Annotated in this window: 52 protein-coding genes and 1 pseudogene (1 of these 53 running past the window's edge); 32 read left to right on the plus strand and 21 right to left on the minus strand. The window is 62.6% G+C overall.

The window, feature by feature from the left end; all coding sequences use genetic code 11:
• The 3 genes from NCR34_RS23170 to NCR34_RS23180 all read right to left on the minus strand — a co-directional run.
• Positions 1-1,147, minus strand: partial view of an FdhF/YdeP family oxidoreductase gene (locus NCR34_RS23170; protein WP_250501130.1) — the start only. Its footprint begins 1,271 nt before the window's first position; the window shows 1,147 of its 2,418 coding nt (coding positions 1-1,147); the start codon lies at positions 1,145-1,147; its stop codon lies off the left edge, out of view.
• Between the two features lie 94 nt (positions 1,148-1,241).
• Positions 1,242-1,436, minus strand: coding sequence for a hypothetical protein (locus NCR34_RS23175; RefSeq protein ID WP_250501131.1), 195 nt, complete (start codon positions 1,434-1,436; stop codon positions 1,242-1,244).
• 83 nt (positions 1,437-1,519) lie between these two features.
• The gene (locus tag NCR34_RS23180) at positions 1,520-2,725 is read right to left on the minus strand and encodes a sensor histidine kinase (RefSeq protein WP_250501132.1); all 1,206 of its coding nucleotides are present in this window, start codon (positions 2,723-2,725) and stop codon (positions 1,520-1,522) included.
• Between the two features lie 375 nt (positions 2,726-3,100).
• On the opposite strand from NCR34_RS23180, the gene NCR34_RS23185 reads away from it, so the two are divergent.
• From NCR34_RS23185 to NCR34_RS23215, 7 genes and pseudogenes are all read left to right on the plus strand, one after another.
• Positions 3,101-4,135, plus strand: coding sequence for a substrate-binding domain-containing protein (locus NCR34_RS23185; RefSeq protein WP_206470401.1), 1,035 nt, complete (start codon positions 3,101-3,103; stop codon positions 4,133-4,135).
• Between the two features lie 43 nt (positions 4,136-4,178).
• A complete protein-coding gene (locus NCR34_RS23190) occupies positions 4,179-5,690 on the plus strand; it encodes a sugar ABC transporter ATP-binding protein (protein ID WP_250501133.1) in 1,512 nt (503 codons plus the stop codon).
• Positions 5,687-6,637 carry an ABC transporter permease gene (locus NCR34_RS23195; RefSeq protein WP_250501134.1) on the plus strand — a complete coding sequence of 317 codons (951 nt, stop codon included), beginning with the start codon at positions 5,687-5,689 and terminating at the stop codon, positions 6,635-6,637. Before NCR34_RS23190 ends, NCR34_RS23195 begins: the two co-directional genes overlap by 4 nt.
• Positions 6,634-7,620 carry an ABC transporter permease gene (locus tag NCR34_RS23200; RefSeq protein WP_250501135.1) on the plus strand — a complete coding sequence of 329 codons (987 nt, stop codon included), beginning with the start codon at positions 6,634-6,636 and terminating at the stop codon, positions 7,618-7,620. The genes NCR34_RS23195 and NCR34_RS23200 overlap by 4 nt, the downstream gene beginning before the upstream one ends.
• 51 nt (positions 7,621-7,671) lie before the next feature.
• Positions 7,672-8,580 carry an SMP-30/gluconolactonase/LRE family protein gene (locus tag NCR34_RS23205; protein ID WP_250501136.1) on the plus strand — a complete coding sequence of 303 codons (909 nt, stop codon included), beginning with the start codon at positions 7,672-7,674 and terminating at the stop codon, positions 8,578-8,580.
• A gap of 36 nt (positions 8,581-8,616) precedes the next feature.
• The gene (locus NCR34_RS23210) at positions 8,617-9,636 is read left to right on the plus strand and encodes an ABC transporter substrate-binding protein (RefSeq protein ID WP_250501137.1); all 1,020 of its coding nucleotides are present in this window, start codon (positions 8,617-8,619) and stop codon (positions 9,634-9,636) included.
• Positions 9,637-9,727: 91 nt separating this feature from the next.
• Positions 9,728-9,856: pseudogene (locus tag NCR34_RS23215) on the plus strand (AbrB/MazE/SpoVT family DNA-binding domain-containing protein); the annotation flags it as partial.
• Positions 9,857-9,886: 30 nt separating this feature from the next.
• On the opposite strand, the gene NCR34_RS23220 reads toward NCR34_RS23215, so the two are convergent.
• Complete coding sequence (locus NCR34_RS23220; RefSeq protein ID WP_250501139.1) at positions 9,887-10,654, minus strand: DeoR/GlpR family DNA-binding transcription regulator; 768 nt, start codon at positions 10,652-10,654, stop codon at positions 9,887-9,889.
• A 177-nt stretch (positions 10,655-10,831) separates the two neighbouring features.
• Here NCR34_RS23220 and NCR34_RS23225 point away from each other — a divergent pair, with 177 nt between their 5' ends.
• The 11 genes from NCR34_RS23225 to NCR34_RS23275 all read left to right on the plus strand — a co-directional run bounded on the left by NCR34_RS23225 (position 10,832) and on the right by NCR34_RS23275 (position 22,134).
• Positions 10,832-11,686: a transketolase gene (locus tag NCR34_RS23225; RefSeq protein WP_250501140.1), complete on the plus strand. Its 855-nt coding sequence runs from the start codon at positions 10,832-10,834 to the stop codon at positions 11,684-11,686.
• Positions 11,679-12,623 (plus strand): transketolase family protein, encoded by a 945-nt coding sequence (locus tag NCR34_RS23230; protein WP_250501141.1) that lies wholly within the window; start codon positions 11,679-11,681, stop codon positions 12,621-12,623. Before NCR34_RS23225 ends, NCR34_RS23230 begins: the two co-directional genes overlap by 8 nt.
• A gap of 14 nt (positions 12,624-12,637) precedes the next feature.
• Positions 12,638-13,435 (plus strand): GolD/DthD family dehydrogenase, encoded by a 798-nt coding sequence (locus NCR34_RS23235; RefSeq protein WP_250501142.1) that lies wholly within the window; start codon positions 12,638-12,640, stop codon positions 13,433-13,435.
• A 48-nt stretch (positions 13,436-13,483) separates the two neighbouring features.
• Positions 13,484-14,428 carry a D-ribose ABC transporter substrate-binding protein gene (locus NCR34_RS23240; RefSeq protein WP_250501143.1) on the plus strand — a complete coding sequence of 315 codons (945 nt, stop codon included), beginning with the start codon at positions 13,484-13,486 and terminating at the stop codon, positions 14,426-14,428.
• 75 nt (positions 14,429-14,503) lie between these two features.
• Positions 14,504-15,139: a DUF2291 family protein gene (locus NCR34_RS23245; protein WP_250501144.1), complete on the plus strand. Its 636-nt coding sequence runs from the start codon at positions 14,504-14,506 to the stop codon at positions 15,137-15,139.
• Positions 15,136-16,683 (plus strand): sugar ABC transporter ATP-binding protein, encoded by a 1,548-nt coding sequence (locus tag NCR34_RS23250; protein ID WP_250501145.1) that lies wholly within the window; start codon positions 15,136-15,138, stop codon positions 16,681-16,683. Before NCR34_RS23245 ends, NCR34_RS23250 begins: the two co-directional genes overlap by 4 nt.
• Before the next feature lie 19 nt (positions 16,684-16,702).
• Complete coding sequence (locus tag NCR34_RS23255; RefSeq protein WP_250501146.1) at positions 16,703-17,785, plus strand: ABC transporter permease; 1,083 nt, start codon at positions 16,703-16,705, stop codon at positions 17,783-17,785.
• A gap of 10 nt (positions 17,786-17,795) precedes the next feature.
• A complete protein-coding gene (locus tag NCR34_RS23260) occupies positions 17,796-19,256 on the plus strand; it encodes an FGGY family carbohydrate kinase (RefSeq protein ID WP_250501147.1) in 1,461 nt (486 codons plus the stop codon).
• Between the two features lie 16 nt (positions 19,257-19,272).
• A complete protein-coding gene (locus NCR34_RS23265; RefSeq protein WP_250501148.1) occupies positions 19,273-20,067 on the plus strand; it encodes a glucose 1-dehydrogenase in 795 nt (264 codons plus the stop codon).
• Positions 20,068-20,240: 173 nt separating this feature from the next.
• Positions 20,241-21,533, plus strand: a complete 1,293-nt coding sequence (gene soxC / locus NCR34_RS23270; RefSeq protein ID WP_250501149.1) for a sulfite dehydrogenase — start codon at positions 20,241-20,243, stop codon at positions 21,531-21,533.
• Complete coding sequence (locus NCR34_RS23275) at positions 21,526-22,134, plus strand: c-type cytochrome (RefSeq protein WP_250501150.1); 609 nt, start codon at positions 21,526-21,528, stop codon at positions 22,132-22,134. The genes soxC and NCR34_RS23275 overlap by 8 nt, the downstream gene beginning before the upstream one ends.
• 16 nt (positions 22,135-22,150) lie before the next feature.
• Here the strand turns inward: NCR34_RS23275 and NCR34_RS23280 are convergent, their stop codons facing one another.
• Positions 22,151-23,131, minus strand: a complete 981-nt coding sequence (locus NCR34_RS23280; protein WP_250501151.1) for an AraC family transcriptional regulator — start codon at positions 23,129-23,131, stop codon at positions 22,151-22,153.
• A 106-nt stretch (positions 23,132-23,237) separates the two neighbouring features.
• On the opposite strand from NCR34_RS23280, the gene NCR34_RS23285 reads away from it, so the two are divergent.
• Positions 23,238-24,071, plus strand: coding sequence for an oxidoreductase (locus tag NCR34_RS23285; protein ID WP_250501152.1), 834 nt, complete (start codon positions 23,238-23,240; stop codon positions 24,069-24,071).
• Between the two features lie 14 nt (positions 24,072-24,085).
• Here NCR34_RS23285 and NCR34_RS23290 read toward each other — a convergent pair whose 3' ends face one another.
• The gene (locus NCR34_RS23290) at positions 24,086-25,276 is read right to left on the minus strand and encodes a phytanoyl-CoA dioxygenase family protein (RefSeq protein WP_250501153.1); all 1,191 of its coding nucleotides are present in this window, start codon (positions 25,274-25,276) and stop codon (positions 24,086-24,088) included.
• A 93-nt stretch (positions 25,277-25,369) separates the two neighbouring features.
• On the opposite strand from NCR34_RS23290, the gene NCR34_RS23295 reads away from it, so the two are divergent.
• Positions 25,370-26,410 (plus strand): LacI family DNA-binding transcriptional regulator, encoded by a 1,041-nt coding sequence (locus tag NCR34_RS23295; protein WP_250501154.1) that lies wholly within the window; start codon positions 25,370-25,372, stop codon positions 26,408-26,410.
• Between the two features lie 19 nt (positions 26,411-26,429).
• Here the strand turns inward: NCR34_RS23295 and benD are convergent, their stop codons facing one another.
• The 5 genes from benD to catA form a co-directional block, all read right to left on the minus strand.
• Positions 26,430-27,206, minus strand: a complete 777-nt coding sequence (gene benD / locus NCR34_RS23300) for a benzoate diol dehydrogenase BenD (RefSeq protein ID WP_250501155.1) — start codon at positions 27,204-27,206, stop codon at positions 26,430-26,432.
• The gene (gene benC / locus NCR34_RS23305; protein WP_250501156.1) at positions 27,203-28,225 is read right to left on the minus strand and encodes a benzoate 1,2-dioxygenase electron transfer component BenC; all 1,023 of its coding nucleotides are present in this window, start codon (positions 28,223-28,225) and stop codon (positions 27,203-27,205) included. The genes benD and benC overlap by 4 nt, the downstream gene beginning before the upstream one ends.
• A 39-nt stretch (positions 28,226-28,264) precedes the next feature.
• Positions 28,265-28,753 (minus strand): benzoate 1,2-dioxygenase small subunit, encoded by a 489-nt coding sequence (gene benB, locus NCR34_RS23310; RefSeq protein WP_250501157.1) that lies wholly within the window; start codon positions 28,751-28,753, stop codon positions 28,265-28,267.
• Positions 28,750-30,108, minus strand: coding sequence for a Rieske 2Fe-2S domain-containing protein (locus NCR34_RS23315; RefSeq protein WP_250501158.1), 1,359 nt, complete (start codon positions 30,106-30,108; stop codon positions 28,750-28,752). The genes benB and NCR34_RS23315 overlap by 4 nt, the downstream gene beginning before the upstream one ends.
• A 99-nt stretch (positions 30,109-30,207) precedes the next feature.
• Positions 30,208-31,143: a catechol 1,2-dioxygenase gene (gene catA, locus NCR34_RS23320; RefSeq protein WP_250501159.1), complete on the minus strand. Its 936-nt coding sequence runs from the start codon at positions 31,141-31,143 to the stop codon at positions 30,208-30,210.
• A 164-nt stretch (positions 31,144-31,307) separates the two neighbouring features.
• Between catA and NCR34_RS23325 the strand changes: the two genes are divergently transcribed.
• The 3 genes from NCR34_RS23325 (at position 31,308) to catC (ending at position 33,813) form a co-directional block, all read left to right on the plus strand.
• Positions 31,308-32,231, plus strand: a complete 924-nt coding sequence (locus NCR34_RS23325) for a LysR family transcriptional regulator (protein WP_248323418.1) — start codon at positions 31,308-31,310, stop codon at positions 32,229-32,231.
• 104 nt (positions 32,232-32,335) lie between these two features.
• Positions 32,336-33,463, plus strand: coding sequence for a muconate/chloromuconate family cycloisomerase (locus tag NCR34_RS23330; RefSeq protein WP_248323417.1), 1,128 nt, complete (start codon positions 32,336-32,338; stop codon positions 33,461-33,463).
• Positions 33,464-33,534: 71 nt separating this feature from the next.
• Positions 33,535-33,813 (plus strand): muconolactone Delta-isomerase, encoded by a 279-nt coding sequence (catC, locus tag NCR34_RS23335; protein ID WP_248323416.1) that lies wholly within the window; start codon positions 33,535-33,537, stop codon positions 33,811-33,813.
• A 141-nt stretch (positions 33,814-33,954) separates the two neighbouring features.
• Here catC and NCR34_RS23340 read toward each other — a convergent pair whose 3' ends face one another.
• The 7 genes from NCR34_RS23340 to NCR34_RS23370 all read right to left on the minus strand — a co-directional run bounded on the left by NCR34_RS23340 (position 33,955) and on the right by NCR34_RS23370 (position 41,676).
• Positions 33,955-35,004, minus strand: coding sequence for an SDR family oxidoreductase (locus tag NCR34_RS23340; RefSeq protein WP_250501160.1), 1,050 nt, complete (start codon positions 35,002-35,004; stop codon positions 33,955-33,957).
• Between the two features lie 79 nt (positions 35,005-35,083).
• Complete coding sequence (locus NCR34_RS23345; protein ID WP_248323414.1) at positions 35,084-35,911, minus strand: ABC transporter permease; 828 nt, start codon at positions 35,909-35,911, stop codon at positions 35,084-35,086.
• 24 nt (positions 35,912-35,935) lie between these two features.
• Complete coding sequence (locus NCR34_RS23350) at positions 35,936-37,189, minus strand: ABC transporter permease (RefSeq protein WP_248323413.1); 1,254 nt, start codon at positions 37,187-37,189, stop codon at positions 35,936-35,938.
• Between the two features lie 38 nt (positions 37,190-37,227).
• Positions 37,228-38,274 carry an ABC transporter substrate-binding protein gene (locus NCR34_RS23355; RefSeq protein WP_248323412.1) on the minus strand — a complete coding sequence of 349 codons (1,047 nt, stop codon included), beginning with the start codon at positions 38,272-38,274 and terminating at the stop codon, positions 37,228-37,230.
• Between the two features lies 1 nt (position 38,275).
• Complete coding sequence (locus tag NCR34_RS23360) at positions 38,276-39,457, minus strand: ABC transporter ATP-binding protein (protein WP_250501161.1); 1,182 nt, start codon at positions 39,455-39,457, stop codon at positions 38,276-38,278.
• Positions 39,458-39,478: 21 nt separating this feature from the next.
• Entirely contained in the window at positions 39,479-40,609 is a 1,131-nt protein-coding gene (locus NCR34_RS23365; RefSeq protein ID WP_248323410.1) for an SRPBCC family protein, read from the minus strand.
• Positions 40,610-40,749: 140 nt separating this feature from the next.
• Entirely contained in the window at positions 40,750-41,676 is a 927-nt protein-coding gene (locus tag NCR34_RS23370) for a LysR family transcriptional regulator (protein WP_248323409.1), read from the minus strand.
• A gap of 177 nt (positions 41,677-41,853) precedes the next feature.
• Between NCR34_RS23370 and NCR34_RS23375 the strand changes: the two genes are divergently transcribed.
• The 5 genes from NCR34_RS23375 to NCR34_RS23395 all read left to right on the plus strand — a co-directional run bounded on the left by NCR34_RS23375 (position 41,854) and on the right by NCR34_RS23395 (position 45,926).
• Positions 41,854-43,161 (plus strand): flavin-containing monooxygenase, encoded by a 1,308-nt coding sequence (locus NCR34_RS23375; RefSeq protein ID WP_250501162.1) that lies wholly within the window; start codon positions 41,854-41,856, stop codon positions 43,159-43,161.
• A gap of 18 nt (positions 43,162-43,179) precedes the next feature.
• Positions 43,180-43,614 carry a RidA family protein gene (locus NCR34_RS23380; RefSeq protein ID WP_248323407.1) on the plus strand — a complete coding sequence of 145 codons (435 nt, stop codon included), beginning with the start codon at positions 43,180-43,182 and terminating at the stop codon, positions 43,612-43,614.
• A 10-nt stretch (positions 43,615-43,624) separates the two neighbouring features.
• Positions 43,625-44,302 (plus strand): DUF1028 domain-containing protein, encoded by a 678-nt coding sequence (locus NCR34_RS23385; protein WP_250501163.1) that lies wholly within the window; start codon positions 43,625-43,627, stop codon positions 44,300-44,302.
• Positions 44,295-45,452 carry an acetylornithine deacetylase gene (gene argE, locus NCR34_RS23390; RefSeq protein ID WP_250501164.1) on the plus strand — a complete coding sequence of 386 codons (1,158 nt, stop codon included), beginning with the start codon at positions 44,295-44,297 and terminating at the stop codon, positions 45,450-45,452. The genes NCR34_RS23385 and argE overlap by 8 nt, the downstream gene beginning before the upstream one ends.
• Positions 45,453-45,650: 198 nt before the next feature.
• Positions 45,651-45,926, plus strand: coding sequence for a hypothetical protein (locus NCR34_RS23395; protein WP_248323404.1), 276 nt, complete (start codon positions 45,651-45,653; stop codon positions 45,924-45,926).
• Between the two features lie 112 nt (positions 45,927-46,038).
• Here NCR34_RS23395 and NCR34_RS23400 read toward each other — a convergent pair whose 3' ends face one another.
• Entirely contained in the window at positions 46,039-47,376 is a 1,338-nt protein-coding gene (locus NCR34_RS23400; protein ID WP_248323403.1) for an EAL and HDOD domain-containing protein, read from the minus strand.
• A gap of 291 nt (positions 47,377-47,667) precedes the next feature.
• On the opposite strand from NCR34_RS23400, the gene NCR34_RS23405 reads away from it, so the two are divergent.
• The 3 genes from NCR34_RS23405 (at position 47,668) to NCR34_RS23410 (ending at position 50,881) form a co-directional block, all read left to right on the plus strand.
• Positions 47,668-49,371, plus strand: a complete 1,704-nt coding sequence (locus NCR34_RS23405) for a methyl-accepting chemotaxis protein (protein ID WP_250501165.1) — start codon at positions 47,668-47,670, stop codon at positions 49,369-49,371.
• A gap of 508 nt (positions 49,372-49,879) precedes the next feature.
• On the plus strand, positions 49,880-50,095 hold the full coding sequence (locus NCR34_RS28240) for a flagellar biosynthesis anti-sigma factor FlgM (RefSeq protein ID WP_350029448.1): 216 nt from the start codon (positions 49,880-49,882) through the stop codon (positions 50,093-50,095).
• 165 nt (positions 50,096-50,260) lie between these two features.
• Positions 50,261-50,881: a 2-hydroxychromene-2-carboxylate isomerase gene (locus NCR34_RS23410; protein ID WP_250501166.1), complete on the plus strand. Its 621-nt coding sequence runs from the start codon at positions 50,261-50,263 to the stop codon at positions 50,879-50,881.
• Positions 50,882-50,936: 55 nt separating this feature from the next.
• Here NCR34_RS23410 and NCR34_RS23415 read toward each other — a convergent pair whose 3' ends face one another.
• Entirely contained in the window at positions 50,937-53,114 is a 2,178-nt protein-coding gene (locus tag NCR34_RS23415) for a TonB-dependent receptor (RefSeq protein WP_250501167.1), read from the minus strand.
• Between the two features lie 324 nt (positions 53,115-53,438).
• On the opposite strand from NCR34_RS23415, the gene NCR34_RS23420 reads away from it, so the two are divergent.
• Positions 53,439-55,160, plus strand: a complete 1,722-nt coding sequence (locus NCR34_RS23420) for a dihydroxyacetone kinase family protein (protein WP_250501168.1) — start codon at positions 53,439-53,441, stop codon at positions 55,158-55,160.
• A gap of 66 nt (positions 55,161-55,226) precedes the next feature.
• Here the strand turns inward: NCR34_RS23420 and NCR34_RS23425 are convergent, their stop codons facing one another.
• Positions 55,227-56,396, minus strand: coding sequence for a branched-chain amino acid ABC transporter substrate-binding protein (locus NCR34_RS23425; RefSeq protein ID WP_371747468.1), 1,170 nt, complete (start codon positions 56,394-56,396; stop codon positions 55,227-55,229).
• Between the last annotated feature and the right edge of the window lie 76 nt (positions 56,397-56,472).

A 56,472-nucleotide genomic window follows, 5' to 3' on the forward strand; every position in this document is an offset into this window, starting at 1 on the left:
CGTTGGCCGTGCCGCTGTGGTGCTGCGTGATGCCCATGCCATAGCACGCGATCACCGCTTTCGCATTCGCATACAGCTTGCCGATGTGCTCGATCTCTTCGCGCTCGACGCCCGACGCGCCGACGATCTGCTCCCACGAAGTCGCGTCGATGTCGGCGATCAGTTCGTCGATGCCGCTCGTGTGTTCGTCGATGAACGCGCGATCCAGCACGCCTTCGCCGCCTTGCGCCTGGCTCTCGCGGTCTAGCGCGAGCACCGTCTTCATCATGCCTTTGAGGAACGCGACATCGCCGCCAATGCGCACCTGAATGTAATCCGTGGCGATGGCGGTCGAGCGGCCCGTGACCATTTCGACCGGGTCCTGTGGCGAGGCGAAGCGCTCGAGTCCGCGCTCGCGCAGCGGATTGAGCACGACGATCTTCGCGCCGCGCCGGGCGGCCGCGCGCAGCGTCGCGAGCATGCGCGGATGGTTGGTGCCGGGATTGTGTCCGATGCAGAAGATCGCGTCGCAGTGATCGAAGTCCGCGAGCGTCACCGTTCCCTTGCCCACGCCGATGGACTCGGGCAAACCGACGCTCGTCGGCTCGTGGCACATGTTCGAGCAATCGGGGAAGTTGTTGGTGCCGAAGCGCCGCGCGAACAGTTGATACAGGAACGCCGCTTCGTTCGATGCGCGGCCCGAGGTATAGAACTCCGCCATGTTCGGGTCCGGCAACGCCCGCAACGACTGGCCGATGCGTTCGAATGCCTCGTCCCACGAGATCGGCAGATAGCGGTCGGACGCGGCGTCGTAGCGCATCGGATGCGTGAGCCGTCCTTCGTCTTCCAGCGCGAAGTCGTTCCACGTCCACAGTTCGCTTACGGTGTGGCGTCCGAAGAATTCGGGCGTCGTGCGCTTCGTGGTGGCTTCCCACGAGACGGCCTTCGCGCCGTTCTCGCAGAATTCGAACGACGACGTGCTGCGCGGGTCCGGCCACGCGCAGCCCGGACAATCGAAGCCCGCGGGCTGGTTGACTTTGAGGAGCATCGTCGCTTCGCGCGCGACGCCCATTTGCTGCTTCAGCGCCCGCGCGACGGCCTGCAACGCGCCCCATCCACCCGCCGGTCCGCCATACGGGCCTACGCCCGGAACTTCACGCTTGCTCATTACTGCTCTCCGTTATCCGACCTGCGGATGGCAGCAATGCTTATGCCGGTCTGCGTCAGGGCGTGTTGAAGTGACTCGACCGCAGCGGCAGGCGTCATGACTTCGGGTCGGGCTCGGCTTCCGTATTGGTGCCCGTCTTGCCGTTGCTGCGGTTCGTTACCGCGCCGGTCTCGTCGAGCACGTCGTCGAGATCGTCGTCAGATTCGTCGGATGGCGCGCCGGATGGCGTCGACATCCACAACACGGCCGCTAAGGGCGAGCGACGCAGGGGCAGGGCGAGCTGAGTCATGGCGTTGTCCTCGGTAGTGGTCATTGCCTGTGGTGCAGCAAGCCGTCTGCCTGCGCCGCGAATGCGGCTCGCGACGGGTGCGTTCAGTCAGGCGCGTTCACGGTCAGCGTCCAGCGCGTGCCGCCGCCTTGTGCCGATTGCATCGTCAGTTGGCCGCCGAAGCTGCCGACGATGCGTCGCACCGTGCTCAAGCCCGTGTTCTCGCTCGCGCCGGGGGCATAGCCGCAGCCGTTGTCGCTCACTTCGATCTCCGCGCCCGCCGCCGTGCGCTGCATGGCCACGCGAATCTCGCCCGCGCAGCCAACGAAAGCATGCTCGACCGCGTTGGCGACCAGTTCGTTGACCACCGTGCCGATAGCCGCGCAGGTGTCGATGGGAAGCGTCGCCGCGCCGCGTTCAAGCGCCAGCGCGAGCGAGACGTCATGGCCGGGGAGATCGTAGAAGGCTTCGAAACTCGCGCTCATGTTTTCCAGATACGCGCCGAGATCGACGCTCTCCTCATGCTCGCCGAGGCCCAGCAGATGATCGTAGAGCGATGCCATTGCGAACACGCGGCGCTCGACTTCGCGATAGCCCTTCTGGACCGCGGGGTCCGCGCACTCGCTCGCGCGCCGTTCGAGGAGCGCGGTAATCATCTGGAAATTGTTGCGGATGCGGTGCTGCTGCTCGCGCAGGAGCGCGGCCTTCGCGTCGCGTTCTTCGGTCAGTTCCTCGTGCCGTTGCCTCGATTCGATGCCTTCCGCGAGGATCGCCGCAATCGAGGCGAGAAACGAGAGGTGAGATGCGTCGACTTCGTGCTGCTGGTCGTAATCCACTTCGAGGATGCCGTACGGTCCCTCGGCGCCGATGAGCGGCAGGCTCACCGATGTCACGACGCGGTATTCGCGCAGGATCGCGGGCGCGCGCTCGCCGCGTTCGGCGGGCACATTGGCGACGACGACCGGCCGCGCCGAAATCAGCGCCTCGCCGGGCGGATTGCCGGCTTCCGCCGTGCCCGCCTCGCGCCCGATCGCCGTGGCGTCCATCCCGACTTGAGCCTTCACGATGAGCGTGTCGTCGGCGCGCTGAAGTTCGAGGACCTTCGCCATCGGCGATGCGCAGCCGGCCGACGCAGCCTGTGCGGCGGCCTCTTGCAGCCGCGCTATCGAACGTTCGCCCTGGAATGCGTCGTGCAAACTCGCGAGCGCTTTTCGCTGCCGCAGGAGCACGGCCACCGGCACGGTCTCGGTCTCCGAGAACGCGAGGGTGTCGATGCAGGCGGCCCACGTGGCTTTGCGCGCGAAGCTCATGTGCTCTCACGGGATGTGCTGGCGGTTCAGCCATTCTAATGACTGGTTGCGGCCGGCGCTTGCGTCCTCGCGCATGGCCGACCTTGCGCGCCTGCGCCGAACCGGAAAAACCGACCTTTGCCGTGGACCGTGCGATGCCGTCCGCAGCACGCCGTTACCGGTAACGTAAGCGAATTGCGCGCGCTAGCACCAGTCGCTATACTGGCTCCGCGATTGCGGTGGCCTGACCACCGTGATTGGCCTGACCGCAGGACGAATCGAGCAGACTAACTGAAAGCAACGCATCCGCACCGCGTGCGAATGCGCCTGAAGGGGCGTGCCGATGACCGAGTCGCGTCGCGCCGCTCCACAAGAAGAATGAAAGGAGACGAACAGATGTTCCGTAAAGGAATGCCGGTCAAGGCCGCGCTCACGCTCGCCGTTTGCGCGCTCGCTGGCGCTGCCCACGCGCAGGTCGCCGCGGGCGATACGTCGCAAAAGAAGATCGCGCTGTCCAACAGCTTCGCGGGCAACGCGTGGCGGCAGTCGATGCTCAAGAGCTGGAACGCCGTCGCGCAGCAGGCCGTCGCCGACAAGAAGGTCGCCGCCGCGCCCGCTTTCACGACCGCCGAGAACCAGGTGACGGAACAGGCGCAGCAGGTGCAGAACCTGATTCTTCAGGGCTATAACGCGATCGTCATCGACGCCGTGTCGCCCACCGCGCTCAACGGCACCATCAAGAAGGCGTGCGCCGCGGGCGTCGTCGTGGTGTCGTTCGACGGCGTGGTCGACGAACCCTGCGCGTATCGCGTGAACTTCGACTTCAAGGGCTGGGCGGAACAGGGCGTCGACTATCTCGCGACGCGCCTGAACGGCAAGGGCAACATTCTCGAAGTGCGCGGCGTGGCGGGCATCTCCGTCGACAACCTGATGCACGAAGGCGTGCTCGAAGGGCTCAAGAAGCATCCGGGGATGAAGCTCGTCGGCTCGGTGAACGGCGACTGGACGCAATCGGTCGCGCAGAAAGCCGTCGCCGGCATTTTGCCGACGCTGCCCCAAGTCGATGGCGTCGCCACCGAAGGCGAGATGTCGTTCGGCATTGCGCAGGCGTTCAAGGCCGCGAATCGTCCCGCGCCGCCGATGATCATCGGCAGCACGTATCCCGAACTCCAGTGGTGGAGCGAGCAGACGAAGACGGGCTATCAGTCGCGTTCGCTGTCGAATCCGCCGGGCGCGGTGTCGTTCGCGTTCTGGGTCGCGCAGCAAGTGCTCGCGGGCAAGAAGATCCCGAAGGAAGTGACCATCAACGTGCCGCTGCTCGCCATTTCGCAGCAGGAGCTGCCCGCCAAGCTCGCCGCGACGCCGCCGGGCGGCCTGGCCGACGTGACGTACACGTTGCCGCAGACCGTGGCCTTGCTCGACAAGAAATAAGCACGACAGACGCAGGACAGACGCCACGCATGGAGGCATGTGAATGGGCGCAACAGCAACAGCAACAGCAACAGCAACAGCAGCCAGCGGCAACGAGGCGCAGGGCGCGCTGATCCGCTTCGAAGGAATCGGCAAGAGCTTCGGGCGGGTGCGCGCGCTCGCGGACATCGACTTCGGGTTCAAGCGCGGCGAATGCATCGGCATCGCGGGACACAACGGCGCGGGCAAGTCGACGCTGATGGCCGTGCTCGCGGGCGTGTATACGCCTACGCAAGGCCGCATCGAAGTGGACGGCCGCGAGGCGCCGCATTACGACGCGAACGCCGCGCGCGAGGCCGGCGTGCGCTGCGTGTTCCAGGAACTCTCGCTTTGCCCGAATCTGACGATCGCGGAGAACATGACGGTCGTGCATCCGCAATTGCGCGGGCGCGGCTGGCGCAAACGGGCGACAGCGCTGATGCGCGAGAAGCTCGAAGAGATCTTTCCGGGCAACGGCCTGAAGGGCAATGAACTCGTCTCCGACCTGACGCTCACGCAAAAGCAGATGGTGGAAATCGCGCGCGGCTTCACGGTGACGGATACGCCGGTGCGTCTTCTGATTCTCGACGAACCGACTTCATCGCTCGATGCCCACACCGCCGATCAGCTGCTCGACTTCGTGCAGCGCGCGGCGCAAAACGGCATCACGTGTCTGCTCATCACGCACATGCTCGGCGAAATCGAGCGCGTGGCGGACCGCGTGATGGTGATGCGCGACGGCGGCATCGTCGGCGTGTTGCCGCGCGAGCAGTCGAGCCGCGCATCGATCATTCAGGCGATGGGCCAGCAGCTCGAAGCGGAAAAGACGCCGGCCGCCGTGCGCGAGCGCAGCGCGCGCAGCGACGACAAGCCGTTTAGCTGGCACGTCGGCGCGAAGAAACATACGGTCATCGAAGCGTCGCGCGGCGAGATCGTCGGCTTCGCGGGACTCGCGGGGCAAGGACAAACCGAGGCGCTGCTCGCCATCTATGAAGCGGCGACCAAACGCGGCGCGTCTCGCGTGAAGGCGGCGTTCGTCGCGGGCGATCGCGGGCGCGACGGCGTGTTTCCGGTCTGGTCGATCGCGCAGAACCTCGACTTGCGGTGGCTGCTCGGCGGCGCGAAAGCGAAGCGCGGTCTCGTGGATCTGGCGGCGGCGCGCGCGCTCGTCGAAGCATGGCGCGCGAAGATCGGCATACGCGGCGCGTCGATGAACGCGGGCATTCTGTCGCTCTCGGGCGGCAATCAGCAGAAGGTGCTGTTCGCCCGCGCGCTCGCATCGGATGCGCAACTCATTCTGATGGACGATCCCACGCGCGGCGTCGATGTCGGCACGAAGCGCGATATCTATCGCCTCGTTCACGACGAAGCCGCGAAGGGCCGCACGTTCATCTGGTACACGACAGAAAACGAGGAGCTGTCGCACTGCGACCGCACGTATGTGTTCCGCTCGGCGGCCGTCACGCGCGTGCTGCACGCCGACGAATGCACGGAAGAAGCGCTCCTCGCCGCGAGTTTCGAGGAGCAGGCCGCATGACCCCCGCACGCACGACGTTTCAGGGCACGCAAGCGCGTCTGCGCGCGCTGCTTCCCGCCATCTCGCTCGTCGCGGTGCTGGTGCCCATTCTCATCATGCAGCCGACGGTGATGAGCTACTTCGGCTCCAGCCTGCTCCTGAATCTCGCCGTGCCGATCGTACTCGCGACGCTCGCGCAACTCGCGATCATCACCGTCAACGATCTCGACTTGTCCATCGGTTCGTTCGTGAGTCTGGTCGCCTGTATCGGCGCGACGCTGCTCGTGAAGCAACCGTGGCTCGGCACGCTCGCGCTCATCGGCTGCGTGCTCGCGTATGCGGCCGTCGGCGCGTTGATCGAACTGCGGCAGATTCCGTCGATCGTGGTGACGCTCGGGCTCTCGTTCGTGTGGAGCGGGCTTGCCATCGTGCTCCTGCCTTCTCCGGGCGGCACGAGCCCCGGCTGGCTCGGCACGGCGATGGGCTACCAGACGCCGTTCATCGCCGCGCCTATCGTGTGGTCGGTGCTGATCGCCGTCATCGGGCACTTTCTGCTGATGCGCACGTCGGCCGGCGTGCGCATTCGCGGCGCGGGCGGCAATCCGCGTGCGATGCGCCGCTTCGGCTGGTCGCTCGTGCGCAGCAAGGCGACGCTGTACGGCATAGCAGGCATTTTCGGCGTGCTGTCGGGGCTCTCGCTGCTCGGCCTCACGACTTCCGCCGACGCCAACCTCGCGCTGCGCTACACGCTGCTTTCCATCGCGGCGGTGATTCTCGGCGGCGGCGAGTTCGTCGGCGGGCGCGTGTCGGTCATCGGCGCTGTGCTCGGCGCGATCACGCTGACGCTCGCGGCATCGTTTCTGGCATTTCTCAACATCTCGGCGGACTGGCAGGTCGGCATGCAGGGCGCGATCCTGATCATCGTGCTGTCGTTGCGCGTGCTGCTGCAACGCGGGGAGCGGCAATGAAGACGCAGACATCGGGCGAGGCGATCGCCAACAACGAAACCGCGTGGACGCGGCTCAGAAGCCTTCAGGCGCCGTGGGCGTGGTCTTTCGCGGGCACGGTGCTCGTGTGGTTCGCGATCGTCGGCATCTTCGGCTTCGGCATTGCGAGCAACGTCGCGCAGACCGCGCTCACCTACGGCGTGTTCATGGTGCTCGTCGGTCTCGGGCAGATGCTCGTCATCACGTCGGGCGTCGGCAACATCGACCTCTCGGTGCCGTCGACCATCGCGCTTGCGGGCGTGGTCGGCATGCACGTGATGGGCGGTGAGAACGGACAGATTCTGCTGGGCGTGGCGGCGGCGCTCGGCGTCGGGGCGGCGATCGGCATCGTGAACTATCTGCTGATCCGGCTGCTGCGCATTCCGCCGATCATCGCGACGCTGTCCTCCAGCTTCATCATTCAGTCGATCGCCATCACACAAGGACGCCAGCTTCCGCCGCCGCCGCCCGCGCTCGGCGCGTTCGCGACGGGCCGGCTCTTGCATGTGCCGTATATCGCGCTGCTCGCGCTCGCGTTGTCGGTGGCGCTCGCGGTGCTGCTGCATCGCGCGGTCTATGGCCGCCGGCTTTCCGCCATCGGACAGAACGCGCGGGCCGCGTGGCTCGCGGGCGTGAACGTGCATCCGACGCGCTGCATCGCGTACGTGCTCTGTTCGATGATCGCGGCGCTGACCGCGCTCTTGCTCGCGGCGACCTCGGGCGGCGCGTCGCTCGACATGGGCGTCGAGTACATGCTGATCTCGATTGCGGTCGTCGTGATCGGCGGCACGCTGGTGACGGGCGGCAAGGCGACGATTGCCGGCGTGTGGGGCGCGTCCATGTTCCTGTTTCTGACGAACGCCGCGCTCAACGCAGTCGGCGCGGATGCGGGCGTGCGCGCGATCGTCTACGGCGTGCTCATCATCGCGGTGACGGTGGCGGCGGGCGGCAAGACCGCGCGCTGACATCCGACAATTTCGATCCACAGAATCGATCCACAGAAGGGACGAGGAGACATGAAACCGAGCGACTACGAAGTGCATGATCCGCGATTCAGGCTGCTGCTTCAGCCGAACGCGTTTCTTTCCAAAATCACCGACGAATGCCTGTGGGCCGAGGGACCGGTGTATTTTCCGGCGACGGACCTGCTCGTCTGGAGCGACATTCCGAACAACCGCATGCTGCGCTGGGCGCCCGGCATGGGCGTGGGCGTGTTTCGCGCGCCGTCGAACTACAGCAACGGCAACACGCGCGACCGCGAAGGGCGGCTCGTCACATGCGAGCATGGCGCGCGGCGCGTGACGCGCACGGAGCACGACGGCAGCGTGACCGTCATTGCTTCGCACTTCGAAGGAAAGCGGCTCAATTCACCGAACGATGTGGTCGTCGATTCGAAGGGCGACATCTGGTTCACCGATCCCGACTACGGCATTCTGAGCGACTACGAAGGCTATCGGGCGGACAGCGAGATCGGGCGATGCAACGTGTACCGCGTGTCGTCGCAGAGCACCGACGTGCAGCTCGTCTGCGACGACTTCGTGAAGCCCAACGGCCTCGCGTTCTCGCCGGATGAATCGCGGCTCTATATCGCGGATTCCGCGGCCTCACACGACGACGAAGCGCCGCGTCATATCCGCGTGTTCGACGTATCGAGCGAAGGCGCATTGCGCAACGGGCGCGTGTTCATCGAAATGCAAAGCGGCGTGCCGGACGGCATGCGCCTCGACGAGCACGGCAACGTCTGGACGAGCGCGGAAGACGGCGTGCACTGCTACGCGCCCGACGGCACGCTGCTCGGCAAGATCCTGATACCGGAGGTCGTCGCGAATGTGACCTTCGGCGGCATCAATCGCAATCGGCTGTTTATCGCGGCTACGTCGTCTATCTATTCGCTTCATGTCGGCGTGCGCGGCGCGGGACGCTGAGACGCCAGCACATCAAATCAAGAACCGGAGACAAGCATGAAGATCAGGAAACTCGCGTTGGCGCTGTGCATGGCATCAGCATCGGTGGGCGCGTCGGCGCAGGTTGCGACGGGCGATACGTCGTCGATGAAGATCGCGCTTTCGAACAACTATGCGGGCAACAGCTGGCGCCAGCAGATGCTCAAGAGCTGGTCGAACGTGGCGGACCCCGCCGTGAAGCAGAAGATCGTCGCGGCCGCGCCGAGCTACACGACGGCCGAGAGCCAGGCCACCGAGCAGGTTCAGCAGATACAGAACCTCATCTTGCAGGGCTTCAAGGCGATTGCGGTGGATGCCGTTTCGCCGACGGCGCTCAACGGCGTCATCAAGCAGGCGTGCGGCGCGGGCGTGACGGTGGTCTCTTTCGACGGCATCGCGACCGAGCCGTGCGCGTATCGCATCGCGGTGGATTTTCAGGGTATGGGCCGCATGCAGGTGGATTATCTGGCCAAGCGCCTGAACGGCAAGGGCAATCTGCTCGAAATTCGCGGGCTGGCGGGCGTGTCGGTGGATGACGAGATCCATCAGGGCATCGTCGATGAACTGAGGAAGTATCCGGGGCTGAAGATCGTCGGCTCGGTGCACGGCGACTGGACGCAGACCGTCGCGCAAAAGCAGGTCGCGGGCATTCTGCCGACCTTGCCGAAGATCGATGGCGTCGTCACGCAGGGCGGCGACGGCTATGGCGCGGCGCAGGCGATCAAGGCAGCGGGACGGCCGACGCCGATCATCATTCTGGGCAACCGGCAGGAAGAGCTTGCGTGGTGGGCCGATCAGAAGAAGAGCGGCTACGAGACGATGTCGGTGACGATTCCGCCGGGCGCGTCGTCGTTTGCGTTCTGGGTGACGCAGCAGATTCTCGCGGGCAAGAAGGTGCCGCACGATATCCGCATGCCGGTGCTGGAAGTGAAGCCTGAGGAACTCGATGCGGTGCTCGCGAAGACGCCGGCCGGGGCGCTGGCGAATAAGGAGTACACGCGCGAGGAAGTGGTCGCGGTGGTTGATGGGAAGAAGTAGGGCGAATCAGTAGAATAGCGAGGGGCGCGAGTGCATCGAAGCGCGCCCTCGCTCAGGTGATGTCGAGAAAATGGAAAAAGAAACGAAGGACACGCGCCGCCCGGCGCCTCCAGCGCGAGAGCGCTGGGCCGAAGCCAGTAAGGCGATTGCGGAGAGCGGCGAAGACGCCATGGCGATGGGCGAATTCGCGAACGCCGACGACGCAGAGTTGACGTGGTAGCGCGGTGAGCGCGGCGCGCTCGCCGCCCGCTCACGCGTACAAAATCTCGATTCCGTTCGCTTTAATCCAGTCCACGAATTCCCCGCCGAGTCCTTCGTCCGTCACCAGATAATCGATCCGGTCGATCGCCCCAAAGGCGGCAAATTCGCGCTTGCCAAACTTTCTGGAATCCGCCAGCAGGTAGACGGTCTTCGCTGCATCGATCATCGCTCGCTTGACGTGCAGGTCGATGAAGTCCGGGTAGGAGATGCCCGACTCCATTGACACGCCACCCGCCGCGAGAAAGAGCTTGTCGACGAACATCCCCTCGAAGAACGTCGAGGCCTTCTCGCCCGACACCGCGATCGTCTCCGGCTTGAAGATGCCGCCCGTGAGCATCACGCGGTTGGTCGGCTCCGCGCCCAGCAGAATGGCGATATTGAGCGCGTTGGTCACCACGCGCAGGTTTTGCCGGTCCAGCAGGTTCTTCGCGAGTTCCGTCGCGGTCGCGCCGCAATCCAGAATCACGGAATCGCCGTTTTCAATCAGGCTCGCTGCCTTCTTGCCTATCAACGCCTTCTCAGAACTCGTCGGCAGCACGGGCGTCTCGTAGGTGCGCCGCGTGCCATCGCTTTGCGTTGCCTTCAGCCGCACGTTGCCGTGCACGCGCTCGACGCGTCCTAGCCGCTGCAACTCGTCGATGTCCTTGCGGATCGTCGGCATCGACACGCCGAATTCGCTGGAAAGCTCCGAGAGCTTCACCAGTTTCGCGGTCTGCACGCGTTCGAAAATCTTCTCGGTCCGGGTTCGTTGATCCATTTTTGATTTTCCTGCGCAGGCGCTGCATGAACGCGCCTCTCCAGTGCGCATTGTGCCTGATCAGAAGATCGGTGGTGCTTCACTAGGTGTTTTCCCTTTTTCTTTGATTTCTCTTTGACTTTCGAAAGAAACTAAAAGAAACTGCCTTCAAGCAAACGGGAAGTCTGGGAGCAGGGAATGGAAAACCCCTTCAAGCAGTCCGGCGACGCGCTTCATCGCCGGGCGCAAGAGATCCGCAAGAAAATCTGCGTGATGAACGCGACGGCCAAGAGCGGTCACACGGGCGGCGACATGTCGGAGGCCGACATTCTCGCGGCCCTCTATTTTCATGTGATGCGTTATGAAGTCGATGCCGAGCGCAAGGTGCGCTGGCATGACGAATTCATCCTAAGCAAAGGCCACGGCGTCGGCGGTCTCTATTCCTGCTTCGCGGAACTCGGCTGGCTGAACGACGAAGAACTGCTCACGTATCTGAAAGACGATTCGCGCCTGCCGGGCCACCCGGTGCGCCAGAAGCTGCCGAGCTTCGTGACCGTCAATACCGGCGGTCTCGGTCACGGCTTTCCCATCGCGGCGGGTCTCGCGATGGCGAAGCAGCGTCACGCTTCTAAGACGGAAGGCGCCACCGGCCGCGTGTTCGTGCTGACCGGCGACGGCGAACTCGAAGAAGGCTCGAATTGGGAAGCCGCGATGGCGGCGGCGCACTTCGAACTGTCGAACCTCGTCGTGATCGTCGACCGCAACCGGCTTCAGCTTGCCGACTTCACGCACAACATCATGGACCTGGACCCGCTGGACGAGAAGTTTCGCGCTTTCGGTTTCGAAGTGCACGACGTCAATGGAAACCAGCCGGACGCCATTTGGAAACTAATAGAAAGTCTCGACTACGACAATCGGAAGCCGAAAGTCGTGATTGCGCACACCATCAAGGGCCGCGGCGTCTCGTTCATGGAGAACGTGCCTGCGTGGCATCACAAGTTCCCCGACGAAGACCAACTCAAGCAGGCGCTGAAGGAGCTCGACCATGCGTGAACTCGCTGACTTGCGCGACGGCGCGGTGAACGCGATCAGCCGGCTGACTGCGGCCGGGCAAGACATCATCGTGATGGTGGCGGACTCGACGTCGACCTCGAAGATTGGGCCGTACCTCGAAAGCTACCCGGACCGCGTCATCAATGTGGGCATCGCTGAGCAAAACATGGTCGGCATGGCGGCGGGGCTCGCGCTCGGCGGACACATCGTGTTCACGGCGAACGCCGCGCCGTTTCTCGTCGGACGCGCCAATGAACAGGTGAAGAACGACGTCTGTTACAGCGCGACGAATGTGAAGATGCTCGGCTTGAACGCGGGCGTCGCATACGGGCCGCTCGCATCGACGCATCACGCTATCGACGATCTGTCGATCATGAGCGGCTTCGGCAACGTGCAGATTTTCGCGCCCTGCGATGAGGCAGAAGTCGCGCAAATGATCGACTATGCGGCATCGGTAGAAGGGCCTGTCTACATCCGCCTCGACAACGCGAAATTTCCCGTGGTGCATGACGCCTCGTACCGCTTTCTGCCGGGCCGTCCCGATGTGCTGATCGAAGGATCGCGCGTCGCGGTGATTGCGCTGGGATCGGTCGTCGGCGAGGCGCTCGACGCATGCGAAGCGCTTCAGAAAGAGGGCGTCGTTAATCCGACGCTCGTGAACCTTTCGTCGCTTCGGCCGCTGGATCAGGACGCGCTCGCTTCGATCATCGAGCGTCACGAGACGATCGTGACCGTCGAGGAGCATTCGCTGCACGGCGGCATCGGCGCGACGGTCGCATTGTTGATGGCGAGGCGGCAGATCGGGCGGCCGCTCACGACGCTCGGCATCACCGAAGGCGAATTTGCCAAGTACGGCACGCGCAAGGGCATCCGCAAACACTATGGCATCGACGCGGCCGGTATCGCGAATGCCGTACGCGCGCACTGCGCTCGATAAGAGAGGAGACGGGAATGAGCATTCAGTACGACATGTCGTTGCGCCATGGCGTGGACTTCGACTTCCGGCTCGATGGCAAGGTCGCGGTGGTGACGGGCGGTCTCGGCGGCATCGCAATGGCGACAAATGCCGCGCTGATCGCGAAGGGCGCACGCGTCGCGATTCTCTATCCGAGCTTCGAAGAACCGCGCGTGCAGGCCGCCATCGAAGAACTCGGCGCGAACAACGCAAAAGCCTTTGCCTGCGATGTCGCGAATGAGGCTGACGTCGAGAAGGCCATTGCAGCGGCTCACGACCATTTTGGCGATCTGCACCTGCTCGTCAATGCCGCAGGCTGCATCACGCTGACACCCGCGGAAAACATCGGCTACGACGAATGGCAGCGGCAGATCGGCGTCAATCTCACCGGTCCCTTCCTGTGCTCGAAGCACTTCGCGCGCGTGGTGCTGGCGAGCGGCCACGGCGGCAAGATTGTGAACATCGCGTCGCAGGCTGCGACCGTCGCCATCGATCAGCACTGCGCGTATACGTCGGCGAAAGCAGGCCTGATCGGCATGACCAAGGTGCTCGCGAAGGAATGGGCGGCGCGCGGCATTACCGTCAACACGGTCTCGCCGACCGTCGTCTTGACGCCGATGGGCGCGGCCGCATGGGAAGGCGAGAAGGGCGAGAACATGAAGAAGCTGATCCCTGTAGGGCGCTTCGCCTATACCGATGAAATCGCGGCCGCAATTCTCTTTCTGCTCTCGAACGGCGCCGACATGATCACGGGCGCCGACATCATGATCGACGGAGGCTACACGATCGCCTGAGCCAGTCCAACGCTGTCGAAGAAAGACAAACAACCCGGAGACAACAACATGTGGAAGAAGCTTGCAGTTGCAGCAACGGTGGCCGTTTCGTTCGCCGCCGCGTTGCCCGCCACCGCGAATGCAGCGGGCAAAGGCACCATCGCGATTCTCGTGAATGCGCTCGACAATCCGTATTACGCCGCCGAAGCGAAGGGCGCAGATGCAGAAGCGAAGAAGCTCGGCTACGACACCATCGTGCTTTCCCATGGCGAGGACGTGAACAAGCAAAACGAGCTGGTCAATCTCGTCATCGGCAAGGGTGTGAAGGGCATCATTCTCGATAACGCCGATTCCAACGCGAGCGTCGCGACGGTGCGCGCAGCGGCGGACAAGAAAGTGCCCGTGGTGCTGATCAACCGCGAGATTCCGAAGGACGGGATCGCCATTGCGCAGTTGAGCCATAACAATCTGCAAGCGGGTACCGAAGTGGCGCAGCGTTTCGTGGAAGCCATCGGCGAGAAGGGTGAGTACGTCGAACTAACGTGCAACCTCGCGGACAAGAACTGCGTGACGCGCTCGCAGGCGTTCCATCAGGTGCTGGACCAATATCCCGATTTGAAGATGGTCGCGCGTCAGGATGCAAAGGGCGCGCTCTTGCCCGGCAAGCAGGCGATGGATTCCATCTTGCAAGAGCATCCGAACATCAAGGGCGTGATTTGCGGCAATGGCCCGGTTGCGCTCGGCGCGATTGCATCGCTGGACTCTGCGGGACATAAGGACGTGGTCGTCATGGGCATCGACGGCAGCAACGACGAACGCGACTCCGTGCTCGCGGGCAAGCTGAAGGCCACCGTAATGCTGCAGGCGCAGGGCATCGCGATTCACGGCGTCGATCTGCTCGACAAATACATCAAGACCGGCAAGACCGGCGAGCAGGAGCGTCAGCTCACGCGCGGCATTCTCATTACGAAAGACAACGCTTCGCATGTGAAGGACTTCTACTACAACAAGTAGTACGCGTTGTTGCTCCGTGCGGGCGCGGCAAGGGCTGCGCCCGCACATGGCTTGTCATGTGAGGTCGAGGTCGTCATGGTTCATCCCTTATTCGCGCGCTGGCGGCTGGTGTCGATGCTTTGCGTCGTCAGTCTGCCGGCGTGCCACGTCGTCACCGATACCGAATTGGCCGACATCCGCGCGCAAGGGCAGCACAAGGGCCCGGACGCCGCAAAGATTTTGAACGACCAGTTGGTTCCCTACGCGGACAAGAACGCGAAGCCCGCGGCGCAGGTCATCAGCGCGCTGAACCAGAATTTCGACGATGCCTGCAAGCAATACGGCTTCCGTCAGAGCAATGCTTTCCCGTGCAACTTCTGGCTGCGCGTGCAGGGCAAGGTGACGAAGATCGATTCGACGTCGCGCGTCGGCAAGGCGTACGTGGAAGTGGCGCCCGCGAACGGCGGCGATCCCGTTCAGATCGCGCTCGAAACAGGTCCGGTGGTGATCGGCACGGGCGTGCGCGACGGCTTTCCCGGCGTCAAATACAGTGACTTCGACGACCAGACGCGCTTTGCCGCGTTCGGTCAGGAATTGAACAAGCTCGTCGTGGCGCGGGTGCAAAGTTCGCTCAAGCTGAAGGTCGGCGATCCGGTCGATGTCTCTGCCGTCTATAGCAGTTGGAGCGAGCCTGCAGGCGAGATCCGCGCGATTCCGGTGGCCTGGAAATGAACGAGAATCAGCATACCGCCCGCACGATGAACCCCGTCAACGTGATCGAAACGCGCGGGCTGTCGAAGCAGTATCCGGGCACGGCGGCGCTCGTCGATGTGGACTATAAGGTGCGGCGCGGCAAGGTCAACGTGCTGATCGGCGAGAACGGCGCGGGCAAGTCTACGTTGATGAAACTGCTCGCGGGCGCGGAAACGCCGACCTCGGGCGAGATCTGGATCGACGAGAAGCTCGCGCAGATCACCGATGTGTGCAGTGCGGAGCAGCACGGCATCGGCATCATCTTTCAGGAGTTGAATCTCTTCCCGGACATGACGGTGGCGGAGAACATCTTCGCGGGCAATGAGATCACGAACTCGGGCGTGATCCGCTCGAAGATGGAGAACCACCAGGCGAAAGTGCTGCTCGACCGGCTGAACATCGCAATCGATCCGCGCACGCGGCTCGGCGATTTGTACGTCGGTCAGCAACAACTCGTCGAGATCGCGAAGGCGTTGTCGAAGCACATCAAGGTGCTCATCATGGATGAGCCGACTTCCGCGCTCTCGAAGACGGAAGTGGAGATTCTCTTCAAGATCATCGGCCAGCTCAAGGAAGAGGGTGTGACGGTGATCTATATCTCGCATCGCCTCGAAGAGATCATGGCGATCGGCGATTGCATCACCGTGCTGCGCAACGGGCGGCTCGTGGCGGAGAACGATATCGCCAACATCGACATTCCGTGGATCATCGAAGCGATGGTCGGCTCTTCGAAGAAGCGTTTTGCGTTCGAGCAGCACGAAATCGGCCGCGAAGTGCTGAAGGTGAAAGACCTCGCGCTCAAGCGTTCGAACGGGATCTATGCGGTCGATCACGTGTCTTTTACCGCGCGTGCCGGCGAGGTGATCGGCATCTACGGATTGATGGGCGCGGGCCGCACCGAGTTGCTCGAATCGCTACTTGGCGCGAATCCCCTCGCGCTTGGCGAGATAGAACTCGCAGGCAAGGCCATCGAAGACTTGCCGATACCGAAGCGCATCGAGGCTGGCATCGCGCTCGTGCCGGAAGACCGCCAGAAGCAGGGCATGGTGCAACTGATGACCATACTTGAGAACATGACCCTGTCCAGCCTCGGCAAGTTCACGCGGCGCTTCGTCGGTGCGCTCACGCGCGACAAACAAGTGGAAGCGGCCAACGACATCGTGAAGAAGCTGGCCATCAAGGCTGCGTCCGTCGATGCGCCGATCACGTCGCTATCCGGCGGAAACATGCAGAAGGTCGTCATCGGCAAGGCGCTGTTGACGAAGCCCAAAGTGTTGCTGATGGACGAACCGACGCGCGGCATCGACGTGGGCGCGAAAGAAGACGTCTACAAAACGATCAGCTTGCTCGCGCGGTCGGGCATCGCCGTGATCTACGCGACATCCGAACTGGACGAAGCGATGGCCGTGTCCAACCGCGTCTTCGTGATGGCGAGCGGAAAGCTGACCGCCGTGCTCGACCGGCCCCAATTCGACAGTGAACGCATCGTGCGCGCATCGACGCCCGCGACTGCCGTAGTGTGAGGCAACCGAGATCCGAACCATGAATACACCCAACAGCAGCAACCCGCCGGTCGCGCCGGTGCATGCGAAGCACAACCGGCACGGCGCCTATGTGGCGTCGCGCGTCGCGGTCAATCTGCTAAAGCTGCGCATCTTTATCGCGCTATTCGCGATCATCATCGTGTTCTCGCTCGCCACCGAGAGCTTCCTCTCGACCGGCAACCTGCTCATCATGGCGAAGCATGTCACCGTGGTGGCGATTCTTTCCATCGGCATGACGCTCGTGATCCTGACGGGCGGTATCGACTTGTCGGTGGGCTCCATCGTCGGCATTAGCGGCATGGCGGCCGGATATCTGCTGCTCGAAGGCGTGAAGATCGGGCATCACATCGTGTTCTTCAATCCGTGGGGCGTGACGATCATCGCGTGTTTGCTGGGCGCGTTAATCGGCGCGGTGAACGGCTATCTCATCACGATGCTCAACGTCGCGCCGTTCATCGCGACGCTCGGCATGCTGTATGTGGTGCGCGGCGCGGCGCTGCTGGTCAACAACGGCAGCACCTTCGCGGACCTCGAAGGAAATCCGGCACTCGGCAACACGGGCTTTGAGTTCATCGGCAACGGCACGATTCTCGGCCTCTCGATGCCAGTGTGGATCATGCTGGTGCTCGCGGCCATTACCATCTTCGTCGCGCGCAAGACGCCGCTCGGCCGCCGCATTTATGCCATCGGCGGCAATGAGCAAGCGGCGCGATTCTCGGGAATCCGAACGAATCGCGTCAAGCTATTCGTCTACATGTTCTCGGGATTCTGCGCGGCGATTGTCGGACTCGTGATCACGGCGCAGTTGCAGACGGCGCACCCGTTGACGGGACAGACCTACGAACTGAACGCCATCGCGGCGGTCGTGCTCGGCGGCACCGCGCTCATGGGGGGACGCGGCACGGTATTCGGCTCCGTCGTCGGTGCGTGCGTGATCAGCATTCTGGGCGACGGCATGGTGATGTGCGGCATCAGCGATTTCTGGCAAATGGTCATTAAGGGCCTCGTCATTATCTTCGCGGTGGTCATCGACCAGTTGCAGCAGCGCCTTCAGTCGCGCATGGTCTCGCTGACCGCGTGAGGAATAGACCATGAGCCATATTCTCGCCATCGATCAGGGCACGAGCGGTACTAAGGCCCTCGTCTTCGACCAGACCGGACAGGTTCATGCGCGCAGCTTCGCGCCGGTTACATGCACCACGCCGCGCACGGGCTTCGTCGAACAGGATGCGAATGCGTTGTACGCATCCGTGCTGAAAGCCGTGGACGAATGCCTGAGTGGATTCAAAGGCGACATCGCGGGCATCGGCATATCGAATCAGCGCGAGACGGTCGTCTTATGGAACGCGAAGGGCGAGCCGATCGCCCCAGGCGTGTCGTGGCAATGCCAGCGATCGCTCGGCATCTGCGAACGGCTCAAGCGCGACGGCTTGCAGCCGCTCATCGCACAAAAGACGGGCTTGCTGATCGACCCGTACTTTTCAGGCACCAAACTCATCTGGCTCAACGAAAACGATGAACGCGTTCGCGCGCATATCGCGGCAGGCGACGCGTACTTCGGCACGGTCGATAGCTGGCTGCTGTATCGGCTGACGAACGGCGCGGCGTATTGCACCGACGTGACGAATGCGTCGCGCACCATGCTGCTCAATCTTCGCACGCTGGAATGGGATCGCGAACTCATCGAGACGTTCGGCCTGCAAGGACTGCGCTTGCCCGAGCTTCGGCCGTCTGCGTCCGACTTCGGCATGACCGATTTCGACGGCCTGCTCGCGGCGCCATTGCCTATTCTTTCGATGATCGGCGATTCACACGCCGCCGCCGTCGGCGAAGGGTGCCTGAGTCCCGGTGTCGCGAAGGCGACGATGGGCACGGGATCGTCCATCATGATGAATGTTGGCGGGAAGGCGCGCGAGCCCGAACACGGCCTCGTCTCGACGCTCTGTTTCGCCACCGACAAGCGCGTGGACTACGCGCTAGAAGGGATCATCATCAGCGCGGGATCGACGCCCGCGTTTCTCAAGGAAAAGCTGAACCTGTTCGACGATTTCGCCAAGGCCGAGCAGGCGTTCACCGAGTACGACAACGGCGGCGTATTCGTGATTCCATCGTTCTCGGGCATCGGCTGTCCGCACTGGAAGTATCCAGGCGGCGCGCAGATCGTCGGACTCAACTTTTCGACGTCGTGGCAGCATGTGGCGCGCGCGGCGTATGAATCCATCGTCTATCAGATCAAGGACGTTATCAACGTGATGGAGCAGGCGGCCGACGTGCCGCTCGCGCAACTGTACCTCGACGGCGGCCTCACGCAGCGTCCGTTTCTTTTGCAATATCTGTCGGACACGTTGAATCGGCCTGTCAGCACGCTCGCGGTCAGCGAGATTTCGGCGTCGGGCGCGGCGGCGCTCGCGGCGTATCAGGCGGGCCTCGCCGCATCGCTCGACGATTGGCAGACGCATCGTGTGGTGGCACGACGCGTCGAGCCCGGCAGCGGTGTCGAAGCGGCTGCGGAGAATCATGCGAAATGGCTGCGATGGATCGAGCGTCTTTAACTCCCGGAGAATCTCAGTGGCGGAACAATTGAAGCGGTTCGAGAACAAAGTCGTGGTCGTGACGGGTGGCAGTCGTGGCATCGGTCTCGCCATTGCGGAGCGGTTTGCGCAGGAAGGCGCGAAGGTGTGCGTCAGTGCGAACGAAAAGAGCGTTCACGATGCAGCCGCCCGTCTGCGCGAATCGGGCTTCGACGCGCTTTCCGTCGAAACGGACGTGACGGATAAGGCTCAGGTCGTCGCACTGTATGAGGAAGTCGCGAGCAAGCTCGGCGAAGTGGACGTGTCGGTGCAGAACGCGGGGGTCATCACCATCGCCAAGTTGCCGGACCTGACTGAAAGCGAGTGGGACAAGGTCATGGCCGTAAATACCAAGGGCGTTTTTCTGTGCTGCCAGGAAGCGGCCACCCGCATGCTGCGCGCAGGCAAAGCGGGGCGGCTCATCAACACGGCGTCGGGTCAGGCGCGGCAGGGTTTCGTCTACACGCCGCATTACGCGGCGAGCAAATTCGGCGTGCTCGGCATCACGCAGAGTCTCGCGAAGGAACTGGCGCCGACCGGCATCACGGTGAACGCGTTCTGTCCGGGCATCATCACGACGGACATGTGGTCGTATAACGACGAAGCGTGGGGCAAACTGCTGGGCGATTACAAACCCGGCGAGTTGATGGCCGAGTGGGTCGCGAACATTCCGATGAAGCGTGCCGGCAATGGCGGTGACGTCGCGGGCCTGGTGACATTCCTGGCCTCGGACGACGCCGCGTACATCACCGGTCAGACGGTCAACGTGGACGGCGGCATGTTCATGTCGTGATGCGATAATAAGCATGTATCGTTCTGGATGACTAAGTAAATGTCGACGCGCAACGCTGCGACGTGCGCTTATGATCCGGCTTCATATCGATAGGCGCAACAAGGGCTGTGCGTTCCGCAAGGCGCGTCCTATACTGGTCGCCCTGACCGACACTCTCCCCCGGCGCCCCAAGCATGCCGCGAACTCCCCGCATTTCATCGCCTTCCGCGAATACCGACACAGCGGCATCGCCATTGCGCCGCCGGATGTTGCGCGGTTTCGCCGTCTCGGCAGTGGTGGCGCCGAGCGCCAACGCTGCGTCCTCGCTGTTGCAGCCGCTCGCGGTTCAGCCATGGACGCGCACGCCCGGCGCGCCGATTCTCGAACATCCATATGGCGTGCCGTCGCCGCACGAAGCGAACGTCGTGCGGCGCGCGGCCCGCGCGTTTCCCGTGCCGGGCCAGGCTTCGTCGCTGACGCCGCTCGCCGATCTGCATGGCGCGATCACGCCCAACGGCCTCGTCTACGAGCGGCATCATGCGGGCGTGCCCGACATCGATCCGGATCAACATCGGCTCGCGATTCATGGCCTCGTGCGCGAGCCGAAGCTCTTCACGATGGACGACTTGCTGCGGCTGCCATCCGAATCGCGCGTGTACTTTCTGGAATGTTCGGGCAACACCGCAAGCGAATGGAAAGGGCCGAGCGGTCTGCCGGTGCAGATGACGCACGGCTTGTTGTCGTGCTGCGAGTGGACCGGCGTGCGGCTTTCGACGCTGATCGAAGCCGCAGGCGGTCTCGCGGCCAGTGACGGTCAGACGCCGCGCTGGATGCTCGCGGAAGGCGCCGACGCGGCCGCGATGACGCGCAGCCTGCCGCTCGATCGCATTCTCGACCGCGCGCTCATCGTATATGCGCAGAACGGCGAGCGCCTGCGGCCGGAGAACGGCTATCCGCTGCGGCTCGTGGTGCCCGGCTTCGAGGGCAATACGAACGTGAAGTGGCTGCGCAGGCTGAAGTTCGTCGACGCGCCGCTGGAAACGCGCGAGGAAACGTCGAAATACACGGACCCGGTCGCGAACGGGCAGGCGCGCCAGTTCGTGTTCGAGATGGATGCGAAATCGGTCATCACGCGGCCGTCGCCGGGGCATCGGCTCACGGTTCACGGCTATTACCCGATCATCGGACTCGCGTGGTCGGGACGTGGCTCCATTCGCAAGGTCGAGGTGTCGACCGACGGCGGGCGCTCATGGCAGGAAGCGCAACTCGACGGCCCGCCGAAGGATCGCGCGTTGACGCGCTTTCACGCAGGCTGGGTCTGGAACGGCGAGCCTGCCGCGATTCTCTCGCGCGCCACCGATTCGACCGGCTACGTTCAGCCGACGCGCGAGGCGCTGGTCGCCGCGCGCGGGCTGAACTCGTATTACCACTACAACGGCATTCAGCAATGGCGCATCGGCGCCGATGGCAGCGTGAAAAATGCATAACGCCCCGGCTCTGAAGCATCGTCTGTTGCGGCCGTTGATGATCGGCGTCGCCGCGGTATCGCTCGCTGCATGCAGCACGCCCACACGCGATGGCGGCGCGCAGAACGCGCTCACGCACGACCCGACCCAGCGCGCGGCCATCGACGCCATCGGCACGCCGTTGAACGCGACGGAAATCGCCGCATGGAACATCGACGTCGCGCCCGATGGCCGTGGCCTGCCCGCGGGCAGCGGAGACGTGGCGACCGGCGCGCATATCTTCGCGGCGAAGTGCGCCGCGTGTCACGGCGCGAACGGCGAAGGCGGCCTGGGCGACCGGCTCATCGGCGGACGCGGCACGCTCGCGACCGACAAACCGGTGCGCACGGTCGGCAGCTACTGGCCGTATGCCACGACGCTCTTCGACTACATCCGCCGCGCGATGCCTTATAACGCGCCGCAATCGCTGAGCGCAGACGAGGTGTACGCGTTGAGCGCATGGATTCTGAACCGCAACGGCATCGTGCCCGACGACGCGCGGCTGGACGCGCATTCGCTCGCTGCCATCCGTATGCCGAATCGCGACGGCTTCGTGCCGGACCCGCGGCCGGGTCATCTGTGATGTCGCGCGCGCTCGCCTAATGCGATGAAACGTATTCCGCGCCCGCAAACGGCGGCGGAACGGCGAAGCTCTCGCGCATGCGCTTCGTTTCCGCGGCCGGTGTCGTTCCGAAGAGGCGCTTGAATTCCCGATTGAATTGCGAGGCGCTCGCATAGCCCACCGCATGACAGGCCGCCTCCGCCGTCATGTCCTGACGCACCATCAGGAGACGCGCCTGATGCAGCCGCGTCGACTTCAGATATTGCATGGGCGACGTGTGCGTGATGGCCTTGAAATGACTGTGGAACGTCGGCACGCTCATGCCCGCTTCGCGCGCCAGTTGCGTGAGATCGAGCGGCTGCGCGTAGGTCGCGTGAATGCGGCGCAATGCCTTGCCGATCTTGCCGAACTGCCCCTGCATCGCGAGCGCCGAGCGCATCGCATGGCCTTGCGCGCCGGTCAGCACGCGAAAGTACAGCTCACGCACCAGCGCGGGACCCAGAACGGCCGCATCGAGCGGCCGGCTCAACGCTTGCAGAAAGCGCAGGACTGACATGCGCAAGTCGGCATCCATCGGACTCGACATCATGCTTCGCGGTGGTTCCGCGCGCGCCGGCATGTGATGACGGTCGATCTGAATCATCAGCTCTGCCGCCACCTGGAAATCCAGATGCATGTAGATGGCCAAGAGCGGATGCTCAGGCGTCGCGTCGGTTTCCATCGTGAAGGGCACGGGCACTGCGACGGCCAGATAATGCAGCTCGTCGTACAGATACACCTGATCGCCGAAGTAGCCGCGCTTGCGTCCCTGACAGACGATCACGATGCCCGGATCGTAGAGCACAGGCGTGCGCGACAACGCGCGGTCCGAACGCAGGATGCGCACATCCGGTAGCGGCGTCAGGTTGTAGCCCTCATTGGGCGCCAGTGCGCGCAGCAGGTCCACGATACGCTCTCGCTCGTCCACAGGGGACTGCGCGACATGGCGGGAAGCGGCGGCGGTCTTTCTCGTTGACATCGAAGGCGACGATAAGAATAGGCAATAAAAGCAGAATATCCGGCCTTAAAGCGCGTTGGTGCAAAGAATACTATGCACTCTCTTTCATTTCATCGTAGAGGTGCTTATGTCATCCAACCGGACTCTGCTCATCACCGGCGTCAGCAGCGGCTTTGGCCGGGCACTCGCTCAGGAAGCGCTCGCGGCAGGCCATCGCGTGATCGGCACTGTGCGAAGCGAGCAGGCGAAGCAGGACTTCGAAGCGCTCGCGCCGGACAGGGCCGTGGGCCGCCTGCTCGATGTGACGGACTTCGACGCCATCGAAGGCGTCGTGGCCGAGATCGAGTCGACCATCGGTCCCATCGACGTGCTCGTCAACAACGCGGGCTACGGTCACGAAGGCGTGATGGAAGAATCGCCGCTCGCCGAGATGCGTCGACAGTTCGACGTGAACGTCTTCGGCGCGGTCGCGATGATGAAGGCGGTGCTGCCGGGCATGCGCGCGCGGCGCAAGGGTCACATTCTCAACATCACGTCGATGGGCGGCTTTATCACGATGCCCGGCATCGCCTACTATTGCGGCAGCAAGTTCGCGCTGGAAGGCATCTCCGAGACGCTCGCGAAGGAAGTGAAATCGTTCGGCATAGCCGTGACGGCAGTGGCGCCGGGTTCGTTCCGCACCGACTGGGCTGGCCGCTCGATGGCGCGCACGCCTCGTTCGATTGCCGATTACGATGCGCTCTTCGATCCGATTCGCCGGGCGCGCGAGGAAAAGAGCGGCAAGCAGCCCGGCGATCCGGTGAAGGCGGCGCGCGCGATGCTGGCCGTCATCGAGAGCGACGCGCCACCCGTGCATCTCTTGCTCGGCAGTGACGCGCTCGGTCTGGTGCGCGACAAGCTGACCGCGCTCGCTGACGAGATCAGTCAGTGGGAAACGCTCACGCGATCCACTGACGGCTGATGCCGCCACACGCGTTAGCTGAGTCGCTTCCACGCCTGATGTCGAAGGGCCTCGCGAAGCGTGGATGCGTTCCATGCTTCGTCGAGCGCCCGGCGCATCAGCGCTTGCTGGCTCTCGGGCGCGAGACCGCCCACTGGCGGATCGCGATCGAGACTGGTCGGGAACGCATAGCCTTCAGCGCTCGATGCAATCACGCAGTCGATGTCCCTCGCAGTGAACTGTCCTCTCGCCCGATAGTCCAGCAGCACGGGATACACGGCTTCGCACATGCGCATGCGATCGAGCGTTTCCATCGCGCGCCCATACGCCGAAGAGATCTGCAAGAGATTCGCCATGCGCTGCACGTCTTGCGTGCGGTTCGCGCCGGCCGCATGAAATAGCGCGGGATTGAAGAAGAGCGCGTCGCCCTTCGCGAGCGGCAACTGCACGCAGTGCGTTTCGAAGAAGTCGCGAAAGTCGGGACGTCGCCACGCGAGATAACCCGGTGCGTAACGCTGCGAAAACGGAAGCAGCTTCGTTGGCCCGCTTTTTATCGGCATGTCGCTGTGCGCGACGGCGCCCTGAAGCGTCAGCAACGGCGACATCGTATGAACATGCGCCGGGAAACGCTGCACTTCCTCCGCGGTCTGAAAGCCGAGATGGTAGTCCCGATGCGCCTGCTGCGCCGCGCCGCCAGGACGAACGACGTTGACTTGCGTGGTCATCTGAAAGCCGGGCCCGAGCCACGCCTGCGCGACGCTCGCAATGAACGCGTTCGAGAAATATCGCGCGAACACGGTGGGCGCTGCGAGACACAGCTTTTCGTGCGCATTCCAGATGCGGTCGTTCGCGCCTGCTTTGGCGAAGTGGTCGGCGCCGCGCGTGCCCGATTCGCGTTCCTGTCTGATGATCGAATCGAAGATATGCGTCGCGTCGTCGACGGGCGATGTATCGTGAAACGCGCGCCTGAGCACGAGCACGCCCGCGCCGTCGAGCAGCACGTTCGCCCATTCGGCCTGCAACGCCTGCTGCCCGACAGGATCGATCAACGCTTCATCAAGCGCGCGGCAATCGTAGATGGGAATATCGCGTTGCGTCTCGGCCGCGAATCGCAGGACCACATCGCTCTTTCTTTGCAGTTGTTGCGCGAATGCTTCGAGCGAGCAGTCGCTTTCGCGATACCAGTTCGTTGCTAACGTCTCGTGGCGTTCATTCGTGGCATCCATGTCTCGCTCCGGTTTTTTCCCTAGGATAGACGCATCGTCGCGGCGCGCGTTACCATAAACGCATCAAAAAACCATCAAAATGCAGGCGTTTCGATGGCTCATCGGTTCCTCGTGAAGGAGATCGCCTTGCAGGCGGGCGTCGGCGTCGCCACGGTGGACCGTGTGTTGAACGGGCGTCCCAACGTGCGCGAAGGCACGCGCAGACGCGTCGAGCAGGCGATTCGCGAACTGGAGAAGCAGGCGCTGCAACTCGCGACGACGGGACGCAAGCTCATCATCGATGTCGTCGCCGAAGCCCCGTCCCGGTTCACCACCGAGATTCAGGAGGCACTGGAAGCGGAGTTGCCTGCATTCCATCCCGTCGTGCTACGACCGCGCTTCTTCATGCGCGAAACCATGTCGACCGCCGAGGTCGTCGAAACGCTTCGCTCGATAGGGCGCCGGGGCAGTCACGGCGTGGTGCTGAAAGCGCGTGACGTCGCCGAGATTTCAGAGGCGATCGGCGCGTTGAAGACAATGGGCATCCCGGTCGTGACCACGTTCACGGACATTCCGTTGTCGGCGCGCATCGCTTATGCAGGGCTGGATAATCGCGTGGCGGGCGCGACGGCGGCGTATCTCATCGGCCAGTGGCTACGCGGTCTTAACGGAACCGTGCTCGTCACCATGAGCGACGAAGGCTTCAGAGGAGAAGAAGAGCGCGAGGCGAGCTTTCGACGCGCGCTGCGCGTGAGTTATCCGAACCTCGACCTGCTCGATGCGAGCGGCGGACACGGCCTCAACATGCAAACCGAAGAGCGCATGCGCAAAGTCGTTACCACGCGTTCGAAGATTGCGGCGGTGTACTCGATGGGCGGCGGCAATGCGGCCGTGCTGAAAGTGCTGGAGGCGGCGAACCAGCGCCCGCTTTGCTTCGTCGGGCATGATCTCGACCGCGACAACGTCGGCTTGCTGCGCGAGCGTAAGGTGCAAGCGATTCTTCATCACGACCTGCGTCAGGACATGCGTTCGGCTTGCCAGCACATCATGCACTTTCATCGGCTCATTCCTGCTTCCGCGATTGCGCCGTCTTCTTCGGTCGTCGTGGTGACACCGGAAAATATCCCCGAACATATCGCAAGCCGTTTTCGCTAGCGCCCTCGTTATCCAGGCGCTACCCGTTGTCGCCGCCTGCAACGGGCAACACAGCACCCGTGATATAGCCGGCTTCGTCCGACGCGAGAAAGAGGATCGGGGCGATCTGCTCATCGAGCGTGGCGTAACGCTTGAAGAACGTCGAGTCCGTGACCTGCTTCACCGCTTCGCTCATCCATGCCTTCTCTTGTACGCTGTCTCCGGCGGCGTTGCGCGGCACGCGGCGTGGAGGTGCCTGCGTGCCGCCGGGCGCCGCAGCGACTACGCGAATATGGTGTTCGCCATATTCCATCGCGAGCGACTGCGTCAGCGCGTTGACGCCGCCTTTAGCCGCCGAATAGGGCACGCGTCGAATGCCGCGCGTCGCGTTCGATGACACATTGACGATGGTCCCACCGCCTTGCGCAAGCATATGCGGAAGGACCGCATGACACGCGTACAGAGTCGGCATGAGCGAGCGCCGTATTTCCGCATCGATCTGCGCGGGCTCGAACTCGGCGTACGGCCGCATGCGAATTGCGCCGCCCACGCCGTTGACGAGAATATCGATGCGGCCGAACTTCTGGACGGCGAACGCCATGGTGGACGCCGCGCCGTCATAGGTCTCCAGATCCGCGACGAAGCCTGCGGTGTCCGCGCCCGTCGCTTCGGCCGCGACTTCGTGAATGAAGTCGGCGCGGTCCACGAAGAGCACCTTCGCTCCTTCGGCCGCCGCGCGCAACGCGACGCCTCGCCCGATGCCCTGCGCCGCGCCGGTCACGACCATCACCTTGCCTTCGAATCGTTGCGCGTTCATGCGGTCACCGGCGCTGCGTTAGGAGTGAATTTTTCGTAGTGGAAGCTGACGGGCTTCACGCCGTTGTCGTCGAAATGCTTGCGCACCGCGTCGACCATCGGCGGAGGACCGCACAGATACACATCCACGTCGCCATCGTTCAGACATTCGGCCGGCATGTGCTGCGTCACCCAGCCCTTGCGCGGATGGCTCGAAGCCGCTTCCGCGACGACGGTGCAGAACGTGAAGTTCGGCAGCCTTGCCGTATAGGCCTCGATGGCTTCGACCTGCACGAGGTCCAGATCGCGCGTGGCGCCGTAGATGAGATGAACCTTCTGCTGCGAGCCGGCGCGCGCGAGCACTTCGAGCATGGACAGAAACGGCGCGAGACCCGTGCCGCCCGCGAGAAACAGCAGCGGACGCTCCACTGCGCGGAGATAGAAACTCCCGAGCGGTCCGGTGAATTCGACCGTGTTGCCCGGTTTCGCCAATTCGAGCCAGGTGCTCATCACGCCGCCGGGAATCTTCTTGATGAGAAAGCTGATGTGCGATGAACCCGGCGCGGAAGAGAACGAATACGAGCGATGCTCGCCGCTGCCGGGAACGTCGATATTGACGTACTGGCCCGGGAGAAACACGGGCGCTGCGTTGTCCACATCGAGTTCGAGCACCACGGCCGCGTCGTTATGCTGCTCGACCTTCGCGACGGTTGCGGTGAACTTGCTCTGCGCGGTCTTGCATGCCGTCGACGAAGCCGGGACTGCAATGACGCAATCGCTTTGCGGCACCATCTGGCAGGTGAGCACGAGCCCGCTGTCCTTCTCGTCGTCGCTCAGCGCGTCTTCTATGTAGTCGTCGCCCAGATCATAGCGGCCGCTCTCGGCGCGGCATTTACAGGTGCCGCACACGCCGTCGGAACAATCCATCGGCAGATTGATCTTCGCGCGAAATGCGGCATCGAGGACTTTCTCGCCGGCCTTGCATTCGACAAAGCGCGTCACGCCGTCTTCGAAATTCAATGCGATGTTGTAGCTGGACATACTGCCTCCTGTTTCCGTGATGCTTTCCGGCGAGTGGTTTCAAACGTGATAGACGTCGAGCACCTGGCGGATATAGTCGTTCTTCAACACGATCTTCTTGCGCGCGATGAGCAAGCGGTCGTCGACCTTGCGCAACGTGACGAACATCGTTCCGAAGAAAAGGTCCGTCACCTTGTAGCGATGGCTCAGCGTGTTGAAGTTGTAGCGGACGTCGATCTCCGTGTCGCGGTCGGCCAGCACTTCCACGTTGCCGATGGTGTGGCTCGTGCGCGGCTCGGGCATCGATGCGCCGCTGCGCTCGGTCTTGATGCGAAACACGCGATCTTCGAGGCCGCTGCGGTCCGCGTAATACATCAGCGAGATTTCGCTGTGCGGGTCATCGGTGAGTTTGTCGTCGTCGTCCCACGCGGGCATCCAGTATTCGACGTCTTCCGTATAGCAGGCGAGCCACTCGTCCCACTGACGGTCATCTAGAAAACGCGCTTCCTGATACAACGCGCTGCATATCTTCTGGTAGTCGGTGCTCATGCCGTCGCCTCCGTCTGTTCTTTGCGCAGGGCCTCGCGCATGACGCGCATCCAGTATTCGTGCTGAACCACGAAGAGGCCTTCGTCTTCGCTGCGCTCGCCCGAGATGAGCGGGTTCAGGCCCATGCTCTTCGCGTTCGCATCGGGTCCGTGAATCCACAGCGGCGCGCCGCGCGACATGTCGTTCCACATCGAGGTCGCGCTCGCATAGCCGGCCTGACACGCACGGAACTCTTCGAGGTCGTCGCTCGTGCCCATGCCCGAGACGTTGAAGAAGTCTTCGTATTGACGAATGCGGATGGCGCGGCTCTCTGCGCTTTCGCCTTTCGGCGCGAAGCAGAAGATGCTCACTTCGGTCTTGTCGACGCTGATCGGCCGAACCACGCGAATCTGCGTGCTGAACTGGTCCATCAAAAACACGTTCGGATAAAGGCACAGGTTGCGCGTCTGATTCACGATGACTTTGGCCTTGTCCTCGCCCACGCGCGCTGCGATCTCATCGCGATGTTCATAGACCGGGCGCACTTCGGGGTTCACCGTGTTGGTCCACAGCAGGATGTGTCCATGCTCGAAGCCATAGACGCCCGCAACGGACTTGCTCCAGCCGTTCGCATCGACTGCCTTGGTGCCTTCCACCTTGCGGCGGCCCATGGTTGCCGCATAGTTCCAGTGCACGGTGCTGACGTGATAGCCGTCGCAGCCGTTTTCCATTTGCAGCTTCCAGTTGCCGTCGTAGATATACGATGAATTTCCGCGCAACACTTCGAGACCATCGGGCGCTTGCGACACGATCTGGTCGATGATGACCTTCGTCTCGCCGAGATAGTCTTCCAGCGGCATCACATCGTCGCTGAGGCTGCCGAACAGGAAGCCGCGATAGTTCTGAAAGCACGCGACTTTCTTCAGGTCATGCGAGCCTTGCTTGTTGAACTGCACGGGATACTCGGTGGTCTTTTCGTCCTTCACCTTCAGCAGCTTGCCTGCGTTCGAAAACGTCCAGCCGTGAAACGGACAGGTGAAGCTGCCCTTGTTGCCGTGCTTGCGGCGGCACAACATGGCGCCTTTGTGGGCGCAGGCATTGATGACCGCGTGCAGCTCGCCGGTCTTGTCGCGCGTAATGACGATGGGCTGGCGGCCAATCCACGTGGTGTAGTAATCGTTATTGTTCGGCAACTGACTTTCGTGCGCCAGATAGACCCAGTTACTCTCGAAGATGTGCTTCATCTCGAGTTCGTACAGATCCGGATTCGTGAAGATGTCGCGACGGCAACGGAACACGCCGTTTTCCTTGTCGTCCTGAACGGCGTTGGTGAGCAAGTCCTCAAGGCGCCGCGCTTTGTCGATAATTGCAGACATGAGTCGTCTCCTATGCCGGCTTCGCAATGAAGCCATCGCATCGGTTCGAATGATTCGTGGGTGTAGAAAGCGGCCCCGGTGCGGGCCGCCGGGATGTCGTCAGGCGGTGATCGCGACGCGCGGTCGGTTGACCACTTGGTTGTCCTTACCATCGACGAGCGGCGTGAGGCGAATGTCGAACTGGATCTCCTTGTAGGCATCCGTCTTGAGACCGAGGTCCTTGCCGCCGGTCTTATCGACGACGTGCGGCACGAGTTCTTCGCGCGTCGCGTAGGCGAAGTCGTCCCAGATCAGCGGGTCGCCTTCGATGTTGATTTGCGTGGTCAGCTTGCGCGTTTTGTCGCTCGTGACGAAGAAGTGCACGTGTGCGGGACGGTTGCCGTGGCGAGCGAGCGCGTCGAGCAATTGCTGCGTCGCGCCTTGCGGCGGGCAGCCATAACCCACTGGCATGAGGGTGCGGAATTCGTACTTGCCGTCCGCGCCCGTGCGCACCGCGCCGCGCAGGTTGAATTCGTCCTGTGCGCCCGTCGGGTCGAAATGCGAGTAAAAGCCCTTGGAATTCGCGTGCCAGCATTCGACCACCGCGCCTGCCACGGGCTTGCCGTCAGCGCCCGTCACCGTGCCGCGAATGACGAGCGGTCCGGCGTCTGCGTCGGGATTGATGTCGATCTTCGACACGCCATCACGCACCGGCGCGCCCGCGACATACAGCGGGCCTTCGATGGTGCGCGGCGTGCCGCCGTGAATGTCCGCTTCGCGATCCGCTGCGTCCATGCGGATATCCAGATACTTTTCGATGCCGAGGCCCGCTGCGAGAAGCGCTGCCTCCCCATCCTGTCCGAGCTTGTTGAAGTAGTGCACGCCGGCCCAGATTTCATCCGGCGTCATGTCGAGGTCGTCGATGGCCTTGAAAAGGTCCGCGAGCAGACGATGCGTGATCTGCTTCGCGCGTGCATTGCCCTGCTGCGTGCCGAGGTTGGCAGCGGCCCTAAGCAGGTCCTGCACTTCCTTCGTGTCGAATACTTTGGCGCTCATGTCTGCTCCTGACTCTCTATTGGGTTAACCCTTGTTATCGCCGCTTTGGATATGCTCGAAAGGTATAATCGGTCGATGAAACAAGGCGTGGTTGCAGAATAGTGGACGCCCAAACGCATAGTCCAACACTGATTTAGTATCGCGCTATATCCCGGAGGTATCGTATGGAACTGCGACATCTCCGCTACTTCGTAGCGGTGGCCGAGGAGCGCAACTTCACGCGCGCCGCGCAGCGGCTCCATATCGCGCAGCCGCCATTGAGTCGGCAGATACAGCAGTTGGAAGAGACGCTGGGCGTGCAGCTGTTCGAACGAAACTCGCGTCCTCTGAAGCTGACCGAGACCGGCAAGTTCTTCTACGAACACGCGGTGCAATTGCTCGCCAAGACCGCGGAACTCGAATCCATGACACGGCGCGTCGGCAATATCGAGCGCAGCATGTCGGTGGGTTTTGTCGCATCGACGCTTTACGGGCTCTTGCCGAAAATCATTCGCCGCTTCAGGGACGAGAACCCCACCGTCGAACTGAGCCTTCAGGAAATGTCGACGACCGACCAGATCAGGGCGCTCAAGGAAGGCAATATCGACGTCGGGTTCGGCCGCATTCGTCTGGAGGACGCGAATATCCGGCGCGTGGTGCTGAGAGAAGAGAAGATGATCGTCGCGTTTCCGCTCGGTCATCCGCTCGCGCTTGCCAAGCCGGTCTCTGCGTTGCGGGACCTCGTCAACGAGACGCTCATCATTTACCCCAAGACGCCGCGTCCGAGCTATGCGGACCAGGTTCTCGCCGCGTTTCAGGACCGCGGACTCAAGCCACGCAAGATCTACGAAGTGCGCGAGATTCAGATTGCGTTGGGGCTGGTGGCCGCTGGCGAAGGCATTTCCATCGTCCCGAGCAGCGTGTATGGCTTAAAGCGCGACGATGTCAGCTATAAAGAGCTCGACGACCCGACTCTCACGTCGCCCATCATCATGAGCATGCGAGCGATGGACGAATCGCGCGATATCAAGGAGATGCTGGCGCTGATTTATCGCCTCTACGACGAAGAGCACATCTCGCACGTCGCGCCCGCCGACAAGGCACCGTAGCGCGTCATACCTGCGCGGTATGGCACTAGACGTCGATGGTCTTGGACAGCCGGAGTTTGCGCGGGCAATACTTCAGCAACCCATCCATTTCCGTCACTCCAGGTATGAACGCCCACATTACTTCCGTCGAAGCCATTCTGGTTGACCTTCCGACCATTCGCGCGCACCAGCTTTCCATGGCGACGATGCAGCATCAGACCATGGTCATCATCCGCCTGCATGCGAGCGACGGCATAGAGGGCATCGGCGAAGCGACGACCATCGGTGGTCTGTCGTATGGCGAAGAAAGCCCCGAAGGCATCAAGCTCACTATTGATACTTACCTCGCGCCGGCGTTGATCGGGCAGGACGCGACGAACATCAACGCGGCCATGCTCAAGCTGAACAAGGTCGCGCGCGGCAACCGGTTCGCGAAGTCGGGCATCGAAACGGCGTTGCTGGATGCAGAGGGCAAGCGTCTCGGCGTTCCCGTCTCGACGCTCGTCGGCGGCGCCGTGCGCAAGACGCTTCCGGTTCTATGGACGCTCGCGAGCGGCGACACAAACCGCGATATCGAGGAAGCGGAGATGCTGCTCGCCGAACGCCGACATAACGTGTTCAAGCTGAAGATCGGTCGCCGTAGCGTGCGCGACGACGTCGCGCATGTGGCGAAGATCAAGGCGGCACTGGGCGAGCGCGCGAAGGTGACGGTCGACGTGAATCAGGCGTGGAACGAGGTCGATGCGGCCTTCGGTATTCAGGCTCTGGAGGCCGCGGGCATCGACCTCGTCGAGCAACCTACGCCGCGTGAGCAGCGGGGCGCGCTCGCGCGTCTTGCCGCGCGGTTCGTCGTCCCGATCATGGCGGATGAAGCCGTCACCGGGCCGGAAGACGCGCTCGAACTCGTGCGCGACGCGTGCGCCGATGTCTTCGCGCTGAAGATCGCGAAGTCCGGCGGCATCTTCGGCATGATGCGCACGGCAGCCGTTGCGGACGCGGCCGGCGTGTCGCTTTATGGCGGGACGATGCTCGAAGGCAGTATCGGGTCTATCGCTTCGGCGCACGGCTTCAGCGCGTTGCCGCAACTCGCCTGGGGCACGGAACTGTTCGGTCCGCTGCTGCTGAAGGACGACATCGTGACGGCGCGTCCGCTGTATCGCGATTTCGATCTGCATCTGCCGGAAGGTCCGGGGCTGGGTTTGCAGATCGACGAAGAAAAGCTCGCGTTTTATCGTCGCGACAAGAAGGCGTAACGCCCGCCGCACATTATATCGACCGGCGTTCGTCATTGCATAGCGAACGAGCGCCATCCACAGGAGCAAGCATGCTTTATCTCGTCAGAATGGACGTTCACTTGCCGCACGACATGCCCGCAGCACAAGCCGACGAAATCAAGGCGCGAGAGAAAGCCTATTCGCAAGAACTGCAACGGACCGGGAAGTGGCAGCAGTTGCATCGCGTGGTCGGAGAGTATGCGAATTACAGCGTCTTCGATGTCGACTCGCACGACGAGCTTCATACCATCTTGTCCGGATTGCCGTTGTTCCCTTATATGACCATGCAGGTGACGCCGCTTGCGCGTCATCCATCGTCCATTCGCTAATACGGCGAACGCGAGGCGCAGTACGTCGCTCAGCCGAAGTACTACCTCGTGCACCGGAAAGAGAGCGCGAAGAGCGCGCCGGTCATCGCCTTCAGGGAATGGCTGCTGGAGGAGATCGGGTCGCACTAGCGGCGATTGCGCTCAAGGAATCGCCTTGCGCTCGCGGAACTCATCGAAGAGGCGCAGGAACATGTCGGTGCTATCGACGACATCATGAAAGCCAGCCTGCCGGATCTTGGTCGTGCTGGAGATCACGTCCCAGTCGCAGCGAAAGATGAAGTCGCCGAAGCCCCACGCGGCGACATGCTCGTAGGGAATATCGACGAGATCGTATTTCTTCACCATGCGCTCCCACAGTGGTCCCTTGTCGGCCATATAGTCGCGCAGGCTGATGGTCTGCGGTTCGGCGAGCGGCATGTCGAGATGATCGGCGATGGCGGGCCATAACTGGTCCCAGCGGAATACATCGCCGTTGGTGAGGTTATAGCTCTCGCCGCCGGGCGCGCCGGTCGCGGCCCACACGGACCCGCGCGCGAGTTGCGCGGCATCGGTGACTTGCGCGAGCTTGCCGTAGCACGTAGCGGTGCCGGGAAAGCGCAGCGGCAGTCCGAGCTCCTTGCTGATCGCGGCATACACGGCGATGACCATCGAGAGATTCATCGGATTTCCGAGCGCGAAGCCGCACACCACATCGGGGCGAAGCACGACCGCATCCCAGCCCTTGCCCGCCGCTTCGTGGACGAGCCAGTCTTGCATGTCGTAGTAGAAGTTCGGCGGCATGTGTCGCGGATCATCTTCGCGCGCGGGCGTCTTGAAGCGGCCGAGGTGCGCGCCATAGTACTTCGCGCCCTCGTATAACACGACGCGCTGGAGCGCCGACGAACTGTCGGATACGACGCTCACCAGATTGCGCAACATGCCGAGGTTCACGTCGATGAGCGCTTGCGGCGTGGGCTTTTCCTGATACGCAGCGTGAAAGATGTGCGTGACGTCGCCGAGCCCGCCGAGCTTCGCGCGCACGTCTTCGGCATCGAGCAGATCGACGGCAATGTGCTCGCCGGGTTGCGCTTGATCGGGCGTGCGTCGTGACAGACCGATGACGTCCCAATCCGGCAGCGACGCGAGATGATCGACGAGTTGACGTCCGATCACGCCGACGCCGCCCGCCACGAGTGCTTTATAGCGTTTCATGCCTGGCCCTGAGAGTGAAGTGCTTGGCGTTTGCCCAGCAATCGCCGCACCAAGGGCCGGCTCGCCACTTCAACGCAGATCAGGTCAGCGCCTGATTCGCCGCCAACGCCCGCGCTCTCAAGCGGTTGATACTTGCGAACAGCAGCACCGCGAAGACGATCAGCATCGTCGCGACGGCGAGGATAGAGGGATCGATGGCGTCGCGAATGCCGCTCCACATTTGACGCGGCACTGTCTTCTGATCCGGCCCGCCGATAAACAGGATCACGATGACCTCGTCGAACGATGTCGCGAACGCGAACACGCTTCCGGTCGCGACGGCAGGCGTGATGAGCGGCAAGGTAACGCGACGAAACGCGATCCAGGGCGTCGCGCCGAGGCCGGATGCGGCCCGCAACAAGCTTTGATCGAAGGACAGCAACGACGCCGTCACCGTGATGACGACGAACGGCGTGCCGAGCGCGGCATGCGCGAGCACGACGCCGGGATACGAATTAACCAGCCCCAACGGCGCGAAAATCAGATAGAAGCCTGCCGCGACCACGACGATAGGCACGATCATCGGCGAGATCAAAATGGGCATGACGACCGAGCGCAGCGGAAACTGCGAGCGCGACAAGCCGAGCGCCGCGAGCGTGCCTAAGCACGTGGCGATAAACGTCGACGCCGCGCCGATGCCGATGCTGTTCAACAATGCGCGCTGCCAGTCGCCGCTCGTCAGCGCCTTTTCATACCAACGAAACGAGAAGCCCTCCATCGGATAAGAAAAGTAGGAGCCCGAATTAAACGATAGCGGGATGATGGCGAGGATCGGCGCGATCAGAAAGAACAGGACAAGCGCGGTGTGCAGGCGCACCCAGCCCGCCGCGATGCGTTCCGTCAGCACCGTGTTGCGTTTGTCTTGCATGAGCTTTCCTCCGGATGGGTCGAATCAACCGAAGCGCAGCCGGTCGATGCCGACGATGCGGTTGAACAGGAAATAGAACACCGCCGTGAAGATCACGAGGTAGGCCGACAGCGCGCCCGCGAGACCCCAGTTCAGTTGCGTGTTCGTCTGAATGGCGATGAGCTGGCTGATCATCTCGTCGCCGGCGCCGCCGAGCAGCGCGGGCGTGATGTAGTAACCGAGCGCGAGCACGAAGACGAGAAAGCATCCCGCGCCGACGCCGGGCAATGTCTGCGGCACATACACGCGAACGAAAGCCGTGAACGGATGCGCGCCGAGCGACTTGGCGGCGCGCATATAAACCGGCGACACGCTTTTCATCACCGAGTAGATCGCGAGGATCATGTAGGGCAATAGGACATGCGTCATGCCGATCAGCACGCCCGTGCGATTAAAGATGAGCGGCACCGGATGCGTCGCGAGTCCGAGGCCCGACAGCACGCTGTTGATGACGCCGCCCGGTTGCAGCAGCACATACCACGCGGTGGTGCGCACGAGCAGCGACGTCCAGAACGGCACGATCACGAAGAGCATCAGCCGGTTGCTGGTTTTCGCGGGCAGATTCGCGAGCAGCCAGGCAACCGGATAGCCGAGCACGAGGCACAGCAGCGTGACGGTCGCGCTGATGGATACCGTGCGGGCGAAGGCTTCGCGATAGACGGACGCATTCGCAGGCATCGACGCGATCGTGCCTTGCGGCGTCACCTGCGCATCGACGGCGGCGAGCAGATAATCGGGCGTCGGCGATTGAGCGGCACGCTTGAGCAAACGCCACACTTCCGGTGAATTCCAGCGCTCGTCGATATCGATCAACGCGGGCTTCCATGCTTTCGGCGTGTCGTCATGGAGCTTGCGGGCGGTGCGCATCAACAGGCTGCGGAACTCGGGCTGCGCGAAGTTGAGACGCCGCGCGATGGTGCCGAGCTGGCCGCTTTCCTGCGCTTCCTTCAATCCGGATGCGAGAAGGGCGAACGTATGTTCATCCGGCACGCCCTGACCGTCCCATGCGTTCAATGCGCGCGCGAGCGCGGGCATGCCGTCCGGCACCTCGTGGTTCTGCGCGCTGCGCGCAAGCAGCAGCGCAATGGGCGCGATGAACGTAGACAACAGAAATACGATCAACGGCAACGCGAGCAGAAGCGCCCGCATCGAGGCGCGTCGTTGCGCCTTGTTGTACGACGCGCGGCCTTCGGCGCTCGCGTGCGAGCCGGCGGTCGTCGCGTGAATCGATGCGGGCATGTTCGTCCTCTCTTGGTCCTCTCGTATGCCGTGGCCGCTTATTGCGTCAGCCAGACCTGAAAGCGCTTGTTGATGGCGTCTGCGTTGTCGGCCCAGAAGTTCGCGTTGATCTGCACGGCGCGCTTGAAGTTCGCGGGCGCGGTCGGCATGTCGGCGAGACGCTGCTTGTCGACGAGCGCGACGGCTTCCTTGCGCGGCGGCGCATAGGCGATGTACTTCGACAGATCCGCCGATGCCTTCGGCTGCGCCTGCGACACGATGAATTTCGCGGCCATGTCGGCGTTTTTCGCGCCGGTCGGAATGGCCCACCATTCGAAGTCGTAGACCTGCGCGTCCCACACGGACTTGAACGGCTTGTGGTCCTTCCTCACCGCATCGTCGATGCGGCCGTTATAGGCTTGGACCATCACGACGGCGCCATCGGCGAGCAGCTGCGGCGCCTGCGCGCCCGACTCCCACCACACGATGTCCTTCTTGATGGTGTCGAGCTTCTTGAACGCGCGATCGACGCCCGCGGGCGTGCCGAGCACCTTGTACACATCCTTGGGATCGACGCCATCGGCGATCAGCGCCCACTCCAGCGTCACCTTCGGCGACTTGCGCAGGCCGCGCTTGCCGGGGAATTTCTGCGTGTCGAAGAAGTCGTTGACGGTGGAAGGCGCGCTCTTCAGCTTGCTCGTGTCATACGCATAGACCGTCGACCAGACCATGCTCGCGACCGCGCAATCGCTGAGCGATCCGGGAATGAAGTCGCTGGTATTGCCGAGGGACTTCTTGTCGAATTTCTGGAGCAGCCCTTCGTCGCACCCGGTGATCGCATCGTTCGTTTCGAGGTCGATCAGGTCCCATGTCGTGTTCTTGGCCTGCTCCATCGCGGAGAGTTTGGCGAGGCCGCCGTCATACGATTCGAGCGAGAACTGCGTGCCGGTGGCCTGCGTGAACGGGTCCATCCACGCCTTCTTGGCCGCGGCTTCGAAGGCGCCGCCGAACGTGACCACATGCAGCGTTTCCGCCGCATGCGAAGTCATGGCGCCGAAGGCGAGTAGGGCGAGTGCGGCGCATTGTGCTTTGATTTGAGTGCGCATGTCAGTTGGCTCCTGCGGGTGCGGTCGTGATGAGGGAAGGGGTTGGCGAGGTGGTGGAAGTGGTCGCGCTCGCGCGAGGCGGGGCGCTCATCGCGAGAATCTTGCAGTCGTCGTGACGCCATGCGACATCGATCATGTCGCCGGATGACGGCAACGCATGACGCTGCGTATTGGGCACTTTCACGACGATCGCGTCGCGCGAGCCGAGCGTCAGATGCACGCGATGATGATCGCCGCAATACACGAGTTCGTTCACGCGGGCACGAACGACATTGTCATGCTCGTCGAGATGCATGCCTTCCGCGCTCGCGATATGCGCGCGCTCGGGGCGCAGCGCGAGCATGGCTTCGTCGCCGACGCGCAGGCCGGACTCGCATCGGCCGCGAATGATGCTGCCGTCGGAAAGCGCGAACGTCGCCCATGAGCCGTCGCACGTCATCACGCGTCCCGTCAGGCCATTGTTCTCGCCGACGAAGTTCGCGACGAACGCGTTCTGCGCGTTCTCATAAAGCTCGCTCGGCGTGGCCACTTGCTGAATGCGTCCATCGGAGAACACGGCAACGCGGTCGGACATGGTCAGCGCCTCGGCCTGATCGTGCGTCACATAGACGATGGTCAGCGCTAACTCGCGATGCAGCCGCATGATTTCGTACTGCATGGTCTCGCGAAGGCGCTTGTCGAGCGCGCCGAGCGGTTCGTCCATCAGCACGACGCTCGGCTCGAATACGAGCGCGCGCGCAAGTGCCACGCGCTGCTGTTGCCCGCCCGAAAGCTGTGCCGGCCGCCTGTTAGCCAGATGCGGCAATTCCACCATTTCGAGCGCGCGCTTCACGCGTGTCTTCTGGTCCGCACGGCTCACGCGCCGCACCGAGAGCGGGAACGCCACGTTCTCGGCAATCGTCAGATGCGGAAAGAGCGCGTAGTTCTGGAACACCATGCCGATGTCTCGCCGATGCGGCGGCTTGTCGTCGAGCCGCTTGCCATCGAGCCGGATCTCGCCCTGCGTCGGCGATTCGAAACCGGCGAGCATCATCAGCGTGGTGGTCTTGCCCGAACCGGAGGGCCCGAGCAAAGACAGGAATTCTCCCTTGCTTACGTCGAGGTTCAAGCCGTCGACGACGTAATTCGCGCCGTCGTACGATTTGCTCACGCCCGAGAATGAGATGAAGGAAGGGTTCGACATCGTGATGGCGTCCTGTCGTTCTTACTGCGATTTCAGCTTGCCCGCGAGATATCGCGCGAAGTCATAGTTGGGCCGTTCGAGATGGCTCAGATGTCCCGGCTTCGCCAACGGCGCATGCACGCCGCGAAACACGGCCTGCACGCCGCGCTTGTCTTCGGCGTTCACTTCGTCCAGCAGTTTCTTGAGCGTTGCCATGTGCGCGTTGGCTTCTGGATCGGCGATGAATTCCGGCGCGAGTCCGCCGCCGAAGCGGATATGCACGCGGCCGACGCCCTCCGGTTGCAGCACGAGATACCAGAAGTAGCCGGGAGTCAATGTCACGAGATGCGTCGGATAGATGGCGAGCAGCGCAGTGGTCTTGCGCCAGTGCCCCGACAAGCGCGTGTTGTCCGGATGCGCGTTACCAATGGGCAATGAAGCTTCTTTCGTGATCCAGTGATAGTTGAACGCTGCATGACCCGGCGGACATTCCATCTCTTCCAACCGCGAGTGCGGACCTACCGTCGCGCGATGCAGCATCGGCAGGTGATAGCTCTCCATGAAGTTCTCGGCGAGTATCTTCCAGTTGGTGTCCCACACGTGCTCTTCATAGAACGTTTCGATGTAGTCGGTCATGCCGTACGCTTCGATCAACGTGTCCAACTCCGCGAGTTGCTTACCGACGGGTGACGCGTTCGCATCGAGCGTCACATAGATCCAGCCTTGCCATTCTTCGCATCGCACGGCGGGCAGCTTGTAGCTTTCCTTGCAGAAGCCTTCTTGTCGGTCCATCAGCGGCGCGCCTTTCAACGCGCCATCGAGCGAATAGTTCCACGCGTGATAAGGACACACGATGCGTCGCACGTTGCCGCGTCCTTCAAGCAGGATCGACATGCGATGCAGGCATACATTGGACATCGCCTTGAGCTGCATTTGCTCGTCGCGCAAGACGACCACCGGCTGCGCGGCAATGCGCGCGGTGAGATAGTCGCCCGGGGCTTTCAGCGCGCTCGCGCGCCCGACGCACTGCCATTCTCGCGAGAAGATGCGCTCGTCTTCGAGCGCGAGAAAGTCGGCCGACGTATAGACGCCGGGCGGCATCGCATGGGCGTCGCTGAACGGGCGGTCGCATCCATCGCGCAATGCGTTCATCAGCTCGTTCAGGTGCGCCATGACGATTTCCTCCTCGTTCAGTGAGCACAAGCGCCTCTTCTGTTATAGGCACTCGGCAGGCACTCAATCTATCAAGCCAATATGCCAGTCAAAATATTGTTTTCGGATACAGCGCAAAGCTTTTTCCTATACAACCGGCATCAAGTGTCGATACGCAGCCGCCGTATGTAGTTCTCGCAGAACGAGGTGAAACGGTGCACCACCTGGCGCGGCTTCATGGTGCGGGATTGTGCGACGCCGAGCATCGTCGCGTTCACGTTGTCTTTGAAACGCTTAATGACGAACTCTTCGCCGTCCACGGTGCGGTTCGACTTGAGCGGGAAGTTAAGCAGGCTATAGCCGAGGCCATTTGCCACCATGCCTCGCACCACTTCCGGCTGCGACGAGCGAAACGCCGGCACCGGCCGGTTGCCGACCGCATCGAAGAGCGCGGCGAAATATTCCCGGCTATGCGGCAGGTCCAGCATGACGTAAGGCTCGGGCAACAGATCGGCCAGCGAGATCTTGCGGGCGCGCGCAAGGCGATGCGTGCGCGGCAGGATCGCATAAGGCGGCAACGACAACAGCGGCGTGAACGCGATGTCCTCGGTGAGGTCGAGGCTATAGGTCAGTGCGAGATCGATCGAGCCGTCGTGCAATCCGCGTAGCAGGGCGTCCTGGTGACCTTCTACCGTGCGAAACGCGATGCCCGCGTGGTCGGCCGTGAAGCGGCTGATGAGACCAGGCATCAGCGGCGGCGCGAGCGAGACGAGGCAGCCGAGCGCGATGGAGCCGGTCATGCCGCCATCGAGTTCCTTGGCGGCCATTTGCAGTTCTTCCGCGATCTTCAGCAGATTGCGGGCTTGCCCGAGTAGATCGCGTCCGGCCTGCGTCAGCGACAAACCGCTCGCATGATGCCGGATGAAAAGCTGAACCCCGAAGGACACTTCGAGGTCCGCCAGCGCGGTAGAAATAGAAGGCTGCGAGATATGCAACTCTCTGGCCGCGGCAGTGAAAGACAGGGCCTCCGCCGCGACCACGAAGTAGCGCAACTGCCGCAGCGAATACCGTAACGGATGACTTTCCATTGCGACGATCTGACCTCTTTCGAGCCGAACTGCATCGCATTGTGCGGTGGACAAAAATCACTGCATAGGTAAATCCCATGCTATGCATTTTTTGAAAATATTTTATTGATCCGGTCGCGGCGCGTAGATTCAGTCGGCATCGGAACGGCCATACGAGCCTCTCGGAAGGACACAGCCATGACAGCGGAAACTACATCGATCGACACGCTCGTGGTCGGCGCGGGCCAGGCCGGCGTCGCGATGAGCGAACATCTGAGCCGGCACGGCGTGCCGCATCTGGTGCTGGAACGCGCGCGCATTGCGGAGCGCTGGCGCACGGGCCGATGGGACTCGCTCGTGGCCAACGGGCCTGCGTGGCATGATCGCTTTCCCAATCTCGAGTTCGCGCAGACGGCGCCCGACGGCTTTGCGCCGAAAGAGGAAATCGCGGACTATTTCGTCGCCTATGCGAAGAAATTCGATGCGCCCATTCGCACCGGCGTCGAAGTGAAGAAGGTCGTGCGCAACACGGGGCGTCCGGGTTTCACCGTAGAGACGTCTGATGGCGTGATCGATGCGAAGCGCGTGGTCGTCGCGACCGGGCCGTTTCAGAAGCCCGTGATTCCGCCGATCGCCCCGCAAGACGCATCGCTCACGCAGATTCATTCTGCCGACTACCGCAATCCGCAGCAATTGCCCGCAGGCGGGGTGCTGGTCGTCGGCGCGGGATCGTCGGGCGTGCAGATCGCCGATGAATTGCAGCGTGCGGGGCGCCGCGTCTATCTGTCGGTGGGCGCGCACGATCGTCCGCCGCGTGCCTATCGCGGCCGCGACTTCTGCTGGTGGCTCGGCGTGCTCGGCGAGTGGGACGCGGAAGTCATGAAGCCGGGCCGTGAACATGTGACGATTGCGGTAAGCGGCGCGCGCGGCGGGCAGACCATCGACTTTCGCCGGCTGGCGCATCAGGGCATCACGCTCGTCGGTCTGACGAAAGCGTTCGATAACGTCGTGGCTCGCTTCAATGACGATCTCGCAGAAAACATCGCACGCGGCGATCAAAACTATCTGTCCCTGCTCGATGCCGCCGACATGTACGCCGCCCGCAATGGCCTCGACCTTCCCGCTGAACCAGAAGCGCGCATGATTCCACCCGATCCGGATTGCCTCATGAATCCGCTGCTCGAACTCGATCTGGCGCAAGCAGGCGTAAGCTCGATCATCTGGGCGACGGGTTATGCGACCGATTTCAGCTGGCTGCAGGTCGATGCCTTCGACGAGAACGGCAAGCCGAAGCACCAGCGCGGGGTATCGAAGGAGCCGGGTATTTATTTTCTCGGCCTGCCGTGGCTCTCGCGACGCGGCTCGGCATTTATCTGGGGGGTGTGGCACGACGCGAAACACGTCGCGGATCACATCGTCACGCAACGCAAATATCAGGCGTATTACGACTCGCCGCATAGCCACGCGAATAAGCCTCACAGCGAAGAAAGCGTGCAAGCCCACTGAACCGAATCAGGTGAATCGATGAGCCAACCGACGCATACCCGTATCCGCATGTTCAATACGAAGGATACGTATCCGAATCAGACACTCGACAACGATCTCTGCCAGGCCGTGCGAGCGGGCAATACCGTTTATGTTCGCGGGCAAGTGGGCACCGATTTCGAAGGCAATCTCGTCGGCCTCGGCGATGCGCGCGCGCAGGCCGAGCAGGCGATGAAGAACGTGAAGCAGTTGCTCCAAGAAGCGGGCAGCGACCTCTCGCACATCGTCAAAACGACGACGTACCTCACCGACGTGCGTTATCGCGAGCCGGTGTACAGGGAAGTCGGCAAGTGGCTCAAGGGCGTGTTTCCCATTTCGACCGGGCTCACCGTCGTTGCGTTGGGCCAGCCGCAATGGCTCATGGAGATCGACGTGATCGCCGTGATCCCCGATGGATGGACACCGGAAGCGTAAAGGACACCTAATGACTTTCTCTATCGTCGGTCGGTGTGACAAAACGGGGCAGCTCGGCATTGCGATCAGTTCGTCGAGCATCGCGGTCGGCGCGCGTTGCCCATGGCTGCGCGCGGGCGTCGGCGCCGTCGCCACGCAGAACGTCACGCTGCCCGCGCTCGGGCCGCAGATTCTGGAGCTTCTGGCGGACAAGCGGCTTGCGCCAGCGGAGGCCCTGCAACAGGCGCTCGGTGCGAACGAATGGCGCGAGTACCGGCAGGTGACGGTCATCGACGCTCAAGGGCGCACGGCGTTTTTCAGCGGCAAGGAAGCGCTCGGCACGCATCACGCCGTGGCGGGCGATCAATGCGTCGCGGCGGGCAACATGCTGGCGGGCACGCATGTTATCGATGCGATGCCGCTTGCATTCGCGCAAGCCGACGGCTTGCTCGCGGATCGCTTGCTGGTGGCCATGCAGGCGGCCATGGCGGCAGGCGGCGAGGCGGGCCCTGTGCATTCGGCCGCGCTGAAGATCGTGAGCGATCTGAGCTGGCCGCTCGTCGATTTGCGCGTGGATTGGGCCGATGATGACCCCATCGGCAAGCTCCGCGACTTGTGGACCACCTACGCGCCGCAGATGAACGACTACGTGACGCGCGCACTGAATCCGACCGCCGCGCCGAGCTATGGAGTGCCGGGCGATGAATGAGATGCGAAGCCGTGTGCTACTCGAAAAGCTGATCGGTTTCGCGACGGTCAGCCGCGACTCGAATCTCGCGCTCATCGAGTTCGTTCGCGATTATCTCGCGCAACATGGCGTCGAATGCGAGCTCTTTCATAACGACGAGCGCACCAAGGCGAGTCTCTTTGCCACCATCGGCCCGCGCGATCGCGGCGGCATTGCTTTGTCAGGACATACCGATGTCGTGCCCGTCGATGGGCAGGCATGGACTGTCGATCCGTTCAAGCTTGTCGAGAAAGAAGGGCGTCTCTATGGACGCGGCACGGCGGACATGAAGGGCTATCTCGCGTCGGTGCTCGCAGCGGTGCCGACGTTCATCGAACGCGATCTCAAGATGCCCGTGCATCTGGCATTTTCATATGATGAGGAAGTCGGATGCCTCGGCGTGCGTCCGATGCTCGCGCAACTCGCGCATCGGGAACACAAGCCGGTGCTGTGTCTCATCGGCGAGCCGACGGAACTCAAGCCGGTACTCGGACACAAGGGCAAGCTCGCCATGCGCTGCTGCGTGAAGGGCGCGCCGTGTCATTCCGCGTACGCGCCGTACGGCGTCAACGCCATTCAATACGCGGCGCGTCTGATCAATCATCTCGACGAGATCGGCGAAGAACTCGCGCAGCCCGAGCATCGCGACGAACGGTTCGATCCGCCTTACTCGACAGTGCAGACCGGCGTCATCAAGGGCGGCCGCGCGCTCAACATCGTGCCGGCCGAATGTGATTTCGACTTCGAAGTGCGCGCGTTGCCCGGCTTCGATGCCAACGTGGTCGCGCAACGTCTGCAAAGCTATGCCGAGTCGACACTGTTGCCGAAGATGCACGCGGTGAAACCGGATACCGGTATCAGTCTGCATTCGTTGTCGGCTTACCCCGGCCTCGCCACGCCGCCTGATAGCCAGGCCGCGCGGCTTCTTGCGCTAATCGCCGGATCGACGGAATTCGGCACGGTCGCGTTCGGCACCGAAGGCGGCCTCTTCGAGCAAGCCGGCATTCCGACCGTCGTTTGCGGCCCGGGCAGCATGGATCAGGGGCATAAGCCCGATGAGTTCGTGACGGTTGAGCAGTTGCGCGACTGCGATGCCATGCTGCTTCGCCTTGCCGATTACCTTTCGAATTAGAAGCGGCTCGGTGGATCGGGGCTGTATGCGGGTCCGTGTCTTGCTTCGTACCTTTGCGTTCGCTAGCTTCAGCCACGCTTCTTGGATGGCGGTAGCGGCGAGTCATCCGAGAACATGCATCGAGCGTTGAACGCTATGCAACGCAAAGCCTCCCGTCGCCTACGCTCGATCTCTCACTACCGGGTACGAAAAGACGATATGAAAACGAAAGCATCGATGTTCCTCGCCGCCGTTCTTGCAGCGGCAACTGTAGGCCAGGCGCAAGCAGCAGGATGTCTGAAGGGTGCAGCAGTAGGTGGTGTCGGCGGACATTTCGTAGGAAAGGGCCATGCGGTGCTGGGCGCGGCCGGCGGTTGTCTTGTCGGTCGACACATGGCTAACAAGAAGGCCAAGGAGGACGCGGCTGCCCGCACGCAGGCGCAGGCCGCGGCGCAGGATCAATCTAACGGGCAAGCCGCGAGGTCGCCGCAGTAAGGATCGACGCGGTCCGTCAAGCGTCTATTCGTTGGCGGAGGGTGCTTGCTGCGTAGGCTGTAAGCGTTCTTACTTCACGGCGCAACGTGACCGCGCGTGTCATCCCGCGAGATCACACGCAAACGCTGTCGTCCATCGCTTTCCCAGCGTCTCCGACCTCTATCGACGCGCTGTTTTTCTCCGGCCGGCTTTCGAATACCTCTGCGGCGCCAAGCAACTGCCCCAGTTCACCGCGGCGATCGGCGAGCGCATCTCTAATGCTCTGCGCAAGCGGTAGTTCCTGCGCGAATTGAGCTTGCTCACGACCATAGATCACATGCAGCAGTGAAAGCATGCCTGTGAGCGAAGCCGTCTGAGCGAATGCGGTCTCCGAGGGGCGTTGTCGCAAAGCGGCTTGCATCATGAAAGACGCGCGCTGAGTGGCGAGTGCGATCACCGGGTCGCGACTGAGGTCCCCGGAATCCGGATGGTTGTAAAGCAGCAGACTGCACCATTCGAACAGTCGCGTCGTGCCGGTGACCGCCAGCGCATGATGCAAAGACGTAATCGCGGCTTGCTTGACATTGGCGCTCGCCGAGCAGTTCGCGAGCCGCATCAGTTGCGCGACGAGCACCGGCATGCCCGACAGCGCATTGACGATGCGCTGATCCGGCGCATCGTTGATCAGAAGGTTCAGCACTGCGAGCAGCTGTGAGACATCGGGGACGATACGGCGGGCCCGCAGAAGCTGCGGCCGGCTGAAATAGAAGCCCTGAACCAGATCGCAACCCGCGTCCAGGGCGGCCTGCAACTGCTGATGATCGTCCACTTTCTCTGCCACGACTATCTTGCTCGCGCGCTTCAGATCGCGGACCATCGCTTTCGCCGCAGCGGCATCGAGGGCGGGCCATTCCAGCTTCACGATATCCACGGCAGGCAGAAACGCTTCGATCTGCGGGGTGATCGCGACGACGTCGTCGATGGCGACGCGGAAACCAGCACGGCGAAGCGCGATGCAACGCTCCTTCAACGCGTCGTCCAGTTCGCATGTCTCGAGCACCTCGAGGACGAAGTGCTGGCTCGGAAGCATTTGCGGCAGCGCGGAATGCAGAAAATCGGCCGTGCAGTTGAGATAGCCGTCGAGACCATCCAGCACCGTAGTAAGCCCCAGCGCGCCCAGCGTGCGCTCGACGACCTCGGCCGTGCACCTGAAGCCATCGCTGATATTCGCCACGCCGCTATCGCCATCCCTGAACAGGAGTTCATAGGCCGCCAGGCGGCCCGCCCGGTCGACGATGGGTTGCCGCGCGACGCATGTCGTTGCAAGGCTGTTGTCGCCCGTCTGCGCACTGCGGCTCATGACTGAGTCTCCTTGTTGTTGGAATTGGCGTTGTTCGTGGCCTGGGCATTCGCCGCAGTCGAACGCGTTAACGGTGAGCGGCGGGAGAACTTGAGTCGAGATTTGCAGCATTCGCTGGATAGCCGATTAGAACGCGCAGCACGGCGAAGCAGGTTCCCGCGATCAAGCAAAAGACTGACTAGCTAGTCGACCGTGCCGCGCTCACGCCTCGAACGAGTACAGTCCCGACAAAAACGACCGATCGGTCACTTCTACCTTCCGAGCACGGCATTAGAGAGTGGCGCGAGCAAATTGACTGAATTGTCCGACCGCGCTGCCGATAAGCATTGACGTTCATATTCGATCAGCGGCAGCACGCGCGACTGCCGTATCGCACTCTTCACGCGCCACAACCAAAGCACGATGAAAAACCTCTCGATTCGGGCGCGGCTTGCGCTCACCATGGCTTTCCTCGGTTTGATGCTGACTCTTTCGGTGAGCTTCGGGCTGTACGGTATTAGCGCAATTCATGCATCGGCGAGAGACATCGCCGAGAATTCGCTTCCAGCCGTCAACGCACTCGGCATATCGAGCAATTTCACCGCGCGGGCACGGCTTTCGCTCGACCGTTACGCGTTGGACCCCACCGCTCCGGACGCCAGCGGACTGCGCGCCCGCGCGGATGGATTCATGCGCCAATCCGACGAGTGGTTCAGCAAGTACAACGCCATTCCTCGCGGACCCGACGAAGATGCGCTCGCAAAGGACGTCGTCGCTGCGCGCGCCCAGATGCGCGAAGTCATCGAGAAGTTCGGCGCGGCAATCGAAGCGGGCGAGAAGGAGAATGTCTCTCGCCTCGCGCTCAAGGATCTGCCTGCGGCCTACAACCGGTGTATCGATGCGTTCGACAAGCTGAAGTCTTTCCAGCTTGCCGACGCCGTGCGTCAGGAAGCAGAGAACGACGCGCATGCATCGACGTTGCGCACGCTCGGCGTGCTGGCGCTGCTCGCTGGCATCGCTGCCGCAGCGTTCGGCTGGTTCGTTCTGCGCCGGGCCATCATGACGCCGCTTGCAGAAGCGCTGAAGCACTTCGAGCATATTTCGGCTGGCGATCTCACGCATGACGTGTCTATCAAGACGCAAGACGAGATGGGGCAATTGCTTGCGGGTGTCGCCACTATGAAAGACAAGTTGGCCGCCACTGTCGGAACGGTTCGGTCGAGTTGCGAAGCCATTGCGAGCGCCAGCAAGCAGATTGCGGCCGGCAATACGGACCTGTCGTCGCGTACCGAGGAGCAAGCGGCATCGCTGCAGGAAACCGCCGCGAGCATGGAAGAACTGACCACCACGGTCAAGCAGAACTCAGAGAACGCCACGCAGGCGAGCAGCCTCGCGGACGACGCCAATGCCGTCGCCAACGAGGGTAGCGCTATCGTCAGTCAAGTGGTCGAGACGATGGCGGGCATCGAAGAGAGTTCGGCAAAGATCGCCGAGATCATCGGCATGATCGAAGGCATCGCATTCCAGACCAATATTCTTGCGCTGAACGCTGCGGTGGAAGCCGCGCGGGCGGGAGAGCAAGGCCGGGGCTTTGCGGTAGTGGCGAGTGAAGTCCGCAGCCTCGCGCAGCGCTCGTCGGCCGCGGCGAAGGACATCAAAGAACTGATCGAGACGTCAGGCACTCGTGTGCAAGCCGGAACGCAACTGGTGGCGAGGGCGGGCGACACGATGCAGCGCGTCGGCACTGCTATTCAGCGCGTCACCGGCATCATGGGCGACATTGCATCCGCGTCTCACGAGCAGAGCCGCGGCATCGAGCAGGTGAATCAGGCCATCTCGCAGATGGACGAAGTCACGCAGCAGAACGCTGCGCTCGTCGAGGAAGCGGCGGCAGCAGCGGGCTCCATGGACAATCAGGCGAAGCAACTGACGGCGGCCGTTGCCGTGTTTCGCACGGCGCATACGCTCGCCGGGACAACGACGGCGTCCATGAACCGCGATGAAAAGCCGGCGACGCGACCGTCTCCCGTCAGAAAGACGCCCGACGTAGCGCGTACGGTGAAGCCATCGGTCGCTGCTGCGGCAGTGTCCAGTTCGGCGACTGACGGCGACTGGTCGACGTTCTAAGGTCGCGGGGTGTCCTGGGATCGCTGACGAAACCGGCCTTCGCGTCGGAGGCATCAGATCGGATGCATCGCCGTAGCGAAGATCCGAAGACCCCAAGACCGCCGCTGCTCTCAACGGCGCGACAACCAAGTTATGGATACCGTAGACGACCATTCGGCTTTCGACGACGACTCGCTAAGAGACGAGGCACGGGCATTGAGCCTCAGCATCGAGGTGATCCGTCGGGCTCGTGGACGAAGGAATCCGCGTGACTGCCGCCCGGGTAGCGAGGAGTGGACTCATGTCTCACTCGAATTCGTGCGTGATTTGCGCTGGGCCTTGGGCCTGGCCGACGACGAGACGCCGGACCGTCCCAACACTGGCGACTGATTAGAGCCGGCGCTTCTCACGCGCTCGCATCACACTGCCAAGATTATTTCCAGCCTTTTCGGGCGATGGCCGTCTGTATGGTAAAGGTTTCGACGCAGGCACCGTTAAGCAAAGCACAGCCAGTGAGAGACCAACCAGAATGACTCGAACGAACGACAGCGCAGACAAGCCCGGTCGAATCAATGTCCCGTGCGCAACGAACGACAGTAGCTCCACGCCTTCCGACGTCAATACAGCCAAAGTCGGATTCATCAAGATGCTACTGAAAGCCGGTGCCTACAGGCTCGATTCGGCGGCCATAGCGAATCGAATGCTGAGTAGCATTCGACAGCGGCTGTCGACGGCATCGCGCTGACTAAAGCCGAAAGGCGCAGAGACGCGCTATTAATGACGTCACACGCGCCCACATGGACTGGGTCGCAACGCCAAAGCCCGCCCAAAGCGCCGGGAATCTGCGGATAGCAGCCTCATTCCGATCCGGCGATAATGACCGTCATTCGACGAGTCCGGAAGCGCGAAGATGGAAAAGGCCGAGTGGTTTTTCGACGTCGTATCCCCGTTTTCCTATCTGGCTTTTCACCGTCTGGAGGCGTTGCGGGATCGCCTGGACATTCAGCCCGTGCCCATTCTTTTCGCTGCGCTCCTGAAGCATTGGGGAACGCTGGGACCGGCAGAGATTCCGCCGAAGCGCATTCACACCTATCAGATGTGCGTCTGGCTTGCCGGCCGCCAGCGCGTACCGTTCGCGATGCCGCCGCGTCATCCATTCAATCCGCTTGCAGCGCAGCGCCTGCTCGTATCGCTGGGCGCGCGCACTGTCGATGTCGGTAAAGCACTCGACTTCGTTTTCGCCGACGGGCGCGATCCCGAAGTCGAATTTCAAGCATTCGCTAAGCAGTTCGGCGTCGACGATGCAGACGAGCGCGTCGGCTCGGCGGATGTCAAACGACAACTTAAGGACAACACGCAGCGCGCAATCGATCTAGGCGTATTCGGTGTGCCGACGCTGGTGTTGCGAGACCGGCTGTTCTGGGGAAACGATGCCGTCGAGTGGGCCGAGGACTTCTATTCGCGGCCAACGCTTTTCGACGAACCGGCCTATGCGGCGGCGGCGCGAAGCGAGGTCGGAGTAAGGCGCTGATCAAACGTTGATGGCCGATCAGCGACTCGCCATTGTGTTTCGGTGACGAAAGCCGTTACCAGAGATAGGTCGCCTTCACGCCGAGGGTGCGCGGGGCCGAGAACGCATATCGGTAAGAGTCATCGAACGTATATTCCTCTGCGGCCGTGAAGACGCGCTGATTCGTCACGTTTCGCACGTACGCCATTATTTCGAAGTCCTTATGGACCGGCGTCCAGGTGGCAGAGAGATCAGCGGTCAGATAGGGCTTCTGGTAATCGTCCGCGTAGTTATAGATCGTGAAGTGCTGACCCGTCTGAAACTTCGCGTCCACGCGGCCGACGATTCGCCCGGCTGCCGTCATCCACGTATGTTCGAGCCCGAAGCCGACAGTGAACGTGGGGCTTTGCGGCGGCGCGTTGCCGGCGAGCTGGACGTTGTGTCCGCTGCCATCGTTCACGACGAAATCCGTAAAGCGCGCGTGCAGCCACGCGACCGACAGCGTGAGCAAGCCAACCGGATCGACCAAAGCGCGGATATCCGCGTCCGCGCCATAGATGCGCGTGCGGCCCGCGTTGACGATGCTCGTTCCCGTTCGCCCGTCCGCGAACGGCACGAGTTGCGCAATCTGCTGGCCCGAATAGTCGTAGTCGAAGACGCTTGCGTTGATCTGCACGCGCTGCGCGTTCCAGAGCGATTTCGTGCCGAGCTCGACGCCCTTCAGCGTCTCCGGCGCATACGATCCCGAGGATGAGAACCCGCCCGACTTATAGCCGGTGTCGTAGCGAATGTAGGTCATCCATGCCGACGTGGGCGCATATTCGGCCGCGAGATGAACCGTCGGCTTCGACCATGCACCGGAGTTGTTTTGCGGCACATGCGTATAGACGAAGGGCGGTTCATTCGAATTGGCGAAGTAGTACTCGCCATCGCGGCTCTTCTCGTCGCGCGTCACGCGCATGCCCGCGGTCAGTCTGATCTTGTCGGTCAACCAATACGACGACTGGCCATACGCCGCCGTCGATGTGGTGCGAATGCCATACGCGAACGCAAGCGTGGGCAGATACATGCCGCCATCGAACGGCGACTCGTTCGCGCTCGACAGCGACGACGACTCGCGAAAGTACGACACGCCCGCCTGCCAAGACAATCGCCCGTTGCCGAGCGAACTCACGCGCACTTCCTGATTCAGCGTCTTCGGAAACTCATTCTGCCGGTACGACACCGGCTCGGCGAAACTCGGGCTGCTGTCGGCTGCGTGACGCCATGTCAGATTGTCGTAGCTGCCGGTATAACTCAATTCGACGCTCGGGAAGTCGTAGGCGACATTCCATCGCGCGATCGTATCCTCGATGCTTTGCGATTGCGGCGTCGCATACGTGAACGTGCGCGGGTCGGCAGGAAAGGGCGGCTTGTCGTGCGAGAGGTTGCCGTTCGCATCGTAGCGATACGGAATGTCGAGCGACACGGGGCCGACGCCTTTCATCGACGTCTGTTGCGCAGTAAACAGCATGCGCAGATGCGAGGTCGGTTCGAGCGCGACCGAAAGCCGTCCCGAGCGCGTGTCCTCGTCGTCGCCGTCTGCCTGCGGCGCATTGTTCAGATAGCCGTCGTGCCGGCGCGAGATAGCGGCCACGCGAAACTGCAGGACGTCGTTCACGGGAACGTTGATCATCGCCTCCAGATTGCGCGTCGCGTAGTTGCCGAGATCGACCGATGCGCGGCCCTCCGCGATCCGCGACGGCTTCGCGGTCACGATATCGATGATGCCGCCCACTGCGTTGCGTCCGTAGAGCGTGCCCTGGGGTCCGCGCAGCACCGAGATGTGGTCGATATCGTAGAGCGTGCCGCTCAATGCATACGGGCGATTGTTCGGGCTGCCATCGGTCACGACGACAACGGACGGGTCGCCGATCTCAGTCGTGTCGCGACTGGAGATGCCGCGAATCGTCAGCACGGGCACGACCGTCTGCACCTGCGCATAGTTGAGGTCCGGCGCGATGGCGGCAAGCGACTTGATATCGCTCACGCCTGTGCTGTCGAGAAAGACACCGCCATAGACGCTCATCGCGATAGGCGTGCGCTGTGCCGGCGCGGGCAGCTTCTCTGCCCTGACGATGATGGGCTCCAACTGCTGTTCGGCCGGACTGTTTCCATCGGCATGAACGCAGGGAGAAAGCACGATGCAGACGACAAGCACGCTCGCTGCCGATGCACGGCGGCGATAAGCGACTGACTTACTGGGGAAGAACATGACAATCGCAGTCTGAATGCAGCACAACACCTGCGATTGCTACGGAGGCTGTCGGACACTGCTGGCCATCCCTGCTCTCGAGGGAGATATGACCGGTTGGAAAATTTTACTGCGCGTATGCGCCGCAAAGCGACGGATTATAACGTTGCCCACCCTTGGTTATGGTAGGGGCGTTGCAACGTTTCGCGTGTTGTCGCCTCCACGAGACACGCGTCCGCCTTCTCGAATACGAGCATGGAATCTCGCGGACTGCGCGCGGTCGCAGCAACGGATTGTCCGATGCGGCAAACTGTGAGCCACCGTTGACTGCCACAAGAGAAAGCCATGAAGAAACTGATCAACAGCCCGCATGACGTCGTGCGTGAAATGCTCGAAGGCGTCGCGCGGCAAGCGCCCCACGTCGCGATTCTCGGCGCTGAAAACGTGCTCGTGCGACGGGAGCAGAACGAAGCCACGGATCGCCCCGTGTCGGTGATATCGGGCGGCGGCAGCGGCCACGAACACGCGCATGGCGGGTACGTCGGCGCGGGCATGCTGAGCGCCGCGGTCTGCGGCGAAGTGTTCACGTCACCGTCCACAGACGCCGTGCTCGCCGCAATCCGCGCAACCGCCGGTTCGCGCGGCGCGGTACTGATCGTCAAGAACTACACGGGCGATCGCCTCAATTTCGGCCTCGCTGCGGAATTGGCGCGCGCAGAGGGCATCCCGGTCGAGGTCGTCATCGTGGCCGACGACGTTGCCTTGCGCGATGAGACGGCACGCGATCGTCGGCGCGGCATCGCTGGGACGGTGCTCGTGCACAAGGTCACGGGCGCGGCGGCTGCCCGTGGAATGACGCTCGAAGAAGTCGCGTCCGTCGCGCGCAACGCAGCGGCGAATCTCGGCACGATGGGCGTCGCGCTCGATGGCTGCACCATTCCCGGCGCGGAGAAATCGGGCTTCACGCTCGGCGATGACGAGATCGAATTGGGGCTCGGCATCCACGGTGAGAAAGGCGTCGAGCGTACCGCGATGCTGCCCGCCGATGCGCTTTGCGACGTGCTCATTTCAAGCATCGTCGATGAACTGGCGCTCGCGAGCGGCGAGCGAGTCGCGTTGCTGGTCAACGGGCTCGGCGGCACGCCGCAGATGGAGCTCGATATCGTGCTGCGAGCCGCTCACGAGAATCTTGCTGCACGAGGCATTCAAATAGAGCGCGCATGGGCCGGGACGTTGCTCTCGGCGCTGGACATGCCGGGCTGCTCCATCTCGCTGCTGCGGGCGGACGACGCAACGCTGAATCTCCTCGATGCACCGACCGAGGCGCGTGCATGGCCCGGTGGTGGCATGGTCAATCGCGACATTCGCATCGACGGTCCCGCGCAGCCGTCCCCGACCGCAGCGGCCGCGCAGGCAGAACCGAATCAATGGACGCGCGCGATGAAAGCGGCGCTGCAATCCGTAGCGGATACGTTGATCGAAAACGAACCGAGGCTCACCGAACTCGATTCCGTCGCCGGAGATGGAGACCTCGGCGCGAGCATGAAGCGCGCCGCGCATGCCCTGCTCGAAGTAAGCGAAAGCGATCTCGGCACGCCTGCGAGCGCCCTGGCAGCGCTGAGCGTGGCGCTGCGCCGCGCGATTGCGGGCAGTTCGGGGCCGTTCTATGCAACCGCGCTGATGCGCGCGTCGCGGCACCTGGCAGAGATCGGCGATGCATCGGCGCTCGATTGGGCGCATGCGTTCAGAGCGGCAGTCGAGGCGATCAGCGATCTGGGTGGCGCGAAAGCGGGCGATCGAACGATGCTGGATGCGCTCTTTCCCGCCGTGTCCGCCTATGAAGAGGCGCTGACTTCCGGTAGTCCCGCGCATCGGGCGTGGGAAGTGGCAGTGTCGGCAGCGCAGCAGGGCGCGCAGAACACCGCGCAGATGACGCCGAAGGCGGGTCGCGCAAGCTATCTGGGCACGCGCGCCGTCGGTTCGCCGGACGCAGGCGCCGTGGCGGTCTCGCTGTGGCTCGCGGCGCTGTTGCCGCATATCGGTGCCGGTCAACGCACGACTGACTGATCGCGCCCACTGACATTCACCCAACGGTGGCCGCGCTTATCCAAGCACGCGGCCACCGCGTTTGCGTTACTTCGTGCCGACGGTTTGCAACGGCACCCACTTGCCATTGGCGACTTTATAGACCGTCACGCCGCCGTATTTCAGATCGCCGTAATTGTCGTACGACAGCTCGCTCGTAGTCACGCCTTTCATGTTCGTGCTCTTGAGCGCAGTAAGGAACACGCGCGGATCAGTGGAATCCGCTTTCTTCATTGCGTTGAAAACGGCCATGGTGCCGTCGTACGCATACGGCGCGTACAGCTCCACCGGCTTGCTGAAGTGCGCCTTGTAGTGCTCGGCGAACGCGTTGCCGCCCGGCATCTGCGCAAGCGGACTTCCCTCGGATGCCGCCAGCGTGCCTTCCGCCGCGCCGCCTGCGATCTTGATCAGGTTCTCGGACTGAAGCATGTCCGGGCCGATCAACACCGCCTTGATCGCGAGCGAACGCATTTGCTTCAGCATCGGCGCGGCTTGCGTATCGGCGCCGCCGTAGAAGACCGCATCGACGTCAGCGGACTTGATCTTCGTGAGGATCGCGCGAAAATCGACGGCCTTATCTGTTGTGTACTCCTGATCAACAATCGTCGCGCCCGCCGCCTTGGCTGCTTTCGCGAACTCTTCGGCAACGCCCTGGCCGTACGCGGTGCGGTCATCGACGATAGCGAGCCGCTTGAACTTGAGGCCCTTCGCGACGTATTCGCCGAGCACGCTGCCGAGTTGCGTATCGGATGTCAGCAGGCGAAACGTCGTCGGCAACCCGAGCCGCGTGTAGGAGGGCGCGGTCGCCATCGCGACTTCGGGAATGCCCGCTTTCGCATAGATCGGCGCGGCCGGAATGCTGGTGCCCGAGTTGTAGTGGCCGATGACAGCGACCACGCCATCGTCCACGAGCTTTTGAGCGACCGTGGTGCCGGTACGCGGATCGGCCTGATCGTCCTGCGCGTTGAGCACGAACTGAACGGGCTGACCGCCGATGACCGGCTTGGTCGCATTCATGTCTGCAATCGCGAGCTCGACGCCGCTCCGAAAATCCGCGCCGTAGTGCCCCTGGCCGCCGGTGAGCGGCGCCGCAAAGCCGATCTGGACGTTCTGCGGCGATGCCGACGCAGCCAGCGCGTACGGTGCGCTGGCGAAGGTGGAGCACGCAACCAGCGCGGCCGATACGTACGAAGTGGCGACTTTCATTGTCTCAGGCATCCTCTTTGGTTTGATCGTGTGTCGTAGTGTGGTGTTCTTTGTGGGCTTCATCGGCGCCGTCCAAGCACGGCGCGCA

Origin of the sequence: Caballeronia sp. GAWG1-5s-s (assembly GCF_023631445.1) — a bacterium.
Classification (GTDB): Bacteria; Pseudomonadota; Gammaproteobacteria; order Burkholderiales; family Burkholderiaceae; genus Caballeronia.

What these genes read in the sequence shown, in the direction of transcription:
- NCR34_RS23200 (WP_250501135.1), top strand. Translation starts at nt 6,634, where the DNA reads ATGAAGACGCAGACATCGGGCGAGGCGATCGCCAACAACGAAACCGCG.
- NCR34_RS23420 (WP_250501168.1), top strand. Translation starts at nt 53,439, where the DNA reads ATGAAGAAACTGATCAACAGCCCGCATGACGTCGTGCGTGAAATGCTC.
- NCR34_RS23205 (WP_250501136.1), top strand. Translation starts at nt 7,672, where the DNA reads ATGAAACCGAGCGACTACGAAGTGCATGATCCGCGATTCAGGCTGCTG.
- NCR34_RS23405 (WP_250501165.1), top strand. Translation starts at nt 47,668, where the DNA reads ATGAAAAACCTCTCGATTCGGGCGCGGCTTGCGCTCACCATGGCTTTC.
- NCR34_RS23415 (WP_250501167.1), bottom strand. Translation starts at nt 53,114, where the DNA reads ATGTTCTTCCCCAGTAAGTCAGTCGCTTATCGCCGCCGTGCATCGGCA.
- NCR34_RS28240 (WP_350029448.1), top strand. Translation starts at nt 49,880, where the DNA reads ATGACTCGAACGAACGACAGCGCAGACAAGCCCGGTCGAATCAATGTC.
- NCR34_RS23410 (WP_250501166.1), top strand. Translation starts at nt 50,261, where the DNA reads ATGGAAAAGGCCGAGTGGTTTTTCGACGTCGTATCCCCGTTTTCCTAT.
- NCR34_RS23375 (WP_250501162.1), top strand. Translation starts at nt 41,854, where the DNA reads ATGACAGCGGAAACTACATCGATCGACACGCTCGTGGTCGGCGCGGGC.
- NCR34_RS23260 (WP_250501147.1), top strand. Translation starts at nt 17,796, where the DNA reads ATGAGCCATATTCTCGCCATCGATCAGGGCACGAGCGGTACTAAGGCC.
- benB (WP_250501157.1), bottom strand. Translation starts at nt 28,753, where the DNA reads ATGAGCACCGACTACCAGAAGATATGCAGCGCGTTGTATCAGGAAGCG.
- catC (WP_248323416.1), top strand. Translation starts at nt 33,535, where the DNA reads ATGCTTTATCTCGTCAGAATGGACGTTCACTTGCCGCACGACATGCCC.
- NCR34_RS23425 (WP_371747468.1), bottom strand. Translation starts at nt 56,396, where the DNA reads ATGCCTGAGACAATGAAAGTCGCCACTTCGTACGTATCGGCCGCGCTG.
- argE (WP_250501164.1), top strand. Translation starts at nt 44,295, where the DNA reads ATGAATGAGATGCGAAGCCGTGTGCTACTCGAAAAGCTGATCGGTTTC.
- NCR34_RS23380 (WP_248323407.1), top strand. Translation starts at nt 43,180, where the DNA reads ATGAGCCAACCGACGCATACCCGTATCCGCATGTTCAATACGAAGGAT.
- NCR34_RS23250 (WP_250501145.1), top strand. Translation starts at nt 15,136, where the DNA reads ATGAACGAGAATCAGCATACCGCCCGCACGATGAACCCCGTCAACGTG.
- NCR34_RS23190 (WP_250501133.1), top strand. Translation starts at nt 4,179, where the DNA reads ATGGGCGCAACAGCAACAGCAACAGCAACAGCAACAGCAGCCAGCGGC.
- NCR34_RS23340 (WP_250501160.1), bottom strand. Translation starts at nt 35,004, where the DNA reads ATGAAACGCTATAAAGCACTCGTGGCGGGCGGCGTCGGCGTGATCGGA.
- NCR34_RS23315 (WP_250501158.1), bottom strand. Translation starts at nt 30,108, where the DNA reads ATGTCTGCAATTATCGACAAAGCGCGGCGCCTTGAGGACTTGCTCACC.
- NCR34_RS23240 (WP_250501143.1), top strand. Translation starts at nt 13,484, where the DNA reads ATGTGGAAGAAGCTTGCAGTTGCAGCAACGGTGGCCGTTTCGTTCGCC.
- NCR34_RS23355 (WP_248323412.1), bottom strand. Translation starts at nt 38,274, where the DNA reads ATGCGCACTCAAATCAAAGCACAATGCGCCGCACTCGCCCTACTCGCC.
- NCR34_RS23235 (WP_250501142.1), top strand. Translation starts at nt 12,638, where the DNA reads ATGAGCATTCAGTACGACATGTCGTTGCGCCATGGCGTGGACTTCGAC.
- soxC (WP_250501149.1), top strand. Translation starts at nt 20,241, where the DNA reads ATGCCGCGAACTCCCCGCATTTCATCGCCTTCCGCGAATACCGACACA.
- NCR34_RS23180 (WP_250501132.1), bottom strand. Translation starts at nt 2,725, where the DNA reads ATGAGCTTCGCGCGCAAAGCCACGTGGGCCGCCTGCATCGACACCCTC.
- NCR34_RS23290 (WP_250501153.1), bottom strand. Translation starts at nt 25,276, where the DNA reads ATGGATGCCACGAATGAACGCCACGAGACGTTAGCAACGAACTGGTAT.
- NCR34_RS23275 (WP_250501150.1), top strand. Translation starts at nt 21,526, where the DNA reads ATGCATAACGCCCCGGCTCTGAAGCATCGTCTGTTGCGGCCGTTGATG.
- NCR34_RS23360 (WP_250501161.1), bottom strand. Translation starts at nt 39,457, where the DNA reads ATGTCGAACCCTTCCTTCATCTCATTCTCGGGCGTGAGCAAATCGTAC.
- NCR34_RS23325 (WP_248323418.1), top strand. Translation starts at nt 31,308, where the DNA reads ATGGAACTGCGACATCTCCGCTACTTCGTAGCGGTGGCCGAGGAGCGC.
- benC (WP_250501156.1), bottom strand. Translation starts at nt 28,225, where the DNA reads ATGTCCAGCTACAACATCGCATTGAATTTCGAAGACGGCGTGACGCGC.
- NCR34_RS23385 (WP_250501163.1), top strand. Translation starts at nt 43,625, where the DNA reads ATGACTTTCTCTATCGTCGGTCGGTGTGACAAAACGGGGCAGCTCGGC.
- NCR34_RS23245 (WP_250501144.1), top strand. Translation starts at nt 14,504, where the DNA reads ATGGTTCATCCCTTATTCGCGCGCTGGCGGCTGGTGTCGATGCTTTGC.
- NCR34_RS23255 (WP_250501146.1), top strand. Translation starts at nt 16,703, where the DNA reads ATGAATACACCCAACAGCAGCAACCCGCCGGTCGCGCCGGTGCATGCG.
- NCR34_RS23330 (WP_248323417.1), top strand. Translation starts at nt 32,336, where the DNA reads ATGAACGCCCACATTACTTCCGTCGAAGCCATTCTGGTTGACCTTCCG.
- NCR34_RS23370 (WP_248323409.1), bottom strand. Translation starts at nt 41,676, where the DNA reads ATGGAAAGTCATCCGTTACGGTATTCGCTGCGGCAGTTGCGCTACTTC.
- NCR34_RS23400 (WP_248323403.1), bottom strand. Translation starts at nt 47,376, where the DNA reads ATGCTGCAAATCTCGACTCAAGTTCTCCCGCCGCTCACCGTTAACGCG.
- NCR34_RS23220 (WP_250501139.1), bottom strand. Translation starts at nt 10,654, where the DNA reads ATGGATCAACGAACCCGGACCGAGAAGATTTTCGAACGCGTGCAGACC.
- NCR34_RS23345 (WP_248323414.1), bottom strand. Translation starts at nt 35,911, where the DNA reads ATGCAAGACAAACGCAACACGGTGCTGACGGAACGCATCGCGGCGGGC.
- NCR34_RS23210 (WP_250501137.1), top strand. Translation starts at nt 8,617, where the DNA reads ATGAAGATCAGGAAACTCGCGTTGGCGCTGTGCATGGCATCAGCATCG.
- NCR34_RS23185 (WP_206470401.1), top strand. Translation starts at nt 3,101, where the DNA reads ATGTTCCGTAAAGGAATGCCGGTCAAGGCCGCGCTCACGCTCGCCGTT.
- catA (WP_250501159.1), bottom strand. Translation starts at nt 31,143, where the DNA reads ATGAGCGCCAAAGTATTCGACACGAAGGAAGTGCAGGACCTGCTTAGG.
- NCR34_RS23395 (WP_248323404.1), top strand. Translation starts at nt 45,651, where the DNA reads ATGAAAACGAAAGCATCGATGTTCCTCGCCGCCGTTCTTGCAGCGGCA.
- benD (WP_250501155.1), bottom strand. Translation starts at nt 27,206, where the DNA reads ATGAACGCGCAACGATTCGAAGGCAAGGTGATGGTCGTGACCGGCGCG.
- NCR34_RS23175 (WP_250501131.1), bottom strand. Translation starts at nt 1,436, where the DNA reads ATGACTCAGCTCGCCCTGCCCCTGCGTCGCTCGCCCTTAGCGGCCGTG.
- NCR34_RS23365 (WP_248323410.1), bottom strand. Translation starts at nt 40,609, where the DNA reads ATGGCGCACCTGAACGAGCTGATGAACGCATTGCGCGATGGATGCGAC.
- NCR34_RS23285 (WP_250501152.1), top strand. Translation starts at nt 23,238, where the DNA reads ATGTCATCCAACCGGACTCTGCTCATCACCGGCGTCAGCAGCGGCTTT.
- NCR34_RS23195 (WP_250501134.1), top strand. Translation starts at nt 5,687, where the DNA reads ATGACCCCCGCACGCACGACGTTTCAGGGCACGCAAGCGCGTCTGCGC.
- NCR34_RS23280 (WP_250501151.1), bottom strand. Translation starts at nt 23,131, where the DNA reads ATGTCAACGAGAAAGACCGCCGCCGCTTCCCGCCATGTCGCGCAGTCC.
- NCR34_RS23295 (WP_250501154.1), top strand. Translation starts at nt 25,370, where the DNA reads ATGGCTCATCGGTTCCTCGTGAAGGAGATCGCCTTGCAGGCGGGCGTC.
- NCR34_RS23350 (WP_248323413.1), bottom strand. Translation starts at nt 37,189, where the DNA reads ATGCCCGCATCGATTCACGCGACGACCGCCGGCTCGCACGCGAGCGCC.
- NCR34_RS23225 (WP_250501140.1), top strand. Translation starts at nt 10,832, where the DNA reads ATGGAAAACCCCTTCAAGCAGTCCGGCGACGCGCTTCATCGCCGGGCG.
- NCR34_RS23230 (WP_250501141.1), top strand. Translation starts at nt 11,679, where the DNA reads ATGCGTGAACTCGCTGACTTGCGCGACGGCGCGGTGAACGCGATCAGC.